This window comes from Rhizobium sp. 18055 (genome assembly GCF_902706285.1).
Taxonomy (GTDB): Bacteria; Pseudomonadota; Alphaproteobacteria; order Rhizobiales; family Rhizobiaceae; genus Rhizobium.
Window position 1 is genome coordinate 1 of the sequence record NZ_CACSKD010000004.1, and the last position, 57,671, is coordinate 57,671.

Genomic DNA, 57,671 nt, shown 5'->3' on the forward strand with positions numbered 1-57,671 from the left:
GATCGACAAGATCTTCCAGGTCGGACAGAAGCGTCGGGTCCGTCTCGGTCAGCGGCTTGCGGCCCGCGCCCTTGCGGCGGATACCGCCAAGCGCTGAATCCGGCGCTTGGCCACGAAGTTCCCGCAATCCATAGCCGATGGTGCCGCGCGCGATCCCCGTCGCCTCGCAAACCGCCGCGATCCCGCCCCATCCCGCCGCAAGCGCTTCCGCCGCAGCAAAACGTCGACGACCCCGCTCGTCCAGCATCGGACTGAGCGCCTCATAACGCAGCTTTATCGCGGCAACATCGATCACCAACACGGTCTACAAGCAAACAGAAAAATGGGAATCCACCAAATCCGATTTCCCGATTCAGAAATTTGTCGATGCTTCCTTAGTAGAGGCTTTGACGCCCAGTGCGCTGTGAAAGTGCACTGCACCATTCCGGCCGAACGCCGCCGCCGCCCGCCCCTGTTTTCCCAGGCAGTCGGCAGCTTCTGCATCGAAACATCCGAATTCGCCAGCATGGGACTCTGCGACTCTTTTCCGAAAGCCTGTCGATCAGCATTTCCGTGGCCACCAATGCGATCTCCGCCTGTGCTTTTGGCGTCGTCACCGGAGCCCTTCTCGTGACTCTGGCGGCCACCAAGCTGAACCGGTGCACGCTGCTTCGCGCCCTGATGGCCCTGTTCATCTGCGGCAATCTCTTATCTGCGCTGGCGGTGAACCTGGAGATGTTCGCGCTGGCGCGCTTCATCCCCCCCAAATATCTGCGGTCGCGACACGACCGATACCGCCAACTCTTCGAAGATGACTTGAATGCGGATGAAGCGCGAAGCCTCGGAAATGGTGAAGGTCTGACAATTTGTCACGGATCAGCTTAGTTCTTGCAACCTCGATGCTGGCGGTCGCCCTTGCTTTGGGTATCTTCGGGAAAGATATCTCGATCGTGGCGCTGGCCGGTTATGTGGCGATGGGCGGATTGGTCGCCGGCGGCGTCAGCAAAGCCGCAAGCACGGTGCTGACGAGGCGTCAATGGGTGGAATGCCTCCTGCTCTCGGTCTTCGTGATGACGGTCGCGATCTGCGTCATCCGCCTGTCGGAATTCGACTTCTGAGCGGGCTGGAATCACCGGTGCGGCCATCATCGACCTGGCGAGGACGCCTTGCGCCACAGGCGGCCGTTCCAGGCACCGCGACCGCTCCACATCCCTGCCCGGTACGGATCAGGGCGCGGGGGTCCACGATGTAGAGAGGGCGATCCGTTCGATTGCCGGGAAAACCTCCTCAAGCCGCGGGCAGGGATCAACCCTGGCTTCGACACCGTCCGGATCGACCAGATCCGGACGGTGTCGGCGGGAGCAACCAAATAAGCGGGCCTTTCAGAGACCAAATGCCGCAAATTTGATGATCCACGCACCAACGCCGCAAAATGTTGAAATCTGCTTCGTGTACCAATTCCATGGTAACGCCGAAACTCGTCTCCACCGAATGAACGATTTGAAAAATTCCAGCTCAATCAGTCCTCATTCCAAGATCTGTTTCAGAGAACAAGATCGCTGAGACCCGGATGATCATCGGGCCGGCGGCCGAGTGGCCAATGGAAGCGACGGTCCTCGTTGCGGATTGGCGCGTCGTTGATGCAGGCAAAGCGTTTGCGCATAAGGCCGTCGTCACCAAACTCCCAGTTTTCGTTACCGTAGGAACGGAACCAATTGCCGCTGTCATCGTGCCACTCATAGGCGAAGCGGACGGCGATGCGGTTTTCGGTAAATGCCCAGAGTTCCTTGATCAGGCGGTAGTCCAGTTCCCGCTGCCACTTGCGGCTAAGAAATGCAACGATCTCCTCACGGCCATTGGCGAACTCCGCGCGGTTGCGCCACTCGCTGTCGACAGTATAGGCAAGTGCGACCTTGCCGGGATCGCGACTATTCCAGCCATCCTCGGCAAGCCTGACTTTTTGCGTTGCGGTCTGGAATGAAAACGGCGGCAGGGGCGGGCGGGTTGCGTCCATTATTTTTCTCCTAGTGTTGTGATCTGGGCGAGCAGTCTTGCATTCTCTCGCTCCAATTGAGCGATGCGCTCATGCAGCGGGGCGACAGCCTGTGCTATTTCGCGCTCGGTGTAGCGCGGGATAATATGTTGCGGGCAATTCCAGTCGAAGGCTGCGAGCCGAAGCCGAAAGATTCGCTCGGCTCTTCCCTTGTAAGCAGCATCGCAAACGAACTCCGTCAGGGCAGGGTCATCGTCCAGCGCGAGACGTTCGACATGCATGAAGATCTTGAGACGGGCCCGGTGCGGATAATCCATAAGAAACAGACAGGCGCGATCGTTGACATCAAAGTTTCCCGTGCTGATGTACTGGCGGTTGCCGCGATAATCGGCGAATGCCAATGTCTTTTCGTCCACGACTTTCAGGAAGCCGGGCGCGCCGCCGCGATGCTGGACATAAGGCCAACCCGTTTCTGATACCGATGCGATATAGAAACTGTCGCGCGTGGCGATGAACGCGACTTCACTGTCGGTGAAACGATCTGATTTCCGGTCGTGCGCGCCCATCCATATATCATCGGCGCCCATTTCAGCCTGCGCTGCCTTCACGCTCGGCGTCAGAGCGACGTCCATAAAGTGGTATGCCATGGTAGACCTCCGGAAATGGGAAAACCAATCTAGCCGCTCTCCCGGATGGAGTTCGTTGCGAAAAAGGTGTTGTTTGCGGCAAAAAGGGATAAGCGCCTTTTGTGCAGTGTGTCGGCAAAAAATCGTAAAGCACGGTAAAGTAACGGAGGCTGCCCCCAGACCGCCCGGCAGGCGCAACCGAGCGCGCCGAAGAAGTCTTTGGGAACAAGCTACCCAGATTTCGAAATCGCCGTGAGCGAAACGTCGTGAAACTCTGGGAAATCGAGGGCTGAGCGCAGACCGAACGAGGCGAGACCGCCGTGCCGTAACCACCAGCAACTCCCTTCGATTGGCGAGATTTAACTCGTCCGCTGGTTCTCTCTCGGGCAGACCCACACTCGCCCGGCGGAGTCGACCGCCATTCGAGAGAGGCTGAGATGATTGGAACAGCCACGACATTCGACCTGTCCGCCACCCGGCGTGACCTATTGCTGTGGAGAGGTGCGGCACGCGCCGCAACGGCGCTTCCCGATCTCTCCCTCGCCGCCAGTCAACCCAACGCAATCGAAACGGAGACTACCGACATGTCATTCATCAAGACCCAGGAAGGGACCGACCTCTTCTACATCGAGCGGGTCCGCGTGACTGACAGGTGGTGGTCTTTCACCATGGCTGGCCTCCCTGTGCTGGGGATGCATGGCGAGGACGACCAGATCGTCTCCTATGCCAATACCGCGCCAGTTGCGGCAAAGCTTCTCGAGAAGGGAGTGCTGAAGACCTACAAAGGCCTCAGCAGCGGCATATGCACAACGCATCCCGATGTGATCAATGCCGGTCTGCTGACGTTTTACCAGAGCTGAAAGCGGCTCACCCCGCCACCAGATGGCCGCAGCTTTTTGCCTGTCGCCATTTCACGCCCTTTTACCGCGCTTAACGCGTTTGCCCGGGCAACTGGTGGTATTGCCATTCCACCACCAGATGCTCGAACGCGGGATATGCGGTCGGTGGCGCATTTCAAACGCAGGGAATTGATCATGGCGCGCATTCTACATCGGACCATCAGGGTGGGGGCAGTTGATATCTTCTACCGCGAAACGCTGCCTCGGACTCCCCAGTCAGGTAGACCTCCGATCCTGCTGCTGCACGGGTTTCCATCTTCGTCTCACCAGTATCGAAGCCTGATGCAGATCCTGGGAGACGATCATAGAATGATCGCGCCCGATTATCCCGGTTTTGGTCAGACGCAAATCGCCCCGAGTGGAGACGATACTTTCGACTTCAGTTTTCAGAGCCTGTCGCGAGTGATAGAGGACTTCATCGACGCCTTGAGCCTTGGGTCTTTCGTCCTGTACGCGTTCGATTTTGGCGGGCCGGTCGGTTTCAGGATTGCTGCTCGACGGCCCGAACTGATTGCGGGACTGATCATTCAGAATGCCAACGCCTATGAGGCGGGGCTGTCGGATGCCGCCTGGCATTTTGCGATGCTGGATGGCCGCGACGATGCCGGCACGAAGGAGTTCGAAGGCCTGCTGTCTCTCGACGGCATCAAGTTCCAGTATCTGACGGGCGTAGCGGACACCGGATTCATCTCTCCGGATGGCTACATGCTCGATCAGCATTATCTGGAGCGGCAGGAGCACAAGGCAGCGATGTTGTCGCTGCTGCGCGATTATAAGACAAACCTGGCCGAATACCCGATCTGGCAGGATTGGCTACGCCGTCAGCGCCCGCCCGCCCAGATCCTTTGGGGGCAGCACGATCCCTTGTTCATTGAGGCGGGAGCGCAGGCCTATCTCACAGACCTGCCGGATGCAGAGCTGCATATTTTCGATACCGGGCATTTCGCTCTTGAGGAATGCGTGGACGAGATCGCACCGCTGATCGCCGAGTTCATCGGTCGCCTCGGTTCAACGGGCGAGTAGCACCCTGCCATGATTTACCTCAATTTACTTGAGAGGCTTGTGATGCAGCGATAGGCATTGGAGCCAGTTGGTGAACGATAGATGCTGGGTATGGCCGCCATGAAAACGAGGGCGTTTTGTTTCGTCGCTTCGCGACAGCGCGACGGCGCGACAGATGGGTGATACCACTATCCGCAAGCGTCGCAACTCTTCTGCCGTCGCGTTCAAGGCAGCTGCCGCGGGAGACAACAATCTGCCTGCTGCATCGACACGTGTCGTCGGTAGGGGCGCGTTTATCGATCTCATTCAGGACGCGGTCCGGAAAACTCCGTTGGTATCTATCGTCGGTGCCGGCGGTGTCGGCAAGACGACCGCGGCGATCGCGATTGCCGAACAGACACTGGAATCGTTCAGAGACGGCGTGTGGCTGGTGGATTTCGCGCCACTGCAGGACCCCTCACTTGTGCCGTATGTGATCGCGACAGCAACCGGGCTTGCGGTGCATTCGGCCAATATCCAGACCGCACTCTGCCGGTTTCTGCGCGATCGCGAGCTTCTGCTCCTGCTCGACAATTGCGAACACATGATCGACGCCATCGCGTCATGCGTCACTCAGATCGTGGAACAGGCACCGGGCGTGCACATACTGACAACCAGCCGCGCACCGCTTCGGGTCGAAGGCGAACAGGTGCACAGGCTGCCGGGTCTGGCGACGCCGCCGGAATCGGCTGACCTGACCGCCGAAGAGGCACTGACCTACCCGGCGATCCAACTCTTCGTCGAGCGCGCCTCCGACAGGCTGGAAACCTTCGTGCTCGGCGACGGCGATGCTGCGGTAGTATCCGAAATATGCAGGAGCCTTGACGGCATAGCGCTTGCGATCGAACTCGCGGCGATGCGGGTGGATGTATTCGGCCTGAAGGGCCTGCAAAAGCAGCTTCACAACCGCTTCAAGCTGCTTGCGGGCGGCCGTGCCGAACGTGAGCGTCATCGAACCATGGCTGCCACGCTCGACTGGAGCTACAGTCTTCTTGCTCCTGTCGAGGCAGAATTGCTGTGCACTGTATCCGTCTTTGCCGGTATCTTCCGCGCGGGTGATGCTTCGGCTATATCGGAACTCTCGGACGAAAAAACCGCCGGTGTCCTTAATGAGCTTGCTTCGAAATCGCTTCTTTCGGTCGACGGCGATCGCGGGGAAACGACCTACCGTCTTCTGGAATCGACACGGGCCTATTGCCAGGACAAGCTGCGGGCGGGCGGCGAAAGCCGATCCGTCCACCTGCGGCACGCGGACTATATCTGCGCGGCGCTGGAGCAGGCAGCCAGTATGTGGAGCCAGCAACAGTCACGCGAATGGGGCGCATCCCACGGGCGACACCTCGACGATCTGCGCGCAGCACTCGTCTGGACGGGGACCGAGCCGGGCTGCCAATCCCGGCTGATCCGGCTGACGGCGGCGGGGACGCTGTTGTGGAATCATTTCTCGCTGACGGATGAAAGCCGGACCCATTTCGAGCGGGCCATCGCCGCGGTTCCGACGTCCGAATTCTCCGGAGCGGCGGTGGAGATGAACCTCCAGCTCGCTCTCGCTGGCGCGCTGCTCTATATGCGTGGCATCGTGCCGGAGGCGAGAGAGGCGCTCGGACGCGCCCATGATATCGCCCGCCACCTCGGCGATGCCGATGCGCGCCTGCGCTGCCTCAGACACATCGGCGCCTATGAACTTTTCGGCGGCCAGCATCTGGCGGGCATCCACACGCTGGAGACATTCCTCTCTATTGCCGCCAGTGACGATCCTTCCGCCATTCCCGAAGGAGAGACGCATCTGGGCGCTGGCGAAATCTTCGTCGGCCGGCTGCGCAGCGTGCGCAAGCGCATCGAGCGGCTCTATGAGAATATTTCCAAGGACTTCAGCGACACACGCTTCGCACGTTACCAGTATAGCAACAGCGTCAATGTCATGATTGTGCTGTCCCAGGCCCAGTGGCTGACGGGATCGCCCACTGCTGCTGCCCGAACGGCCCTGACTGTAGTCGAATATGGCCGTGAAGCCGAGCACGAGCTTTCCCTGAGTATTGCACTGGCTTGGGCCTGTCCCGTGCTTCTGTGGATCGGCGATGACGAAGCCTGTAGCCGATACACCGCGATGCTTGAAGAAGTCGTGGAGCGCCACGGGATCGTCACTTGGCGACCGATCGCTACCTTCTGCCGCGGCGCCCTGGCAAGCATGCAACGCGATACGGCACCCGAAGGAATCGCAACTCTTGAACGCGCGGTCGCGGAATTCCGGGCGATCGGGCATATGGCGCGACTGCCCTATTTCATTGGTGTACTGGCCGAGGCGCTTGCAAGGCACGGCCGTCTTAGCGAGGCAGACGAAAGAATTCGTGAGGCGCTCGACCTTGTGGCGGTGCAGAACGAAAAATGGTGCGCGCCCGAACTGCTCAGAATCCAGGCATTCATTGCGCTGAACCATGGCCAGCACGACACTGCGGAAAGACTATTGATAGAGTCGAGAGCGATGGCCGAGGAAATCGGGGCTTGGTCGTGGAGCTTGCGAACCTCGACAGATCTCGCACGGCTCTGGCAGGCGCAATCACGCTACGAGGACGCAAGGCGCATGCTCCAGCCCGTCTACAACAGCTTCACCGAAGGGTTCGAGACCCGCGATCTTGTTAGCGCCTCCCAAATTCTCCACGCGCTGCAACGGCATATCTAAAGTGGCCGCATCAACAGAAGAAAACGGCTCGTTCAATCCGGACGAACATACGTGTGCGGTTCATTCTCGATCGACCTGCAGAAATTCGTTTGTGCATCGCAGAACCCACGTGGTTTGATGGCATTTTACTCGCCTGATGCAGTGTCCAAAAACCAGCAACATCATCGGTCGCGAACGGACGCTAAACGGCGCAACCATCATTCACGTGCGTTGAGTCCCGCCATTTCCTTAGCGGTCAAGATGGATTGATCAGATAGTTCTGACGCACAAAGACCTGCCTGAAGCCCGCCTTGACCACGTTCTCAAACGAGACGCCATATTTCCCGGGCTCGGGTTCAGCAGTCTCCACCGCAAAGATTTTCACGCCCTGCTCGGCCCCGAGATTCATCCGGGCGCGTATCAAGGCAGTCTGCACGCCCCTGTTGCGAAAAGCAGCTATCGTCGTGCCGCCGCCGAGCCAGGCATAACCATCCGCAGCGTACATAATGCCAGTGCCGGCAGGCACCTTGTCGATATACGCGACAAGGCAGGTCCATCCGGGCCTGGCCACGATGCCAGCCCAGAACGGCGCAAGCGACTTGGGAAAGCCAAAACCTTCGCACATCAATTCGGCAAAGAGTTTCGCCTCACCAATTCCGGCGGCCCTGATCTCGATATCACTGGTCCAGAGGACCGGCGACGATGGCGCTGAGCACGTGAGTTTCACCCAAGCCGGGCCGCTCTTCGCCATGCCCTGATGGGCAATCCAGCCAAGTACGTCTGCAGATGCCACGTTCTCGTCGATCTGAAGTCGGGGCGCGCCGCCTCGCCTATCAAACCAGCGGATGGCTTTCTCAAGGCTTGCGAGGTCGCGAAGACCGAGAATCCTGTTGAGGCCGATTGGTGGTGCAAATGGGAGCGACACCGCGCAGCCTCCTTCGATCGACAAATAGGCGAGCGCGGCCTCGGCGGCGAGCGACTTCGGCGCCAACCGGAAAAGATCGAGGAAGGCCCTGATTTCGATACGCTCTTCCAGAGGAACATTATAGCTGGTCATCTTCGGGACCTATTTTGACGTGAACCATGGTTAGGAGGCAGAGACGGCCTTGCTTCGCGCGGCCTCATGGGTGTTGTCCTGATCCGTCTGCTGTTCGCCGAGAACATGCAGCTGATACGCGACATGGCGCTGGTGAACGAAGCCGTGCCCGCCTATCTCCACGAGCTTGTTGGCCGCATAGGTCTTGGTGATCCCGGAAAGCCTGAACAGGGCCGGCCCCCTTCCCGACTGGAAAACCAAAAGCGACTTGTCGACAAGGTTTGCAATCGCACCGATGACGTCAGCATCTTCAACGCCGTGACCCGTGACGACAGCCAGTGCAGCATCCAGGGAGAATTCACGGGAAAATATCGAAAGTCGCCGCAGCACCGTCTGATCGGTATTCGACAGGCCGCCGAAACTCCAGTCCAGCATCGACTGAACCGTTTGATGACGCAGCGGCGCATACCGACTTCCGCGCCAGGACATTGCCAGCGGATTGTCCAGCAGCTCGGACACGCGGCTCAGGCCATAGGTACCGATGCGGCCGGCGACGAGTTCGATGGCGAGAGGATTGCCGTCCAGACGCCGGCAGAGAGCACCGATTATTTCAGCTTGCCTGTCGTCGATCTTCTCGCTGTACCCGCCATCGACGGCGCGCTCCACGAACAATCGAACCGATGGCCAGGCGAGTGCGCGCCTGACTGTCAGACGCCCCGTCTGCGGTGGAACACTGAGCGGCTTTAACAGGTAGATCGCTTCTCCGGGCAAGCGGAATGCTTCGCGGCTGGTGGCCAAAAGATGGACACCCGGAGCCCGGCTTAACAATGAACCGATCACCTCGGCCACGTCGTCGAGCACGTGCTCGCAATTATCGAGAATGAGGAGCGTGCGGTAGGCGCAGAGATCGCCGATGATCGTGTCTAGAATGTCGTCCTGAGGCTCCAGAGACATAACCGAAGCGATCTCGTCGATGATCATCGCCCCGTCCTCTGCCGAACTGAGATCAACAAAGTGGGCGCGCTGGAAATTTCTCATCGCATGCGCAGCAAGGATTGCCAGCGTGGTTTTGCCGACACCGCCTGCGCCAACAACGGTTACAAACCGCCTCTCCTCAATGGCCTGCGTAAGTTCGGCGAGATCCTCCTCGCGGCCGAGCGGCCTCTCCGATCGCGCGGGAATAAGCGGCGGCTGCCCGGCCGAGCCTTGAATGCGAAACGGTGTCCGTGCAAATTCCTGGCTTTCAACGGTATCATGCCAGTCGAGCGATGCGACAAAGCAGTAGCCTCGCCCAGCGACGCTGACGATATAGCGCCCATCGCTTTGACCGCAGTGAAGTTTGCGACGCAGATGCGCCATCTGCACCCGTACATTTGAATCTTCGACGTTGAGCCCGGGCCATGCGAAGGCCATCAATTCACGGCGGGAAACGATTGTTCCCTGCCGCTCGACCAGAGCCACGAGGATGTCGAAGGCACGGCTGCCAATCGGCACGACAAGCCCATCCCGTATCAATATCCGTGCAAGTGGATAAAGGCAGAATGGCCCGAACGCGAAGTATCCGGCTGTGGAATTTTCTCCCATCACGTATCACCCATACAATGGCTGCACTTCGGAGCGAAGCGCCAGTGCCCTGGTTTTATGTCTGTATCAACATAACGAGGGGTGTCACGGTAGACCGGTTAAAAGCCGTAAATAGTCAGAACTTCACAGGTAGCCGTCCCTTACCTGACACGCCGGCGGACGGCGGCTTGTTCGCTTTGCGACGTATTCTTCATTTCCCGGACCCACGCGCATTTCCCAGGAATAAGCCGCGATTAACTCGTCGGCCGCCCCCGAGCGATGCACTGTTGGCTTGTTAAACAGGCTCCTGCCTTTTCAACCCAGAACCAATCCGGAGACAACACCATGCGTCGACTTTTGATTTCTCTGATGGTGGCGACATCGCTGACCTCTTACTTTCCTACCCCTACCTTAGCCCAGCAAAACCAAGCACCAGGGTTTGCCCAGTCCCAGGCCGTTGTCCACTATCGCACCGCCGAAATCGATGGTGTGAAGGTTTTCTATCGCGAAGCAGGCCCGAAAGACGGTCCGGTCGTGCTGCTGCTGCACGGCTTTCCGACCTCGTCGCACATGTTCCGCAACCTGATCCCGCTGCTTGCCGACAAGTACCACGTCATTGCACCCGACTATCCCGGCTACGGGCAGAGCGACGCGCCGGACCACGAAAAGTTTTCGTATACCTTCGCCAACCAAGCCGAGATCGTCGACAAGCTTGTGACAAAGTTGGGGGCCGAGCGATACACGATGTACGTCATGGATTACGGCGCGCCGATCGGCTATCGACTGGCACTCAAGCATCCCGAACGGGTCAGCGGCCTGATCGTCCAGAATGGCAATGCCTATAGCGAAGGGCTACAGTCACCGTTCTGGGATCCAATCAAGGTCTATTGGGCCGACCGCTCGAAGAAGAACCGAGACCCGTTGAACGTCCTGGTTACGCTCGACATCACCAAGTTCCAGTACACGGATGGCATGGGCGACGTCGAACGCATCAGCCCCGACAACTGGGTCCACGACCAGGCGCTGCTCGATCGTCCCGGCAACCGCGATATCCAGTTGGATATGCTCGGAGACTACGGCTCCAACGTGCCGCTCTACCCGCAATTTCAGGCCTTCTTCCGCGCACAGCAGCCGCCGACACTGATTGTCTGGGGCAAAAACGACAAGATCTTCCCCGAGGCGGGCGCGCACCCCTACCTGCGTGATCTGCCCAAGGCCGAGGTGCATATTCTAGACTCTGGGCACTTCGCGCTCGAAGACAAGCTCGACGAAATGGCGCCGCTCATTCGCGACTTTCTCGATCGCAAGGTCGTGACCAACTAAGCGATTCGGCCCCGCGCCCTGTTCCAGGCACCCCAGACCAGTAGTGGGTGCCTGGATCTCCGTCTCTTCGCTAGACACCAGCACCGGCGTTTTGGAAGGCATTCGCGCGCCTGCAGAAATGCGCTTCGCTTTACCACTTTTTACTAGAACGTACCTCCGATATCGTGAACCTCTCAATCGAGACAATTTGAGAGGGAATGGTTTGACTTCGCACCCGGCGCAACAGATGCAGCGCTCGTATTCCTTTGGACCGTTCATGCTCTTTCCCGGACGACAATTGCTCGTCGAGGGTGAAGAGCCGATCCGAATAGGAGGACGTGCGCTCGATCTATTAACGGTGCTTGTCGAGCGGCCCGGTGAAGTCGTGGGAAAACGCGAACTGCTGTCACGCGTGTGGCCGGGTATTTCCGTTGACGAGGCCAATCTGAAGGTCAACATGGCCGTGGTCAGGCGGGCACTTGGTGAGAACGCCAATCCGCCGAACTATATCGCGACCGTGGTTGGTCGCGGGTATCGGTTTATCGCCCCGGTCTCCTCCAACGGCTTCAACCCGCCACCGGTAGCGCATGAGGCACCCGTCGCGCGCAGCCACAATCTGCCGATCGGCACGACCCGCATCGTCGGGCGCGCTGAGTCGATCACCTCGATCCTGCGCGAACTCGAAACGTCGCGTCTCATCTCCATCGTTGGTATGGGCGGGGTGGGCAAGACGACCGTCTCGCTCGCTGTGGCGGAACGGGCAATCGGGCGCTTTGAACATGGCGTCTGGCTAGTCGACCTTTCGACACTGACTGATCCGACGCTCGTGCCGGACGCAATCGCCATTGCCATCGGGCTGACGTCACATTCCGCAAACATGATCGCCGCACTCTGCACCTTCCTTCAGGATCGCGAAATGCTGCTGATCATGGACAATTGCGAGCAATTGATCGATGCTGTCGCTTCCTGCGTCCAGCGGATACTGGCAAGCGCCAGGAATGTGAAAATACTCACCACATCGAGAGAGCCGCTCTGCATCAAGGGCGAACGCGTTCGCAGGCTTTCGGGCCTTGGCGTCCCCCCCGCTTCGCCGATCATAACCGCCGAGGATGCACTGGCATTTCCTTCCGTACAATTGTTCGTCGAGCGCGCTTCGGACCGCAACTCGTCCTTCACATTGCGTGACGCGGATGCGCCCAAGATCGGGGAAATATGCCGCCGGCTCGATGGTGTCGCACTGGCGATCGAACTCGCCGCGACCCGCATCGATGCCTTTGCGATCCCCGAATTGCTCGACCGGCTCGATGACCGCTTCCGGCTGCTCCAGGGTCATCGTGCTGGCCCCGAACGGCACCGTACCCTGGCCGCGGCGCTGGACTGGAGTTACGAGCTTCTGACGGACGGCGAACGGGCCATCATGGCCCGACTGTCGATTTTTGCAGGCACGTTCAGCTTGGTCGCCGCCTGCATGGTTGCCGCAGATGACCTGATTGACGAGGCGCAGGTCGTCGACGATCTGGGGAATCTGGTGGCCAAGTCGCTCGTCAATGTCGAGGCCCTAGATGTCGACGTCAATTACCGGATGCTCGACACGACCCGGGCCTATGCCTATGCAAAACTGGCCGCCAGCGGGGAGTTCGAGCGCATTAGGCGGCGCCACGCCGATTATGCGCTTCAGCTCGCCGAATTGGCAAAGGCCGATGGTGCCGTACTGTCGAGCAATCACTGGCTCGAGCGATACCGCACGCGGATCGATGACATCAGAAGGGCACAGGCTTTCTCATTTTCCGGACGTGGAGATCCGTCGCTGGGCGTGAAATTGACTGTGGCTGCGATTGCCTACTGGGAGAGATTGTCTCTGCTGGAGGAATGCCGGATTGCTGTCGAACGTGCCCTCGCCAACGAGTTTTCTGATTTCAGGACAGAGCGCGACAACCTGATTTTGCTACTCTCGCAAGGGGCGACGAAGCTGTTCACCCGTGGCCCCATGCCGGAGGTAAAAGTCATTTTCACCAAGGCGCTGGAAATTGCCGAGGCAATGGGTGACACCGGTCTCCAGATCGAATGTCTGCGCGGCCTGTCACAGTATGATCTTTGGGCGGGCGATTCTCACGCTTCACTTGTGACCGCCGCCAAGGTCAGGGAACTCGCGTCCGCCAAGGCTGAGCCCCGCGTCAGCAACAGTGCAGACGGGCAAACCGGCAGCGCACTTCACTATCTCGGGGATCTGGCATCCGCGCGCCGGCATCTGGAAGGTTTTCTCGACGCAACGCCTGTTCCCATCGGGCGCTCCGATGTGTCGCGGTTCGAATTCGACCAGCGTCTTGAAGCGCGCGGGTCGCTTGCCATGGTGCTCTGGCTACAGGGCTTTCCCGATCAGGCGCTTGCAATGGCCCGTCGGCAACTCGATGAGGCGGAGGCATCGAACTTCGCGATGCCGCGGTGTGCGGCAATTCTGCTGACATCTGTCTGCATCGAGGTCTATGTCGGCAATTTTGAGGAGACGGAACGACAGCTCGACTTCGTGGACGATTACGCCGCCGAGCACGGCCTTGTTTTGTGGAGTGCGGTGGCCGCCTGCATGCGCGTAAAGTTGCACATCGATATGGGAAGGCCTGTCGAACTGGCCGTTTATGGACGCGCGCTCGCCGATGTCCGCAACGGGGGGCTCGGGTTACGTTATCCGCCGTTCCTCGGCAATTACGGCCATGTCCTGTCGCTGCGCGGCGACGTTGATGGAGCATTGAAATGCATCGACGAAGCAATATCGCTTTATGCCAATAGCGGGCAGGATTGGGGACTGCCAGAAATGCTCACGATGAAAGGGAACTTCATTCGCGCCGGCGGCCGAGATGGTTGGACGGAAGCAGCTGCAGACTGCTATATCAGGTCTATCGACCTCGCGAGGCAGCACGGGTCGCTGACGTGGGAGCTGCGCTCCGCCACACAACTGGTAGAACTTGCGCGGCAGACAGGTGGCGATTGGCAAGCCGAAGAAGCATTGTCTTTGGCCTATGAGCGTTTTGAGGAAGGGTTCTGGACCGCCGATCTGAAGCGGGCACGATCTCTTCTGGATAGTGCTGCATAAAACTTTTTGAAAGCAATCCAGATGGACAAATTCGAGCAAAGGAGCCCGCAGACCTATGCCTTTGGCCCTTACTTGCTCTTTCCCGAGCGACTGTTGCTATTGCAGGCGGGTCAGCCCGTTCGTATAGGCGGACGGGCGCTGGATATTTTGGTCGCTCTTGTCGAGCGACCCGGCGAGATTCTCAGCAAGCGTCAGCTGATGGAACGGGCATGGCCAACCAGCACGGTTGGAGAGGACAATCTCAAGGTCAACATAGCATCCCTCAGGCGTGTTCTTGATGTCGCGCTGTTGCCCAAGGACTTCATCGAATCCGTGCCCGGCTGCGGATACCGGTTTGCACTGCCTGTTCTGGTGAGCACAGCCTTCGACGGCGTCTCCCCGGCGGCAGCGACCGGCCAGACGCATGGTAGCAATCTACCAACCGCGACAACGCGTATCGTTGGCCGCACCGACACGATCGACGCGATCGGCAGGGAATTGGCGAAGGCCCGCCTGGTGTCGATTGTCGGCCCCGGCGGCATCGGCAAGACCACGGTAGCACTGGCGGCTGCAGAAAGGGAAGTGGGGCGTTTCAAGCATGGCGTCTGGTTGGTTGATTTCTCGCCCTTAAAGGACGTTGAGCTTGTGCCGAATGCCATTGCGATGGCCATCGGTGTACCGATGCATACGGCTGACACGCTCGCCACATTGTGTGAGTTCCTGCGTGATCATGATGTCCTTCTGATATTTGATAATTGCGAACACATGGCCAAGGCGATTGCCTCCTGTGTCTGCGAACTCCTGACTGCCGCCAAGGGCATGAAAGTCATTGCCACCAGCCGTGAACCTCTCGCTATTGATATGGAACGTGTCTACCGGCTGCCGGGCTTGCCCGTCCCTCCAGCTTCCTTTGCGCTTGGCGCAAGCGAGGCCCTAGCCTTTCCAGCCGTACAGCTTTTCGTGGATCGCGTGAGTGACCGGTTGGAATCCTTCTCGCTGAATGACGCCGACGCGATGGCAGCCGCCGAGATTTGTCGCCGGCTCGACGGCCTTGCACTGGCGATTGAACTCGCTGCGATGCGCGTCGATATCTTCGGTGTCGCTGGCGTTCTCAAGCAGCTCGACGACAGGTTCCGCCTGCTCGCTGGACGTCGGGCAGGCCTGGCGCGCCATCAGACCCTGGCGGCGACACTCGACTGGAGTTACGGTTTGCTGTCAGAAAACGAGGCTATTCTGCTTCGCTCGGTCTCGGTGTTCGCAGGCCTGTTCGATATCGACGCCGCAGCCGCGGCCTCGGAAATTCCGACGAGTGAAGCAGCCAACGGCTTGCAACAGCTTGCTGCAAAATCTCTACTGACCCCGGATCTGGACTCGAAGGGAATAGCCTACCGGCTTCTGGAAACCACCCGCGTCTACTGCCTTGATCACCTGAGAGCCAGCGGCGATGAGCATTGTGTACGCCGTCACCATGCCGAGCATATCCTCTCAATACTTGAGAAGGCCGAGGAAGACTGGGCGCATGCTTCCGGCGGGGAATGGGGAACCACATATGGCGGCGTTATCGACGATCTGCGTGGCGCGCTCGCATGGGCCGGAAAAGACCGGGAGAGTTCGAGGCTGCGTATCCGGCTCACCGTTGCGGGCCTGCTCCTGTGGAACTACTTTTCCCTCACGGAGGAATGTCGCGTTCAGGTTTCGCGGGCCGTCGACGAACTCGAACCCGCCGGACTTATCGGAACCCCGTTCGAGATGCAGCTCAAAGCTTGGCTGGGCAACTCCATCATGTTCACCCGGGGGATGATGCCGGAGGCTATCGAGGCGATGCGGCGGGCCCTGGAGATCGCCATTGAGATCGGCAATGTCGACTACCAACTCCGCTGCCTGCGGATGATCGGGATCTATGAGCTTTTTGCCGGCAATCACGATGAAGGAATGATCGCGCTTGAAGCATGCATCTCTCTCGCTGCCGCTGGCGATCCTTCCGCCTTGCCGGAATGTGAATCGCACATCGCCATCGCCGAACTGTTTCTTGGCAAGCTGCGTAGCGCACGCCAACGCCTCGAAAGCCTTCAGCAGCACGACCGGAAAAGCGTCCCCGACTTGCGTCGCTTGCGATATCAATCCAACAGGTCGATTGATGTGGCATGTGTTTTATCGCAGGTACAATGGCTGACAGGTTCGCCCGACACCGCCATGCAGATGGCGAATGTTGCGGTTGGGCAGGCGCGCGCGGTCAATCATCATCTTGCACTTAGCACCGCTCTTTCTTACGCCTGCCCGGTTTTTTACTGGAGTGGAGATTACGAGCAATGCGCACTCCACATCGAAGTCCTCGATGACGAAGCACGGCGCCACGGCTTCGATGTTCGCCGGCCGGTTGCCATGTTCTTTCGGGCGGCTTTGGCATGCGTGAGCAGCACCGGCAACGAGGCGATCGATGATATCGAGCGGGCGATCGCCTTGTTCCATTCCACGGGACATCTGGCGCGTATGCCATTGTATCTGGGTATGCAGGCCGAGTTTCTGGCCAATTTCGGCCGACTTGAGGAAGCCGGGACAGTTGCGCTTGGGGCTATCGATAGCGCAAGGACACAGAACGAGATGTGGTGCGCACCTGAATTGCTGCGGATCCAGGCGTCCATTGCGAAGCTGGGTGGTCATACTGGCGAAGCAGAAGCCCTTCTCGCGAAATCGATGGTCCTCGCTCAGGAAACGGGCGCGTTGTCATGGCAACTGCGTTCGGCAACCGATCTCGCAAAGCTACATGTTGCGAGATCAAGGGTGGACGATGCGCATAAAATTCTCTCGCCTGTTGTCCAGAGATTTACTGAAGGTTTTGAAACCCGGGATCTTATCACCGCCATAAATCTGCTGAGCAGCCTGCGAAATCCTCAGGCAATCAGGTAAACGCTCGTCGCTGGTGTCGCTGTGCTTTCGTATTATTCGATGGCTGGCCTGAGGGCAGCCGGGAAGCTTCGTTTTCAGTCAAAGAATGGTGGAACATGAAATATCTCGCAACAACAGCGTTCGTGGCCGCCTCTCTTACAATGCCAATTGGAGGATACGCTTTGGCCCAGGATCGTATTTCGATTTCGTCTGACTGGGGCAACGTCACGGCCGAGCTGGCCGACAACGCGGCTGCTCGCGCCCTTGCCGACATGTTGCCTTTGACGATTGAGATGGACGATCATCTGCGCCAGGAAAAGACAGGCAACCTACCAGCTGCCTTGCCGGCGGCTTGGCGGCAGCGCGAATTTTCCGCCGGGACGCTTGGTCTCTGGAGTTCGACCGATTTCGTCATTTACTACCGTGACGGAAGCGTACCGTCGCCGGGCATCGTCATTTTGGGTCAAGTCAAAGGTGATGTCTCGATCTTTGACCGTCCCGGCAAGGTGACAATCAGAATTCACAGTGAGTAAATGCGTTCGCATCTAACGCCTTGAAGGGAAGCGAACCTACGACCCGCTATTCATTTCGAATGGGATAACGGTCATTTAGGAGCTGAACTATGCATCTGACTTCGAAGCATATTCATCGCAAGTTATGCATTGCCATTACCATCAACTTCCAGTCCAAACACCCTGCCTGTCAGCCAATCCGGCCAGTCGCGCTCGAAAAAGGATGCGGCGCTTTCGTCCAGCGGTCGATTGGGCCGTGTCGAGATGTGGAGCACTTCGCCGTGCAGCATGACGACGATCTGTTCGGCCCTGTGTTCGTCCTGTTCCCTGCGGAAACGGAACTCGGGCAATGGCCCGGCTCGGGTGCTCGGAACGGCTTCTCCCTGCGGGTCGCATATTGCGCGGGCACCGCGGCTTCCTCCGCCATGGCGGATGAAGAAGTCCAGGGCACCGAGGACCGCTTCGGAAGCGAGCGCCATGTGGCGCCATTGCAGCACCCGAGTGGCTTCCGAGGGACGATCAAAGGCAAGGCCGTGTTCGCGGATCTGCGCGTTGAGCGCTCTCGCTTCGGCCAATGCATGTTCGACGCTTGCCGGGTCGCAGATCATGCCTGCCTTGTCGCTCATGCGGGCCTGCACCTGCGCCCGCACGGATTTGACGGTGAGCGGGCTGTCTGCGCGCAGGACCGCGAGAACACCGGCAACAGCCTCTTTGGCCATGGCGGTGATATCGCCTGCCGCCCCATGCTTCGCACGCCGGCTGGCGCCGATATGTTCGGCCACCCGCGTCCCGAAAACCTGGCCAGCGTTCAGCGCCGCGCCACCCGGACGGGTGACCCCATGCGTGCCGGCAGCCTCGCCGACGGCATAGCAACCGGTCAGGCTGCTGCGGCCCCATAGATCGACCTGTATGCCGCCGTTCATGTGCTGGTTATTGACCGCGAATTCGAGCGGCTCTATGGCGATGTCGGTCTTGTAGCGGCGATAGAGTTCGATCGCCAGCGGGTTCATATGCCGCAGGCGATCGATCGGTTGCGCCTGTCGGGCACCGGCATAGCCGAGATACTGACGAACGTCGTCATCGAGCCGGTCGAGGCTGAACGGCAGGTCGCCCAGCACCGGCAACGGGTTGCGGTTGAAGTCCATGAAGACGCGCCGGCCGGCCGCAGCTTGCCGGACGATCGCAAGGTCGATCAGGCTGGAGCCGAACTCCAGCATCCGGGTCGCGTGGAACGGCCACTGATAACCCTTGCGGAACAGGTTCGACGCCATTTCCTGCGTGGTTCGGTAATAATCCGCCAGGAAGTGATGCTCGCCGCCGTCAGCATCGACCGAGTAGACGTGCGGAAGCGCCTGGACATAGGTGCCGGACAGGTTCCACGGAAAGCCTTCGCGGCGCGTACCGATACCGAACTGGCTTTCGGTCAGGTTGACCAGTTCGAGGCCGGCCTCAAGCGCTAGGCCGAGCGAGCCGAAGCAGCCGTTCGGATAGACGCTGTTGCGATAAAGCTCGCCGGGGCCGCCGGCGGCAAGCACCAGGACCGGGCACTGGAATATGGCAAGGCCGAGCGGATTTTGCTCTGTCCGGTCGGCGGCGCGGACCACCAGAATGCCCGCCACCCGGCGCTCAGCCGCCTGCCCCTCGCTGAGGATCCGGATGGCCGTTGTATGATTGTAGAAAGGGACGCCAAGGCGAATGGTCTCTTCCGCCAGCACTTTCACCATAAGTCTGGAGGTTCGCGGACCACAGCTGGTGGCGCGACCGACCTCGTCGTGGTCGGTCTGGTATCGGAGCGTGCCACCCAACCGGTCCTGCGGCAACGGCAGGCCGAGGAATTGCAACGACGCCATCATTCGCGATGATCCGACGGCTTCGACATAGGCGATGTCCTCGTCCATCGCGCCGCCGCTGCGGATGGCGCGTGCCATGGCCTTGTAGTTGTCGCCCTGATCGGCCGTGTTGGCGGTGTGCAGCGTCTGCTTGTCGGAGCCGGAGCAGGCGGACGTTCCGCCCCAGGCGCTCTGGCTGATGATGACGACATGGTCGCCACGCCGTTTCATTTCCACCGCCGCGCGCAAGCCAGCTGCCCCGGAGCCGACGACGACGCAGCCGCTGCGATAGACCGGCACCTCGATACCGGCCAGCCGGACCCGTTCGGAGGAGGCGCTTTCCGTTGGCAATCGCGGCATTTCGACATCGGTCAGGGCATCGAGAATGTGTTGCGGAACATCAATCGCCATCGGCCTTACCCCTCATCGACAGGCTGGTGTTGATCACGAAGCATCACCGAATGTCGGATCGTGCTCTTGGACGGGTATCGTTACGCTCGAAGGCGAAGATCGCCGACGGCAGCGGTGGCAGTTCGCGGATCAGATCTGCCCCCTTCTCACCGACCATGATGGTCGGCGCGTTGGTGTTGCACGACGGCACGCGCGGCATGACGGAGGAATCGCAGACCCGCAGCCCCTCCAGCCCATGCACCCTGAGATCGAGACCGACCACCGCTTCCGGCCCGGCTCCCATCTTGCAGGTGCCGACCGGGTGATGATCTGTCTTGGCATTGGCGCAGCCGTAGGCGAACAGTTCCTCGTCAGTCGTCACCTTTGGTCCGGGCAGGCGCTCGGCCATCACATAGGGCTTGAGCGCATCCTGTTGCATGATCTCGCGGGCGATCTTCAGTCCCTCCAGCGACATCTTCCGGTCGTGCGGATCATCCCAATAATTGGGATCGATCAGCGGCGCAGCCGAGGGATCGGCCGAAGCCAGCCGAACCGTGCCGCGCGAGCGCGGATGCAGATAGGCCGAGTTCAAGGTGACGCCGGCATTTCTCAGCTTCTCGACGCCGGCTTCTATGCCGGAGCCCAGGCCGAGGTGGAACTGGATGTCGGGCGAGCGCGCCTCGGGATCGGCATACCAAAAGCCGCCTGTCTCGAAGAGCGACGAGGCCACCGGGCCGCTCTTGAACAGCAGGTATTGCAGCCCGGCCCAAGCTGTGCGGTGAAGCTTGGCGACACCGTCATAGGTATGGTCGCCTGTGCATTCGGAAATCACGAACAGGTCCAGGTGATCCTGCATGTTGCCGCCGACGCCGGGAAGGTCGTGGCGAACGTCGATGCCGACCGATCTCAGGTGGTCGGCAGGACCGATCCCGGATTGCAGGAGCAACTTCGGCGAGCCGATGGCGCCGGAGGAAACCAGCACCTCGCGCTCGGCCCGGATGATTTCGGTTGCCTGTCCGTTGACGACTTCGACGCCGACCGCGCGATTGCCTTCGAGCACGATCCTGGAGACCCGCGCGCCGGTCCTGACCGTCAGGTTCTTGCGATCCCTGATGGGAAGCAGGTAGGCCATCGATGCCGATGACCGCCGGCGATCGCGCTGGGTGAGCTGATAGAAGCCGACACCTGCCTGCTGCCGGCCGTTGAAGTCGCCGTTATACGGAATACCCAACTCCTGGCCGGCGCGGATATAGGCGTCACAAATCGGTAGTGCCGACACCGGCATCGATACGCCAAGAGGTCCGCCATAGGAATGGTAGTCGTCCGCGAAACGCTGGTTGTCCTCGGCACGCTTGAAGTAAGGCAGGATGGCGCGATAGTCCCATCCTTCGCATTTGTCTTCGCTGGCCCAGAGATCATAGTCGGCAGCGTTGCCGCGGGTGTAAAGCTGAGCATTGATGGAAGAGCCGCCGCCGATCACCTTGGCCTGGGTGTAGCGGAGCACCCTGCCCTTCATGTGCTTTTGCGGCACCGTGCTCCAGCCCCAGCTGGCGACGCCCTTGGTCATTTTCGCAAACCCGGCCGGCATGTGGAACAACGGATTCCAGTCGCCTCCGCCGGCCTCGAGAAGCAGCACGGTCACATCCGGATCTTCGCTCAGGCGGTTGGCGAGGACACATCCTGCGGGGCCTGCGCCGGTGATGATGTAGTCGAAACGCATATTGCTGTCCTGTTTCATCAAGCGAGTTCAAGGATTGCATCGAGCGCCGGCATAGGCACACTGCCCGTCAGGCAGCTGCCATTGCTGTCCCTGCCGGCGATCAATTCGACGGAGCTCATGCTTTCAACTCCTTCGCTGCGATGTGGTCAGCGACGCGCAACGCCTGGCTTGCCACAGTCAGCGCCGGATTGACGGCGGCGGAGGTGGGCAGGAAACTTGCATCGACCACGAACAGGTTCGGATGATCATAGGCGCGGCAGAAGGTATCCAGCGGCGCGGATGCCGGATCGCTGCCGATCCTGACCGTTCCGCATTGATGCGACGGCGTGCGCTTGTCAAACGGGCGGCTGAGCACGATCGGAAAACCGATCGACTTCAATATGCCCTTCAGCTTCGCCACCAGGGACAGATGCGCATCCCAGTTGGTGCGATGCCATTTCAGAACGATCCGCTCACCATCCACCATCACCCGGCTTTCCGGGTTCGGAATGTCCTCGCTCATCGCATAAAAATCGATGGCGTGGCCGGTGATCCGATCGAGCAGCCATTCGGGGACGCGCGGCATCGATCCCTTCAGCACCTTGCCGGAAATGCGGCCGAGAAGCTGCACATTGCCGAGCGGCGGGCCGCCATTGCCGTCAGAGAGATAGAAATCGTTGAAGGCGAAGGTCTTCTGGTAGATCGAGGTGTTCCGGTATTTCGGCGACACGCCGATCACTGCCGAGGAATTGTGGTTCATGAAATTGCGCCCGACCTGATCGGAGGCGTTGGCCAGACCTCGTGGGAAATTGCCGTTCGCAGACCGCAGCAACAGCACGGCCGACTGCACCGCACCGGCGCTGAGGATGACGAGCTTCGGACGGAGCGTGCGGACTTCACCATTTTGGCGATAGGTGACGCCGGAAATCCGCCCACCGGCTTCGGCCTCAAGCTTGATGACCGGCGAGCCGGTCTGCAGCCGTACATTGTCATAGGCTAGCGCCAGCGAAAGCGCGGCCGTCTCGGCATCCATCTTGCCGTCATCGGAGTTGGGATGCGCATCCCAAGGTGTGCGGGCCTTTGCCAGCCATCGGTCGATATCGACGCCAAGCGGCAGCGAGAACGGGTGCAGCCCCTTGCGCTTCAGCCGCGACCGGATGTCGGCAATCGACGGCTCCTCTGGCACCGGCGGGTAATCGTAGCTTGTGGAATGGACGGGCTCTGTCGGGTCTTCGCCGAGCGCGCCGCGCACGCGATACATCTGCTCCGCGCGACCGTACCAGGGCTCCAGTTCCTCGTAAGGAAACGGCCAGGCCGGCGAAACACCTTCACGGTGTTGGATCTCCTCGAAATCCTCACGGCGATAGCGCGACAGCACCGCCCCGAAGAATTTCGAGTTGCCGCCGACGTTATAATAGTTGCCGGGGTTGAAGCCGGTTCCATCAGCCTCGTACCAGGTCTCTTTCGGTCGAAAGTGCCCGCGCTGGAAAATCGCCCGCTGATCGCGATTGACGGGGTGATCCGCAATCCGTTCGCCGGCTTCGAGGATCAGGATCTCGGCGCCGGTCGCGGCGAGGCCGGCGGCGACTGTCGCGCCGCCGATGCCGGAGCCGATGATGACGATGTCAGGTGTCTTGCTCATGCTGCTGCTCTATCCGCCGTCAGATCATGCGATCCGTGCCTGGCTCTGCGGGTCGAAGAACACGACCTTGTCGAGATTGAACGCCAGCCGCGCATTCTGGCCGGGCTGGATGCGGGCGTCGGCGCGCAGGCGCGCCACCACCTCCTTGCCGCCGAGCTTGGTGACTGCAAAGGTGTCCGAACCGGCTGGCTCGACGACGTCGATCAGGCAATCGCCCTCGGCGACTGTCCGGGCGTTGCGGTCTGCACCGTCAGGGTCGGTCAATGCTTCCGGGCGGATGCCGAAGACGATCTGCCGGCCGGCATGTGCCTGCAACGCCTCTCTGCCCGGCGCGATCGGCAGCCGGATCGGCTCGCCGCTCGGGCGCGGCAGCGAGACCGAGAGGCCGTTGGCACCCTGCTCGATCGTGCCGGAGAGGAGGTTCATCGCCGGAGACCCCATGAAGTCGGCGACGAACATGTTGGAGGGATTGTTGTAGATCTCCGCCGGCGTGCCGAACTGCTGCACCTCGCCGTCCCTCATCACGGCGATCTTGGTCGCCAGCGTCATCGCCTCGATCTGGTCGTGGGTGACGTAGACGATCGTCGTGCCGGTTGCCTGGTGTAGCCGCTTGATCTCGATGCGCATGTCGACGCGCAGCTTGGCGTCGAGGTTCGACAGCGGTTCGTCGAACAGGAAGAGTTTCGGGTCGCGCACCAGCGCCCGGCCCATGGCAACGCGTTGCCGCTGGCCGCCGGAGAGCTGGCTCGGCTTGCGGTCGAGCAGGTGGCCGATCTGCAGCACCTTGGCGACCTTGTCGATTGCCTTCTTGCGTTCGTCGACGGGCACGCCGCGCATCTCCATGCCGAAGGAGATGTTCCCTGCCACCGTCATGTTCGGATAGAGCGCATAGCTCTGGAACACCATGGCGATATCGCGCTTGGACGGGTGCAGATCTGAGATCGTGCGGCCATCGACGCGAATATCGCCTTCGGTGATCGCTTCCAGCCCGGCAATGGTGTTGAGCAGCGTGGACTTGCCGCAGCCGGAAGGGCCGACCAGCACTAGGAAGCCGCCTTTTTCCAGCTCAAGGTCGATGCCCTTGAGGATTTCCAATGCGCCGAAGCGCTTTCTGAGGTTTGAGATTTCTAGGAAAGCCATGGGATTATCCTTTGACCGCGCCCGCCATCAGTCCGCGAACGAAGTAGCGGCCGGCGAGGATGTAAACGAGGAGCGTGGGCATGGCGGCGATCATCGCGGCGGCCATGTTGACATTGTATTCGACGACACCGGTAGAGGTATTGACGACGTTGTTGAGCGCCACCGTCATCGGCATCGACTCGCCGGTGCCGGCATAGGCCGAGGCAAACAGGAAGTCGTTCCAGATGTTGGTGAACTGGTAGATCACCGCGACGACGATGATCGGCAGCGAATTCGGCAGCATGATCCGCCAGAAGATCTGGAAGAAACCGGCGCCATCCACCTGCGCTGCCTTCACCAACTCGGTCGGGAAGGCTTCGTAATAGTTGCGGAAGAACAGCGTTGTGAAGCCGAGACCGTAGACGACGTGAACGATGACCAGGTTGACGGTCGGATTGCCGAAGCCGAACGACAGTCCGATCTCGTTGCGCAGCGTGTTGCCGAAGCGGCCGAGGCTGCCGAGGATCGTTGCCATCGGCAGAAGCACCGACTGGAACGGGATGAAGCAGGCAAACAGCATCAGCCCGAACACCAGCGTGTGGCCGGGAAAGCGCCATTTGGTCAGCACATAGCCGTTCAGCGAACCGAGAATGGTCGAGATGGCGACGGCCGGAACGACCATCTTGATCGAGTTCCAGAAGTAACCCTTGATGCCGGCGCAGGTGAGACCGACGCAGGTCTCGCCCCATGCCTTGATCCAGGGCTCCAGCGTCGGCGCACTCGGCAGCGACAGCATGTTGCCGTTCTGGATCTCATCCATGGTCTTGAACGAGGTGACCAGCATGACGAACAGCGGCATCAGGTAGATGATCGCGAAGATCACCAGCAGGCCATAGATGAAGACCCGGTTGAGGATTTTCGTGCGGGCGGCGCGCGAGGCGGACGGCACGGTCGAGATCACGGCGCTCATCGCGATTTCTCCCGCAGTTCGGAATAGAGATAGGGAACGATGATCGCGGTGATGGTCATCAGCATGATCACCGCGCTGGCCGAGCCGACCGCCATTTCGTTGCGCTTGAAGGTGTATTCGTACATGAAATTGGATGGCAGCCAGGCCGAGCCGCCGGGGCCACCTGACGTCAGCGCGACCACAAGGTCGTAGGACTTGATCGCCATGTGGGCGAGGACGATGAAGGCGGAGAGGAACACCGGCCGCAGCAACGGAATGATGATCCTGCGATAAAGCTGGATGGTGGTGGCGCCATCGATCTGCGCCGCCTTCATGATCTCGCCATCGATGCCGCGCAGGCCGGCAAGGAACATCGCCATCACGAAGCCCGACGCCTGCCAGACACCGGCGATGACGACCGTGTAGATCACGAAATCCTTGTTCTTGATCCAGTCGAAATGGAAGCTGGTCCAGCCGAAATGGTGCAGCGTCTGCTCCAGGCCGAGGCCCGGATCGAGGAACCATTTCCAGGCAACGCCGGTGACAATGAAGGACAGCGCCATCGGATAGAGAAAGATCGGCCGCAGCACCCCTTCGCCGCGGATCCGCTGGTCGAGCAGGATCGCCAGGAACAGGCCGAGGCCGAGACAGATGCCGATATAGAGAAAGCCGAATATCCCCATATTGGTGATCGAGGTGTACCAGCTGGAGGGCGGATCGCTCTCGAAGGTCCAGCGCCAGAGCCGTTGATAGGCCCGCGGCCCGGTCAGCACATAGGACGGGAAGGTCTTGGAATTGGTGAAGGACAGATAGACCGTCCAGAGGATGAAGCCGTAGACGAAGACGAGCGTGATGACGAAACTCGGCGCGAGCACGATCTTCGGCAGCGCATCCTGCAGCCAGCCGCGCATGGAAAATGACGTTGCGCGTTGCGGTGTGACATCAGGTTTGGTGGTAGCGATAGTGCTCATGACATTCATCCCCCTCCCAAGGGTGACGTTGGCAGTCGACATCTTCCCCGCCGCTCAGGCGGGGAAGACCGTGCTTCGCTGAAATTACTTGGCGTCGTCGATGGCCTTCACGAGTTCTTCGACGGCCTGATCGGAAGTCTTGATCTGGCCGTGGACGAACTTTGAGACGACGTCCTTGTAGGCGTTGGCGACAGCCGGAGGGGCGCCGTAGCCCTGTGCCAGCGAGCCGAACAGCGTGCCGCCCTCGTTGGCAGCCTTCAGGTCGGCGATGCCCTTCTTGCCGCAGGCGTCGAAGTCGGTATCCGGAACGTCGGTACGGGCCGGAACCGAACCCTTGACGACGTTGAAGGCCGACTGGAAGCTCTTCGACAGCGTTGCAGTTGCCAGCGCCACCTGGGCAGCCTTGCGATCGTCAGGCACGTTGAACATGCCGAACATGTCGGAGTTGTAGATCACGCTGCCATCGGTGCCCGGGAAGCGGTAGCAAAGGAAGTCGGTGTTCGGCGTCTTCTTGGCCGCCACGAACTCGCCCTTGGCCCAATCGCCCATCACCTGCACAAGCGCATCGCCCTTGATGACCATGGCGGTCGCAAGGTTCCAGTCGCGGCCCGAGAAGTTCGGATCGACATACTTGATCAGCGTTGCGAGGTTGTCGAACGACTTCTTCATCGTGTCTGATTTCAGAGATGTCTCGTCGAGCTCGTTGAAGGCCTTCTTGTAGAACTCGGGCCCGCCGGTCGAGAGGACGACCGAGTCAAACATCGTCGCTTCCTGCCAGTTCTGACCGCCAAGGGCCAGCGGCGTGACGCCGGCAGCCTTGGCCTTGTCGAGCAGGGTTACCAGGTCGTCGAAGGTCTTCGGCTCGGTGCCGCCGATCTTGTCCATCACAGCCTTGTTGATCCACAGCCAGTTGACCGAGTGAACGTTGACGGGCGCTGCGACCCACTTGCCGTCATAAACGGAGAACTTCTGCAGCGCTTCCGGGACGGACTTGTCCCAGCCTTCCTTCTTGGCGGTTTCGGTCAAGTCACCCATGACGCCGGCCTGGGCGTAGTCGAGCACGGTGTAGCCGAGCATCTGCGAAGCCGTCGGATAGGTGCCGGCGGCAACCATCGCCTTCAGTGCAGTCATGGCAGCATCGCCGCCGCCGCCGGCGACCGGCACGTCTTTCCATGCATAGCCTTCCTTCGCCAGATCGCCCTTCAGAACGTTGAGGGCCGCAGCCTCGCCACCAGATGTCCACCAATGCAGCATCTGAACTTCTTTTACATCATCAGCGCGTGCCAAGCCGCCCGAGGCACCCATTGCCAATGCGACCATTGCGGTCGCCGTTAGAAACCTGCGCATTTGAAAACCTCCCGTTTTCAAGTTCGCGAAACGGGACCCATTCCCGTTCCGTATCCCCCGCCCTCCTCGAGCGTGGTTTCTGCAAGCCGGCTTTGGGCCAGCCTTTAGCTGCGCGGCATCCACCAGTTGGTGCGGCTGCCGATATGCATGTTGAGCGTCTTCGTCTCCGTGTAGTCCTCGACCGCATGGCGGCCGAGTTCGCGGCCGAGGCCGGACTGCTTGTAACCGCCGAACGGAAGCTCGGAGGCGCCGTCCATGAAGGTGTTCATCCACACGGTGCCCGCCCGCACCCGGCGTCCAACCGTCAGGCAGGTGTCGAAATCCTTGCTCCAGACACCGGCGGACAGGCCGTAGTCGATGGAGTTGGCAATCTCGATTGCCTCTTCCGTGGTCTCGAAGGTCAGCACCGACAGAACCGGGCCGAACACCTCCTCGCGGGCGACCGTCATGCCGGGTGTCACCTCCGAAAGGATCGTCGGCGCCATGAACTGGCCCATGCCGAGATCGAGCGCCTCGCCGCCATGTGCAACTTCAGCGCCTGCACTCTTGGCCGCCGCGACATAGCCGGCGATCTTGTCGAAATGCTGCGGCGTGATGATCGCGCCGACCTGCGTTGTCGGATCCAGCGGATCGCCGACCTTGACGTTCTTGGCCAGCGCCGCGACGCGGGCAACGACGTCCTTGGCGATGCTCTTGTGCAGGATCAGCCGCGAACCGGCATTGCAGCATTCGCCGGCATTGAAGTAGGCGCCGAACACAGCCGCGTCGATGAAGCCGTCGAGGTCGGCATCCGGGAAGACGATCTGCGGGTTCTTGCCGCCGAGTTCGAGCGAGACCTTCTTGAGCGTCTGCGCCGCATTGGTCATCGTCAGCTTACCAATGCCGGTCGAACCGGTGAAGGAAACCATATCGACATCGGGATGCGAGGTCATGACCGCGCCGACCTCAGCACCCGTACCGGTGACGATATTGACCACGCCATCGGGAACACCCGCCTCCTGCAGGATCGAGCCGAGGAGGACGGTCGAGCCGGATGTGAGTTCGGACGGCTTGACGACGCAGGTGCAGCCGGCGGCAAGCGCAAACGGGAGTTTCTGGCCGACGATCAGGAACGGGAAATTCCACGGCGTGATGATCGACACGACACCGATCGCCTCGCGCAGCACCACGCCTAACGTGCCGTCACCGAGCGTGTTGTAGCTCTCGCCGTGCAGATCGCGCGCCAAGGCCGCCGCATAGCGCCAGATATCGACCGATCCGCCGATCTCGCCCTTGACCTGGGTGATCGGCTTTCCGGCTTCGATTGCATCGAGATAGGCAAGCTCATCGGCCCGTGCGGCGATCAGATCGGCCGCTTTCAGCAGGATCGCGGAGCGCTCCGACGCCGTCATCCGTGGCCATGGGCCGGTGTCGAACGCCTTGCGGGCAGCGGCGATGGCGCGCTCGGCATCAGCCTTGGTGCCAGCCTGAAACCGGCTGACGACGACGCCGTGGCTTGGGGCGACGCGCTCGATCGGCGCGCCATTACCGGAGAGCCACTTGCCGTCGATCAGCATCTTGAAGTCGCGCACCTTCTGATCGGTCAGCGCCTTCGGGTTCACCAGAACTGTCATTACCATTCTCCCTTGAACTGTGCCGGGCGCTTCTCGCTGAATGCGGCAACGCCCTCTCTGAGGTCAGCGGTTTTCGCGACCAGAATTGAACCGAGCGCCTCGACCGCCGTGCCGTTGTCCTCTCCATTGGCCGAAGCGATCATCAGCTTGGCAATCTCCAGTGCCGCCGGGCCACGTGCGGCCACACGCCGTGCATAATCTCTGGCGGCCTCGACCGCCGTGCCTGTCCCGACAACCATATCGACAACGCCGAACTGACGGGCTTCGTCGGCGGTGAAGATCTCACCGCCGAGCGCCATCCGGCGCACGATCTGCGCGCCGAACCGCTTGACGAGACGCTGTGTGCCCGACCAGCCGGGGATCATACCGAGGCCCGTTTCCGGCAGGCCGATCTTGATCTGCTCTTCGGCGATCCTGATATCGGCGGCGCCTGCAAGTTCCAGTCCGCCGCCAAGCGCATGGCCGTTGAGTGCCGCGATCAGCGGCACACGCAACGTTGCCAGCCGTTCGAAAACGCGGTGCCCGTAGCGCACCCAGGCGTGCCCGAACTCCTGCGCTTCCATATGGCCCCAGGCCTTGATATCGCCGCCCGCCGAAAAGGCCTTGCCTTCGCCGGTGAGGATCGCCACGCGAACCGTCGGGTTGGCCTCGACCGCGTCACTGGCGGCAGCGAGCGCCTTCAGCATGTCGAGATCGAGCGCGTTCAGCTTCTCCGGCCGCGATACCGTCATGATGGCGAGGTGGCCGTCGATCTCGACGCGCACTGTTCCGCTAGCCATGGAAGGTGCCCTCCAGAATGCGGGCGCTTTTCACCGGGAGCGACAGCCCGATCAGCTCTTCCGAAAAGAGCGCCGCGTCCATAACCTTGAGGTCCTTGGCGACGACAAGCGGGAATTCGGACTGGTCGAGAATATCGGTCTGCAGATCGATGCCCGGCGCAATCTCGGTGAGGACGATGCCATCGGGCGTGAGCTTCATCACGCAGCGCTCGGTGACATAGGTGATGTCCTGCCCCTGTTCGATCGCCCGGCGCCCGGAAAAGGTGACGTGCTCGACCTCGTTGACCAGTTTCTTCAGTTTGCCCTCTTTTTCGATCACAAGCTTGCCCTCGGTGATCGCCAGCTTGGCACCGGCATTGAACATGCCCGAGAAGACGATCTTCTTCGCCCTTGCGGTGATATCGACGAAGCCACCGGCGCCGGCCGTCACATGCGGCCGGAAGGAGAGTTTCGAGACGTTGACCGAGCCGTCCCTGCCGATCTCGAGGAAGGACAGCAGCGATGCATCGAAGCCACCGCCCTGGAAATAGGTGAACTGGTAGGGCGATGGCATGTAGGCATCGGCATTCGAAGCGCAGCCGAAGGCGAAGTCGAGCAGCGGTACACCGCCGACGGCACCCTGTTCGATCACCCAGGTCACGGCGCCGTGCTGGCCCTCTTCCATCAGGATGCGCGGCACGTTGGCCGAAATGCCGAAACCGAGGTTGACGCAGCTATTGGCCTGCAGCTCCTGCGCGACGCGGCGGGCGATGACCTTCTGGATGTTGAACTCCGGCACACGGAACGTATCGAGAGGCCGGAAGATCTCGCCTGAGATGGCAGGGTCGTAAAGCGTCTGGGTGGTCTGTTTCTGCTCCGGATCGACGATGATGTAGTCAACAAGCATGCCGGGCACGCGCACGTCATGCGGCTTCAGCGATCCCTGCTTGGTGATGCGCTTGACCTGGGCGATGACGATGCCGCCGTTGTTGCGGGCGGCGAGCGCCTGGTCGAGGCCGCCGAGGTAGGCGCCCTCGTGTTCGTAGGTGAGATTGCCGCGCTCATCGGCTGTCGTGGCGCGAATGATGGTCACATCAGGGATGATCGAGGGGAAATACAGCCAGTCGTCGCCCTCGAATGAGACGCGCTTGACCACCGGTTCATCGCCGGCGATCGCGTTCATCGCGCAGCCCTGGCGCTTGGGATCGACGAAGGTATCGAGGCCGATCTTGGTCAGCACGCCGGGGCGTTTGGCGGCCGCCTCCCGGTGCATGTCGAACATAATGCCCGACGGAATATTGTGGGCCGGGATCTCGTTGCCGGTAACCATCTGCCAGATCAAAGGCGGTTCTGCTGTCGATGGGCCTGACGGATAGGAGCCTCCGATGATCCGCTTCAGCAGGCCTTTCCGGGCGATATGGTCGATGCCCTTTATGCCGCTCATATCGCCGGCAGCGATCGGATGCAGCGTCGTGAGGTCGCGCGGGTGGCCTGTGGACTCGAACCGCTCACCGATGGCTTTGAGCATCAAATCGGGGCAGCCAAGCCCGCTCGACGAGGAGACCGAGACGACGGCGCCGTCGGGGATCAGGGCTGCGGCTTCGGCCGGGGTAATGTGCTTGCTCATCTCTCTCAAAGCCCCGTCTTGACCGGCACGGCCACGCCACTTCGCGCGGCTTGCGCCACCGCAAGGCCCGTTGCCAGCGACCAGATGCCGTCCTCGGCTGTGGCTGACGGTTTGCCCGCGCCGGATACCGCGGCATGAAACGCTGCGAGCGCAGTCTCGTAGAGGTTGCCGCCGGCAACTGGCAGTTCATGTTCGCCCTCGGCGTTTCGCAGGGTAACCGTTCCATCGGGGCGCTGGGTCATGACGTTGCGGCCGATCAGCGAGCCCTCGGTTCCGTGAACCTCGAAGCCGGTTTCGGCGTATTTGGTGGTGAAGCCATCGTGGAACTGCGCGATGATCTCGTCCTCGAAACGCATCACGCCCATGACAGCATCCTCAAGGCCTTCCTTGCCCATTCCACCAGCCTGCGAGAATGCGATCACTTCGACCGGATCGCGGCCCAGCACGTATCGCAGCGTATCGGTGTCGTGGACGGTGATATCGAGAATGACGCCGCCGCCGGCTTGTGGCTTGTCGAGCCGCCAGCCCTGCAGATGCGGCGGCAGATAGACGGCGTGGAACACCCGCGCGGACAGCGGTTTGCCGATCCTGCCGGCAGCAATCGCATCGCGCATAGCCGTGTGGCTGGCCGCATTGCGCAGATGATGATTGGTGGCCAGCACGACACCAGCCGCCTCGGCGGCTTTAGCCATCGCATGGGCATCATCGAGCGACAGCGCTAGCGGCTTCTCACAGAGAATATGCTTGCCGGCCTGGGCGGCGGCGACAGCCTGGGCGCAATGCAGCTCGTTTGTCGTCGAGATATAGACCGCATCAATCTCGGTATCCGCAAGCAGCGCCGCGATATCAGTGACCGGCTTGGCAATGCCGTTTTCGGCCGCATAGTCACGGGCTCTCTCGGGGCTGGAGCTCATGACGGAGAGGACTTCGCCGCCGGTGGCGCGAATTGCCCCGATCACCCATTCGCGCGCGATCGTGCTTGCGCCGATCAAACCCCAACGAACCGTCATGCCAGTTTCCTCCCAGGCCTGTTGTCTGTCGCGCCGCAGCTCTCACGCACCACTAGGCGAACCGAGCTGACAACCGATTCTGCTTCCGGCTTGCCGGCGTTGATCTGCTTCAGCAGCATCTGCGCAGCGCGCTGGCCGATCCCCTGCGGATCGACCGAAATGGTGGTCAGGGCTGGTACCGTGGTCTTTGCCTCGATCACATCGTCGAAGCCGACGACGGCAAAATCCTTGCCGGGTTCGAGACGTCGGGCGCGCAGTCCGTCGCATACGCCAAAGGCAACCGCATCATTGAAGCAGACAGCTGCCGTCGGTGGTTCGGCCATCGTCATTGCGCGCATGAAAGCGTCCACGCCCCCTGCCCGGGATGGTGCCGACGACACGACCAAGTCGTTCTGGAATCCCACATTCGTCTTCGACATCGCCTCGCGGTAGCCGCCAAGGCGCTCGTCGAAAACGGCGGTGTCGGGAAAGCCACCAACGAAGGCAATGCGCCGATGCCCCAGCCCCGCCAGATGCTCGACCGCCGCGCGGGTTCCCGCATGGTTGTCCGAGACCAGCGACGACACCTTGGCGCCAGGGACACTGCGAACCACCAGCACGACGGGAATGCCGGCCGCCACCAGCGGCTTCATATCGATCGTCTCGGTGCCGCGCGCCGGGGATACGATCAGGCCGGAGACACCATGTTCGCGCATCGAGGCAATGACCTCGCGCTGACGATCGATGCTTTCGCTGGTGTTGGAGAGAAACTGAACGAAGCCGGCGGACTGCACGACCGTATCGACGCCGACGGCAAGTTCGGCAAAGAAGCTGTTGGTCAGGTCGTTGACGACAATGCCGATGATTTTCGACTGGGCATTGGCCTGACGTAGATTGGCCGCGCCCCGGTTATAGACATAGCCAAGTTCGCGCATCACAGCGTTGACCTTGCTACGGGTCGTCTCATTGACCAGGGGCGACGCCTGCAGCACCAGCGATACCGTCGACTTCGAAACGCCGGCAGCCTTCGCGATGTCAATGACGGTGACCCGTCCCTTGCCCATGAAACACCTCCCTTGGCCTCCACCAATAAGCATTGTTAATAATTGGAACGTTCCAATAATGTCAAGTGGCTTTGTGGCGTAGACGCCGATGGAGCGGAACGACAGGACCTGTCCTTTGGTGAAGTAATTGTATTAACTTACATAAAACACTGTCATCTCTCTTCGAGCTTCCAGACAGGGCTGTGAAAAAGCAGAGGAGAGCGCTCCGAAATGCAGCGAGAGGCAACATTTAATTGGAACGATCCAAATACTCTTGCCCCTATGGACCCACGAGGTCACCCGCCGGATGACGGCGACGATAAGATCCACACCTCGCAAGGTCTGCGCGCTCAAACAACAGGGGCGAGAGGTCAGTTCGGAGTGAACTGCACGCTCACCTTCTCCAATCGTTCACCACGCTCTTTCGAGACGCATACTGCTTCTGACCATTTCCTAGGGTGCGATCTGATCTGCAAGATAATCGAACTGACTACTCCCGTGGTCAGCACAGCTATTGCATTGTCGAGCCCTTCAAGGTCGCACCTTCGCCCATCAGGCTATATTGAATTGCTTGCCCAATCTTCATGCCCGTGGCGAATTCGTATGATGAAAATTGTCCCGTCTTCGTCTAACCGATAGACAATGAGATGCGCCTTGAACGGATGAATTCTGACAGGCGGGTCAATCTCATTTCTTTCGCGCGCGATGCATGGATTATCGGATATCATATCCAGTAAAGCGAAAAGGTCATCGTGATAGCGATGCGCCTCCCCGACTCCGAATACACGGACACCTTGTTCGGCGATCGCGATGATATCCTCTTCCGCCTCGACAGAGAGCTTAAAGCTCATGATTTCTTGGCACGAGCCACTGCCTCGGCAAAGAGTTCATCCTTGGATCGGATACCGGACCCACTTTGGAGCCCAGCATCGACGAAGCTCTGCATGGCCGCGATCTTGTCATTCCGCGCTTGGTCGCGTCGGATCAAATCGCGCACGTAATCGCTAGCATTGGAATATCGTCCGGTTCTAGCCTGCGCCTCGACCCAATCCTTCATTGGGTCGGGTAGAGATACATTCATCGTTGCCATTGGCGAACTCCATTTGCAGAGACCATAACCGGCCTTGGCAAAGATTGTCAAATATGATCGCTTGCGCCGCTAACTTGGCAGGGGTGAAAGCTCCAAGCCATCGCTTTGGTTGAGTTTTTACGCTTTTTCCCGAACGGCTCACGACGCTCGTTGTGCTGTTAGCCACGGCCGGTTGTTCGACTTTTTACCCTTATTTATCCCAGGTCATATGACCGGCGGTGCTAATTCTTTTTCCAGAGGTGCAGATGTGGATCGGCACCCATTTTGGAAGGTGAGGATCATGAAAAAGCATCTCGTTAGCGCCATCGCACTTCTTATTGCCATCTCACCCGCTGCGGCCGAAGCCGGCTGCGAGCCTAACAACACGGTCATCGCCGCGAAAGCCGTTCCCGTCATTCAGTACAAGAACACAATGATCGACGGCGTGAAGGTCTTCTATCGCGAAGCCGGCCCGAAGGACGCGCCGGTTCTGTTGCTTCTGCACGGATTTCCGACCTCGTCGCACATGTTCCGCAACCTCATTCCGCTGCTTGCCGACCGCTACCGCGTGATCGCACCCGACTATCCCGGCTACGGCCAGAGTGACGCTCCCGACCATACGAAGTTCGAATACACCTTCGCCAACCTGACCAACATTGTCGACAAGTTCAGCGAAAAGGTCGGAGCCAACAGCTACAGCATGTACGTCATGGATTACGGCGCACCGATCGGATACCGGCTGGCGCTCAAGCATCCCGACCGGGTTGAAACGCTGATAGTCCAGAACGGCAACGCCTACACCGAGGGCCTCGCGGCATTCTGGGACCCGATCAAGGCATACTGGGCCGAGAAAACGCCGGAACGCAGGGAAGCATTGGCCGGCCTGGTTACCCTCGAAACCACGAAGTTCCAGTACACCGATGGTATGGGCGATGTGGCGCATATCAGCCCAGACAACTGGGTTGTCGATCAGGCCTTGCTCGACCGCCCTGGCAACAAGGACATCCAGCTCGACCTCTTGGGCGACTACGGCAGCAATGTGCCGCTTTACCCGCAGTTCCAGGCCTTCTTCCGCGATCACCAGCCGCCGACGCTGATTGTGTGGGGCAAGAATGACAAGATCTTCCCAGAGCCCGGCGCGCATCCCTATCTTCGCGATCTCCCCAACGCCGAGATGCACATTCTCGACAGCGGCCATTTTGCCCTTGAGGACAAGCTCGACGTGATGGCGCCCCTCATCCGGGATTTTCTCGACCGCAAGCTTTGCAAGTAACGCATCTCGCGGGGTCGCCGGCCCCGCGGCCAACCTCCTTAAAGGAAGACACATGACCAATTCCATTTTGGGCGCCCAAGCAGCTGGCGCGCCATCCCTCTCGGTCGTTCTTGTACATGGCGGATGAGATAGTCCCCATCATATGCGACTTTGTCGCCCGGAACCTGACCAAGCAACTCAAGCTCAAGCAAGGCTAACGACCATGTACAACAGCAAATCCAAGTCGAGCGTGCTTCCGACCGGCGGCGGCGCGGCCCTCATCGACCCCGCCGACGCCCTTATCCTGCTTCTCGATCACCAATCGGGGCTGTTCCAGACGGTCAAGGACATGTCGATCGCCGATCTCCGCCGGAATGTGGAAGTGATGGCCAGGCTCGCCACGCTGCTAAATATCCCGGTGATCACCACCGCTTCGGAACCTGCCGGCACCAATGGTCCGCTGATGCCCGAAATCCACGAAAAAGCTCCACATGCCGTCTATGTGCCGCGCAAGGGCGAAGTAAATGCGTGGGACAATGAGGATTTCGTCGCCCGGGTTCGCTCGACCGGCCGCAAGACCCTCATCATGGCAGGCGTCTGGACCAGCGTCTGCGTAATGTTTCCGGCGCTCGACGCCCGCGCCGAAGGCTACGACGTCTACGCGGTCCTCGACGCGTCAGGGGACCCGAGCGAAATGGCCTCGCGCATTTCGCTTGCCCGCTTTGTGCAGGGCGGCGTCAAGCCGACATCGACCAACGCATTGCTGTCCGAACTCCACCGCACCTGGGCGCGGCCAGAGGCTGCCGAACTCGGCAAGCTCTACGGACTTGTCGCGCCCAACTATGCAGCCGTGGCCGAGAGCTACGCACGCGCGCAGCAAGCAGCGCGAGAGGCAATCTAGGTCGTCCTCATCCGGCGCCCTACGAACTGACAACACAGAAGCGAGACACGATATGACTTATGGTTTCATGGATATCGCGCTAACCCCTGCAGTTCGCAGGGCGCAAGCGGAAATGGGAGCGGACCGTCTCTGGTCCGACTTCAAGGGGCACCGCGAATTCGACCGGTTCTCGGCCAGAGAAGCTGCTTTCATCACCGAGCGCGACAGCTTCTATATGGCATCGGTTTCGGAAACAGGATGGCCGTATGTCCAGCACCGCGGCGGGCCTGCGGGCTTCCTGAAGGTCCTTGACGATCGCACGCTTGCCTTCGTCGATTACCGAGGCAATCGCCAGTATATCAGCACCGGCAATCTGGCGGAGAACGATCGGGTATGCTTGTTTCTGATGGATTATCCTGCCCGCACCCGTTTGAAGATTTACGCCCGCGCTGAGAAGCTGGCACTCGACGCAGATCCTGTTCTTACGGCGAAAATCACCGACGGTGACTATGGCGCCAAGGCAGAACGCATATTCAAACTGACGCTCGAGGCGTACGACTGGAACTGTCCGCAGCATATCGTGCCGCGGTACACGGAAGCTGAGTTTATGGCGGCCTCGCAGCACCTTCTGGATATGGTCAGCCAGCTTAAGAGAGAAAATGCGGCGCTCCACGAGCGCCTCGACGGCCGACAAAAAGATTGAGCGGCGATCGACAACTCTGAGAGTGGAACACCAGGTCAGCGCAAGTCCATTGCTACCATAGCGCGCTGGGTCCGCTTGGTCGCGGCACCCGCACCGATGGAGCCCGCGCAATCCAATGACTTTTGGAAATAGCGTATCGCCGTGTGTGGCCGCCCGTTGCCGGCTTCAATCGTTGCCGCGACGCGCCAGAGATCCGGATGCCACCAACGCTCCTCACGGATCCCGGTTTCTGTGAGCACGGCGCGCAAACTATTCTCCGCAAGTTGCATCTCGCCCTGGGCAATATAGGCCTCCGCCATCAGACTGCGATAGAATGGCACGTGGGCACGCCAGCTTCCCCGGAGCAATCCTGTGATGCTGTCTTGCATCAAGGTGAAACCGGCTTTGTCACCTTGAGCCTGCTGGACAGCGCCCGCAAAAAACCTGGCTGTTCCCTCGTAAATGCCGACGCTCTCACGCCGGCTGACCTCAGTCAGCTGCCGCTGAAGCTGCAAAGCCGTTTCCATGTCACCTTCCACGAAGGCGATGGGAAGGGCCGCGAGCGAGATTGCATTGCCGAGCGATATCATGTGATCGAGCTCGGCGGCGCGATCGATGGCATGGGCGGCCAGACTGGAGGCACGTTCAGGGTCACCCTGCAACCAGGACAAAAATGCCTGAGACAGACGAATGGCAACAGGCAAGTCGACCTGGAACCGAGACAGTCCATGGCTATCTTCCAAGTCACCCCAGTCGTCCATCAGCGTCCCTAAATGGGCGGATGCAGAAGACAGCTCACCTGCGTAGATCTGTATATGCGCCAGCAGGCGCTTGCCGTCGGGCGCAGTCGTCCAGTCCAGACCCTTCGCTGCCGCAAATTCGTTCATGCTGCGTAACGCCGTGCGCGGCCGACCGGAATAAGCAAGAAAAACGGCTTGTCCGCACACCGAGCGTATCTGAAATTCGGCGTCGCGAGATCCAGTCGCATGGAGAATGCTGTCGCGCCAGGCATTGTCGGTTTGCGGATGCATGTGGCGCGCCAGTGTCATTGCCCACGCCTGCGCCGTGGAAAGCTTGGCTCGGCCGAGAGGTGCCAACCCTGTTAGGGCCGCGCTGTTTTCGCCTGCAAGGTCGATTGCTGCCAGCATTTCCCTGAACGCCGATAGCTCCTGCCAAAGGGGCAATGCAGCGACCACCAGTTCGATGCCCAATTCAGCGTCGCCCGCAGGATCGAACGCCCAGCCGATCGCAGCGCGGACATCGTCGATCTGTCTCCGATATTTCCCTAGCCATTCGCGAGAGGTCTGTGAGGACCATTCCCGTTCGGCGATCTGCAGCTTATCCCTAATCCTGATGGCGAATTGTCGTCTTGCTTTTTCCCTGTATGGGGAGCCAAAGAGACGCCGCGCAGCATAGGCGCTGGTGCTTTCGGCCAGTCTGTAGTGCACGGTCCCGCCATCACAATGGGAAGAGACGAGTGATTTTGCCACAAGCTGCGACAGGGCATCGCGTCCCGTCATCGGCTCGAGAGCGCCGGCGGAATACATGGCCTCCACGTCGTCAGCGTTGAAACGGCCCGAAAACACCGAAAGCAGGTCGAGCAAGACAGCCTCGCGGTCGGGGAGAAGCCGGTAGCTCCAGTCGAGGGTGGCCTCCAGCGTCTGGTGGCGCAAGGGGGCATCTCTTGCTCCCCGGCTCATGGAATCAAAGCCATGCTTGAAGAGGTCTTCGATTGCCTCGGGCGCGAGGACGCCCGCTGTGCCGGCGGCCAATTCGATCGCGAGTGCCAAACCTTCCAACCTTGTGCAGATCGATACGACACTGCGGACATAATCGTCGGCTGGTTCGGTAAAGGCTGGGCCGTGCGCCTTGGTGATAAAGAGCTGGACAGCCGGAAACTGCAGCGCATCGCTCGCGGAAAGCGCCGTCAATTGGTCCGGATAGGCGAGCCCGGAGAGAAAATGGATTTGCTCATGTCGCGTTCGCAACGGCTCGCGGCTCGTCGCGATGATACGGGCGTCGGGAACCTCTGATGATATCCGCTCGACGAGCGTCGCGGCCATCGCAATGACGTGCTCACAATTATCGATGATCAGAAGCAGCTTCTTGCTACGAAGGACGTCGATCGCGCCTGCGATCGGATCGTCAAATCCCAGCGAAATGCCGAGAGCGGAGGCTATCGCGGGCACCACAAATCGGGGATCGCTGAGCGTCGAGAGATCGACAAAGGCAATCGCTTCGTCCGCGCCGCGGCAATGCTGGGCAACTGTGACCGCAAGTGACGTTTTGCCGGCTCCGCCTGGACCAACTATTGTGACATAACCCGGTTGATCGAGCTGCTCTGAGATTAGCCGGATCGCGTCATCGCGGCCGAGGAGCTTCCGCACTTGCGGGGGGGCAGTATGATGACTTGTGATGGAAGCAATGTGCCGGGCTGCAGCTGGGGGATCGCTCTTCACTGCGGCTACGAACTTATAGCCGCGGCCCGCGATCGTCACGATAAATTCCGTGGCGGGATCGAGTTCTGCCATCGCGCGCCGAAGGTTACCGACATTCACCTTCAAGTTATGGTCATGAACGATATAGTCCGGCCATACATGCGCGAACAGCTCGGCTTTGCTAACCACCTCGCCAGCCTGTCCGACGAGCAGGGTCAGAATATCGAACCCGCGCCCGCCGAGCGCGACGGGCTTCCCCTTGTGCAGGAGGGCCTGAGCCTCTGGCAGCAAACGGAAATCGCCGAATTCGTAGGCGGCTTGCTTCAATAAGGCTCGGGGCCTGCCATCGTGTGACACTATGCACTCACAAATCAAGAAAAGCTCGACGTTACACCGCACTCGCCAATTTTCAAGGCGTCTGGAGAGATGGTTGCGCCGCACGCTGGCCTAAGATGATAGGTACCATGCCTCTTCTCAGATCGTTGAGGGTATTGGATGATCGTCTGGATCGCTGAAATCATCCAATGTCGAAGTCATCAGCGAATATCCTCGTCACCGGCATCCCGCGCTCGGACAAATGTTCGGGATCGGCGCTGCTATTATTCTATTTTTATCCCGAGAATTCATTTAACCGCTTTCGGCAAAACTTCTGCTTAGGAGCACTCTCTTGGATCCTTGTTCTTCTGCTTATCCCTGCCTTACAAAAGAAGATGCCATCGAGGCCGAAGCTTTCATTGATCTACATAAAGCCGCCCAAGGCCGACTGCCGGAGGAAGAACGATTCGAATGCGTTCCCATGAATGTTGGATGCGCGATCTCTCTTCCAAGCGCACCTGCGATCGGCCTCAACCGCATCCTCGGCCTCTCTGATAATAAAGATCTCGACGAAGCCTACAACTGGATGAGAAATCGGCAGGGAAACCGATTCTTGCAGGTCAACATTGACGCTGCATCTGATGAGTTGAAATGTTGGATCCAGTCGAAAGGGTTGGCTCCTCATGGTCCTGGATGGGCAAAGCTGAGGCGAGGCCCGGACGAGGCCCCTTTTCTATCGCCAGGCGCCGTGAAAACGCGAAAAGTTCGGCCCGATGAAGCCGGGGAATTCGGCGCAATGATGTGCGCCGGGTTTGGTTTTCCAGAAAGCCTTACCGGTCTATGAGCCGCAATCGTTGGACGAGACGGATGGTCGTGTTTCTACGCGTTGGATAGAGACACCCCCGTTGGAACCGGAGCAATGTTCGCTTCAGGAACTTTTGCCTGGCTCGGCGGAGGAACGACCGTCCCAGGCTTTCGAAACCGAGGTGCGCAGAAAGCCTTGATCCACGCTCGCCTCCAAGAAGGCGCCGACCGAGGCGTTTCAACTTTCGTGGTCGAAACCGAGGTGCCATCGGCCGACAATGCCGACATCTCGAATACCAATTTAGCGAAAATGGGCTTCGTGCATATCTATAATCGTAGCAATTTCATCTTATGACAGAGTTGCCGCCGAGCAAACCATTAGGCTGGCAAGTTAGCTGCTTGATCTGGTTCGGAAGCCTAGGTGACTGATAATGGTCGTCGCCTTCACATTGAAGTGACGTGAACCTGCCACCCGCCATTCATTTCGAATGGGCTAACGGTCATCTATGGAACTCATCGCTTGGATCGAAAGCTTGGCCCAACGTACGGCGTGTGTAGGGATCAACAGCCAGTGTGGGCCCGCGCGCGATTGTCGTTGAGCGACGTGGCGCGCCACTCCTCGTATTCTTCGCGGGTATCGTCGTGCAGCGGATGGTAGCGCTGCGCAGACCTACCTCGTACAGTTTTACCGAGATTTCAAATCGTTGCTTGACGCGGTGATCGTACACCATATCTAGGTAGCCATTCACCAACAGCTATCAGCGGCGACTGCCAATTCGTCGTTGAAGGTATTCCCCCGAAAGTAATGCATGATAGAGAAAACGTCTCATCGCGGCCTCGTCGTCGTCGCGATCATGGCAAGCATGGCGATGATCGCCATCGAAGCCACCATCGTTTCGACAGCAATGCCGCAGATCGCTGCTCAGCTTGGTCAGATCAATCTCTATTCCTGGGTTTTTTCGTCATTCCTGCTGACGCAAACGGCAACTACCGTTGTGTTCGGCAAGCTTGCGGATATTTACGGCCGCAAGCCAATGCTGCTGGTTGGCATCGCACTGTTCCTGCTGGCTTCGGTTCTCGCCGGCTTCGCGTGGTCGATGCCCTCAATGATCGGCTTTCGGTTACTCCAGGGCATCGGCGCTGGTGCAATCCAACCGGTGGCGATGACTGTCGTTGCCGATCTATTTCCCGGCAATCAACGCGGCAAGGTCCAGGGTTATCTGGCAAGCGTCTGGGCGCTCTCAGCCGTCGTCGGACCGCTTCTCGGCAGTCTGATCATTCACAATCTCCCGTGGGCGTGGATCTTCTGGATCAACCTGCCGGTGGGAGCCTTAGCTGCCCTGGGGTTTATCTTTTTTCTGCATGAGGAGAAGCGAACCCGAGTTGTCTCCATCGACGTGCTTGGCGCAGCTCTCTTCGCGGTTTCGATTTCTGCTCTTATGATCGCCCTGACCGAAATGGAAGGCGCGGTATCGGGCTATGCGATCGTGGCGCTGGTCGTTTTCGTTGCTGCCCTTGCCGCGTTCATCTGGCAGGAGCGCCGTGCCGAAGCTCCGATGGTCGCACCTGGCCTTTGGCTGAAACGCCCGATAGCCTTCGCGAACCTGGCAGTCTTCTTCGCCAGCATGTCGATCATGGGACTAACGACCTTTCTACCGATGTACGTCCAGACCGTTCTCAACCGTTCCCCACTTGTGGCAGGCTTCGCATTGACGATGCTTTTGCTGGGCTGGCCCTGCGGGGCGACGATAGCGTCGCGCCAGTTTTCACGCTTCGGCTTGCGCCCGATCATGGTCGTCGGAAGCCTGTTCATTCCCGCCGGGACATTGCTGCTGGTGGCGTTAACGCCCTCCAGCTCGGTTTTGCTCGCTGCTGCCGGTTCGTTGGTTATGGGCTTCGGCATGGGATTGCTCAATATCGGCGCGCTGATCCTGACACAAGAAAGCGTAACTTCGTCGGATCGCGGTAGCGCCACGGCTTCAAACGTCTTCTCACGCAATCTTGGAAGCACGCTCGGCGCAGCGGTTCTCGGTGCCGTGGTTACCTACGGTCTCGCACACGCCAACAACGGCCAGGCAATCACGCCGGAACAACTGCGGGCCGTACTGAACGGTACGGGCGCCATCATCCCAGATGGCGAAGAGATCCGGATTGCACTACAGCACGCCCTGCATTCAACCTTCACGGTCATGATGCTCATCGCTGCGCTGATCGTGCCCGCTTGCCTATTGGTTCCTCAGCCTCAACATGGTGATGTAGTACCGGACAAGGTGTAGTACAAAACGAATGCGTTTCTTGATGCACGGTTTCTGTCGTGGATCACAGAAGGAGCCTAAAGGCGAACCAGTAACCACTTTTGACACGATCATATCCACGGTGCCGCAGGCGACTCTAACGGCCAGGCAGTTCGAATGTACCTCCCGGCGCACGATCGGGGGATGCGGCGTCAGCGTGTCGAGGAGGCAAAGGCGGCGTTGCGCAGGACCTCGCTGCCACTGTCCTCGGCGTGCACGTATTTTACGACACCGTAGAACTCGACGTCCAACGGCGCTGTCGAGGTGACTTGCGTGCCAGGGCGATTTACCTTGATGACTGCTGAAGCGGCTCAACTGTCATCAAGGGCGTTATCATGCTGTTACAGCCGGCATTACGGGGTGCTGGTCGGGCCGAAGGCTGGCTAAGGACGGGCCGCCGCCGTTTCAGTTGTCGAAGACCAACGAGCGGCTTCATTATCAATACTCGTTCTCCACCGTGCCTTCCAACGCCTGGATGACTGGCTTCAAGATATGGGTCGTTGGTCGACCATCTCTTGCCAATGCGACAGAAGTGCCATCGACAATGACCGCCAGTTTGTCCGGCGAGCGATGGGCGAATGCCTTCGTCTCCGCCAAGCAAAGGCCGTGTCCGCAGCCTGCTGAGAATTTCATCCAGACGTTCCGGACTGAGAATTTCGGCTTGGGGTCGGCCAGGAGGTTCGGGTGCCAAGCCTGAGGGAAAGAGTGACAAAGCACCTGCACATTCGCCCCCGATAACTTCCAGTAGCCCGAAGGCGTTGCCTGCCGATAGGCCTAACGCGCAGCAAGCCGCTGCCGTGCGCCCTCGTCCGGCAATAGCCCGGAGAAAAACGGGCGCAGCACCTGATCACCAAATGGTATCTCGTCGGTCTCGTCATCCCCCGACAGCCACCACCGATCGTGAATGGTCGCATGGACTGGACGTCCATTGGCCAGGCATGCGGTCTCTGAGGCGAACTGACAGCAGAGTTGAGGAAGCAGTTGCGTCCATGTTTGGACGCGATTGTCCGCTGGCTCGAAGAGCCGCCTGCCGCTGAGGACGTCCAATCAACAAACGACGTGCGAAACCGCATAATACCGTTGCGCGCAAGTCGGAAGCTGCGACGCGCTCCACGCCGCGGCATATCCTCGCCGACAAGAGCCCGGCTCCATCTTCGTCAGTGCCCAGAGGGCTACAGCCGAAAGCGATCAGTCCATTTCCTGAGCCATTGTTCGATGCGACCGTTGATCCGAACTGCTTTCAGGACGCGCCAACTTATCAAATGCGCTGCTTGATTCTCACTGTTGCGTAAAGTTGGATACTAATATATTACTTCTCTTGGGAAGAGGAGCCTTCGGATGGTTTGGGACGAGCGTGGACGCGGCGGCCGCTGGTATAAGAGCTTTGCGATATGAGCGATGCCCGCAAGAAGCGTTCGCTGGCCGGGGTCACCCATCTTTCGCACCAGCGGGCGGCAACGCCGCGTACCGCGACGCTCGTCTACAACGCGCTGCGTGACGACATCATCTCGCTGCGCCGCCGCCCAATGGATCTGTTGAACGAGAAGGAACTCGAAGCGCAGTTCGGCGTCAGCCGTACGCCTATTCGCGAAGCCGTCCTGCGGTTGGCGGATGAGGGTCTGGTTGATGTGTTTCCGCAGTCCGGCACTTTCGTCTCACGTATTCCGCGCCGGGCCCTCTATGAGGCGATCCTGGTGAGGAAGGCGCTGGAGGATACGACCGTGTCGATCGCCGTCGAGAAGATGACGCCGGCAGGTCTGCGGCTGCTCGAGCGCAATCTCGCCGATCTCGCCGCTTGTCTGCACGACGGCGACGTCGCGGCTTTCCACATTGGCGACAACCATTTTCACAAACTGATCAGCGACATAGCGGGTTTCCCGGGCATCTGGGCGATCATCCAGCAAGTGAAGGTCCACAGTGACCGTTACCGTCTTCTGACCCTGCCCCAGGAAGGACGATTGGCGCGCGTGATCGACGAACATTCGACAGTCATTGCTTGCATGCGCAAAGGCGACAAGGCCGGCGCCACCGAGGCGATGAGTTTCCATCTCGGCAAGCTGCTCGGCGAAGTCGAGAAGGCAGAAATCTGGGATCCGAACTATTTTATCGAGGACGCAAAGCCCTTGGCGTCCGCCGAAGAGAAGGGAAAAACCCCATGAAGATCGACGTTAGACACGCCTCTCACCCATCGGCCGTTCGCGGCTACGATACCGAGACGCTGAGGGCACATTTCCTGGTGGAGACAGTGTTTCAAGGGGGTGAAATCCGGCTCACCTATTCGCATTACGACCGCATGGTAATCGGTGGCGCAACGCCACTCGCCACCGGGCTGACACTGGTGCCGGAAAAAGCGATCGGCCAGGAAATATTCCTTGCCGAACGTGAACTCGGCGCCCTGAACATCGGTGGCGCCGGAAGCGTGGTCGTTGACGGCAGGCGCTACGAACTCGCCAAATATGATTGCCTCTACATCGGGAGGGGTGCGAAAGGGGTCGTCTTCGAGAGCGTGGCGGCGTCTGATCCTGCCAAGTTTTACCTTGTCTCGACGCCTGCCCACCAGACCCACCCGACCGTGCTCCTCACCCGCGATCAGGCCCGCCACCTCACCCCCGGTGAAGCCGCAACGGCCAACAGGCGCTCGATCTTCCAGTTCATTCATCCTGATGTCTGCCAGTCCTGCCAGCTAACCATGGGTTTCACGATGATCGAACCCGGCAGCGTCTGGAATACCATGCCGTCTCACACACACGACCGCCGGATGGAAGCCTATCTCTATTTCGACCTCGAGCCGGAGCAGCGAATATTCCATTTCATGGGTGAGCCACAACAAACTCGCCACATGCTGGTCGCCAACGAGCAGGCAATCATCTCGCCGCCCTGGTCGATCCATTCAGGCGCCGGCACCAAGAACTACAGTTTCATCTGGGCAATGGCGGGCGACAACAAGAGCTTCACGGACATGGACCATATCGCTATTGCGGATCTGAGGTAGAACGATGGCCAATCCATTCGATCTCTCCGGCCGCACCGCGGTGGTGACCGGCGCCAATACCGGCATCGGCCAGAGCGTTGCCCTGGCGCTCGCCGAAGCCGGTGCCTCGATCGTTTGCGTCGGGCGCTCATCAATGGAAGAAACCGAGGCGCTCGTCGTCAGGGCCGGAGCCCGCTTTCATTCCATCACCGCCGACCTCGGCAGCATCGCCCCGGTGAAGAGCATCGTCTCCGAAACGATTTCAGCCTTCGGCAGCCTGGATATTCTCGTCAACAATGCAGGCATCATTCGCCGTGCCGACGCGATCGATTTCACCGAGGAAGACTGGGATGCCGTCATCGACACCAACCTCAAGACGGCGTTCTTCCTGTCGCAGGCGGCAGGCCGTCACATGATCGGGAAAGGCAGCGGCAAGATCATCAACATTGCCTCGCTGCTCTCTTTTCAGGGCGGAATACGCATTCCCTCCTATACTGCCTCCAAGAGCGGACTTGCGGGCATTACCCGGCTTCTGGCCTGCGAATGGGCGGCAAAGGGCGTCAATGTCAACGCCATTGCGCCAGGCTATTTCGTCACCAACAACACCGCGGCTCTGCGCGACGATCCGGACCGCAGCGCGGCGATCCTGGCGCGTATTCCGGCCGGACGATGGGGAGCGCCGGCAGAGCTCGGTGGTGCCGCCGTTTTCCTGGCATCTGCCGCGTCCGACTACGTCCACGGGACGGTCATCCCTGTCGATGGTGGCTGGCTTGCCCGCTAGATGACCGCTTGAACAAGCGCGCCGGCTGCGCGCGCATGGAGGAGACATGCAGTACCAGTTCGATTTCGCGGCTTTGGTGCCCTACTGGCGGGATTTCCTGTCAGGTGCATTGACGACGATCGAGATCACCGTGTTTTCGGTGATGATCGGGCTTGCGATCGGCATTGCCTGCGCCATCGCACGGCGCTCCGATGTGGCAGTCCTGCGCGTCGTGGTCGGCGTCTATATCGAGGCTGTGCGGAACACGCCTTTTATCGTCCAGATCTTCTTCATCTTCTTTGGCCTGTCATCTGTCGGATTTCGTCTCCCGATCCTTGCTGCTTCCGTCTTTGCGATGGTCATCAATGTCGGCGCCTATACCGCCGAGATCATCCGTGCAGGCATGGACTCGATCCATCCGAGCCAGATCGAAGCCGCCGAGGCGCTCGGCCTTTCGAGATTTCAGATCTATCGTGACATCATCCTGCTGCCAGCCATCGAACGCGTTTATCCGGCGCTCTCCAGCCAGTTCATCCTGATGATGCTATCGACTTCGATCTGCTCGCAGATCTCGGCCGAAGAACTGACGGGCGTTGCCAACAACATCCAGTCGAACACCTTCCGTTCGCTGGAAACCTATTTCGTCGTCGCGCTTCTCTACATTGCGATCACCTATCTCATGCGTGCCGCCTTCTTCGGGATTGGCCTGCTTGCATTCCCGCGCCGTCGCCGGCTCGGTCTGGGCGTGTGAGGTGACGATGTTCGGTGCGTTCTCGACCAATCACCTTTACTACCTGCTGGATGGCCTGCTCTGGACCGTGGTGCTGTCCGCCCTCGCCTTCGTATTCGGCGGCGTCGCCGGCTTCTTCGTGATGCTGGCGCGCATCGCCCGCGCCCGCTGGCTTAGACGCACGGCGTTGATCTACATCCAGATCGTCCAGGGCACGCCCCTGCTGATACAGATGTTTCTTCTGTATTTCGGGCTCGGCGTCTTCGGCATTTCCGTGCCGCCGCTCGTGGCCGCCGGCCTTGGCATGATGGTCTATTCGAGCGCCTATCTCGGGGAGATCTGGCGGGGCTCGGTGGAGTCGATCGCCAAGACCCAGTTCGAAGCCGCCGAATGTTTGGGCCTTACACGCTGGCAGGCCTTGCGAGACGTGATCCTGCCGCAGGCATTGACGATCGCTACACCGCCGACGGTCGGCTTCCTGGTACAACTCGTCAAGAACACCTCGCTTGCCTCGGTTGTCGGCTTTCTTGAGCTGACACGTGCGGCGCAGGTCATCAACAACTCACTGTTCCAGCCGTTCCTGGTCTTCGGCATCGCAGCGCTGTTCTATTTCTGCGTTTGCTATCCGCTCTCCGTCTGGAGCCGCCTGCTTGAGAGGAAGCTCAATGTCAGCCGTCGTTAAACTGACCAATGTGGTCAAGCGCTTTGGCGCCCTGGAGGTGCTGAAGGGCGTCTCCTTCGAGATCAATGCCGGGGAGGTGGTCGCACTGATCGGCCAATCGGGGTCCGGCAAGAGCACGGCACTTCGGTGTATCAATCGGCTGGAAACGATCCAGGACGGGACGATCGAAGTCTGCGGCCACAATGTCGAGGACCCGAAGCTGGATCTGCGGGCCCTGCGGCGCGACATCGGCATGGTGTTCCAGAGTTACAACCTGTTTCCGCACATGACGGTTGCTGAAAATATCATGCTGGCCCTCCGCCGGGTGAAATCGATGCGCAAGGATCAGGCCTTCGAGATTGCCAGACGGGTTCTCGCCAAGGTCGGCCTTTCGGAGAAGATCGACAGCTATCCTGAACAACTCTCCGGCGGCCAGCAACAGCGTGTGGCGATCGCCCGATCGCTTGCCATGCAGCCAAAGGTGATGCTGTTCGACGAAGTGACCTCGGCGCTTGATCCGAAGCTCACCGGCGAAGTCCTGCGCGTTATGGAGGATCTTGCCCGCGGCGGCATGACGATGATCGTCGTGACGCACGAGATGGGCTTTGCCAAGCGCGCCGCCAACCGCGTCATCTACATGCATACCGGCAAAGTCTGGGAAGCGGGAGGAACGGAAATCCTCACCGACCCACAGACACCGGAACTGAGGGAATTCATGGCCGAAGAGCTTTGAATTTTGAGGAGGAGTGCCTGCGCGAATTGCAGGATAGGTAAACGAGAGAGGAGTCTCATATGCCGACAAAGATCATTTCAACACTTGCGATCATCGCCGGTGCCAGTCTTCTGGCGCTTGCATCGACAGCCAGTGCCGACGTGCTGGACAATATCAAAAAAGCCGGAAAGGTCCGGATTGCCGTTGCCATGGGCATTCCGGAATATTCCTTCGTCGATGAAAACCTGAAGCCGAGCGGCTCGGACGTCGAAACCGCAAAGCTGATCGCCAAGGATCTCGGGGTCGAGCTCGAACTAGTGGAAATCACCAACGCTGCCCGTGTCCCGTCGGTTCAGACCGGCAAGGCCGACATGGTGGTCTCGTCTCTGGGGATCACCGAGGAACGCAAGAAGGCGATCGACTACTCGGTCCCCTACGCCACGCTGGCGCTGGTGGTTGCAGCACCGGCCGATATCGCGATCAAGGACTATGCCGATCTCGACGGCAAGCGCATCGGCGTGACCCGCGCCACGACCAACGACCAGGATATCACTGCCAAGGCCAAAGGTGCGGAGATTGTGCGCTTCGAGGACGACGCGACGCTGATCACATCGGTGGTCTCGGGCCAGGTCGAGATCCTGTCCAGCCAGTCTGCCGTGGTCAACGGCATCAACAAGAAAATGGCGAGCAATCCGCTGCAGCTGAAATTCACCCAGAAGGAAACCAACCTCGGCATCGGCATCCCGAAGGGAGAAACGGCACTCAAGGGTTGGCTCGACGGATGGGTGAAGACCAATTTCGACAACAAGGTCCTGCGTGATATCTATCGCAAGTTCCACAATGCCGAACTGCCCGACGACCTGACCGCGCGTCAATAGACAGCATATGCGCCGGGGCCGTTTCGGTTCTGGCGCATTCTCGATCAAGGCCAATCAACGGATCGCTTGCTCAGACGCCTCCTGAGCGTCTCTCTTCCGAAACCTGCAACAAGGTTGCGATGGAGATGCCGTTTAAGATCAACTGCGTCAAAGCGTCAGGTCGGAATCCTGTCGTAAAGCCGTTGCGCTTCTTAAAGCCTAAAGCCCGGGTAGCGACGGCTGTGTTTTGCGCCGCTTCACGGAATCGAGCGTATGTGGGAGTTTTCCCTTGCCTACATCTGGTGGTGTAAAGCCCGAACGATCAGGCGCGGTTGCGGCTCGCTTTGCAAGTTCTTGAGATATAGCGACAGCAACTGTGTCTGCGAGGAGATGCCAAGCTTCCGATAGACATTGCGCCGATGAACCTTGACCGTTCCGGTCGAGATACCCAGCTTCAATCCGATGGATTCAGACGAGTGTCCCTGCAACACAAGATCGACGATGGCGCTCTCTCGGGTCGTCAGGTTCAGATCCCGCCAGACGGCGTCACCGGGGAGGATATTTTCGTCATGATACGCCTTTCGGCGGTGTTTCCTGCCTGCCGCCAGTTGTGCATCGAAGCGCCGCGCCAAATCGGACCAGTAGTGCTTCACCATGGAGCCGACCAGCGGCTCGACCTTTTCCAGGATCGAAAATTCGTCGGCCGGAAAGCTACCGGTCCGTTCGCGCCTCATTAGCGAGAGGACAACCGTGATGTCGTCGCCCGCATTGATGAAAAAGCCGATCTCCTCGGCCAGCCCCGTCTTGACGTAGTAGCTGCGGTAGTACTCGCTCGAGAAGAAGCGATCGGGCGCAAGTTCACGCATCCGCTGGACGCCCTCTCGCCGTTCTCTCGCCGTGCGATAGAACGGATCCAGGAGATAGGGCCCGGCCTGGTACAGCGTGACGAAGACGATATGCTCGTCCGGATCGAATGTGCTGTAAAGATCGATTGGCCGCTCCTGGCCGCGGTAAGCGAAGACCACGACATAGTCGAAGCGAACAAGCGCCGACATCATCCGGCGAAAGGTTTCCCCGAATTCGGCATCGCTCATGGAGGGCTTGCCGATGGTGGCGTTGAAGGCCTGAAACAGCGCCTCCAGATCCGTGCTCATGTCAAACCATCTCCCGATCAGCTCACAGACATCCGTGAACGCCTGTATATACCTTCCACGAAGCCAAAGAGGCTTAAATACCTCTCTCGGGGTATATGCCGTCAGAGAACACGGGGTTTAGTCTTTTGCCAACGACGGTGGCGAAAGGCAGCATAGACTGCCGCCAAACCAACCGCAGGGAACAGACGTGGCATCCGCTTCGACGAACGATATCGAATTCCGTTCGGTCACCAAGAACTATGGCTCTGTGACCGCCGTAACGGACATCAATCTCAATGTGCCGAAGGGCGCCTTTCTGGCGCTGCTCGGGCCATCGGGCTGTGGCAAGACCACATGCCTGCGCATGATCGGCGGCTTTGAGCAGCCGAGCCAAGGCACAGTGCTGATAGACGGGCGTGAGATGAACGGCGTGCCGGCTTACCGACGCCCCATCAACATGGTGTTTCAACATTACGCACTGTTTCCCCATTTCAATGTCGAGCAGAACGTTGCCTATGGACTGCGCCAGATGCGGCCCCGGATTGCTACGGCCGAGATCGATCGCCGTGTCGGTGAGGCGCTGGAGATGGTGCGGCTCGGCGGCTTTGCAAAACGCCGCATTCACGAGATGTCCGGCGGGCAGCAGCAGCGCGTGGCGCTGGCGCGGGCGATCGTCAACCGCCCATCGGTTCTGCTGCTCGATGAGCCCTTGGCGGCGCTGGACAAGAAGCTGCGCTCTGCGATGCAGATCGAACTCCAGACCTTGCAGCGAGAACTCGGCATCACCTTCGTTCTGGTCACGCATGATCAGGAAGAAGCTTTGTCGATGGCCGATGTCGTGTGCGTCATGAGCGCCGGGCGCATCCGCCAGCTTGGTTCGCCGCAAGAAGTCTACGACCGTCCCGCCGATCTGTTCGTTGCCGATTTCGTCGGCAAGACCAATCGCGTCGATGCGACGATGGAGGCCGATGGCGCAACGTTGAGGCTCGGTGACGGGTCGGCGATTTCTGCGGCTGCCCGACAGCGCGTTGTGCCGGGCCAGGCGATCGTCGCCATCCGCCCGGAAGCGATGCGGCTCACCCGGGCGCAGGCCAGCGATATCATGAGCTTCAAGGGCGTTGTCACGCACCGCATCTTCCTTGGCTCATCGGCGGAATACGCGGTGGCGGTGCCGGGGCTCGGCGATTTTCTGGTGACGGCGGATCGGCGCGGTATCAGCGAGAGCGATCTGGTCGAGCCGGGAGAAACGGTATTCCTCGGCTTCGATCCGGCCGGCGCGCATGTCTTTTCAGCTTCCAGTGCAGCATAAAATCAAAACAAGGGAACAGCATCATGAGCAAGGACTACAAGGATAATCTCCCCATTTCCGCCGAAGGCTTCATGGACGAGTTCATGCGCTTGAAGCGCGGCTCCGTCAGCCGTCGCCACTTCCTCGGCATTACCGGCCTTGGTCTGGCGACCGCCGTGATGTCGCGCTTCCCCGGCGCGCTATCGACGCCGGCTTACGCGGCCGACGAACTTGGCACCCAGATGTCGATTGCCACATGGCCGAACTATCATGACCCGGCAACCTTCGAAAACTTCAAGGCCGCCACCGGCGTCGCCGTCGAGGTCAATGTGTTCGGATCGAACGAGGAAATGCTGGCGAAACTGCAGGCCGGCGCCTCCGGCTGGTCGCTTTTCGTGCCGACCAACTATACCATCTCGACCCATCACAAGCTCGGCCTGATCGACGAACTGGATCTCTCGAAGCTGCCGAACTTCAGCCAGGCGAGTGAAAATCCGCGCTTTACCAAGGAGGGCCAGATTGACGGCAAGACCTATGCGGTGCCGAAAAACTGGGGCACCACCGGCTTCTCCGTCAACACGTCAAAGATCAAAACGAAGCTGACCAGCTGGAAGGATTTCTTCGAGATCGCCCAGACCGAAGCCGATGGCCGCGCCATGGTGCACGATTATCAACTGACGACGATCGGCAGCGCGCTGGTGTCGCTCGGCTACGACTTTAACTCGATCAAGGCAGACGAGCTCGCCAAGGCGGAAGAGCTGCTGATCAAGGTGAAGCCGCACCTGTTTGCCATCAACAGCGACTACCAGCCGGGCATGCGCGCCACCGATGCCTGGATGACCATGTGCTGGACCAATGATGGCGCCCAGCTCAACCGCGACATGCCCGAGATCGCTTTCGTGCTCGGCAAGGATGGCGGCGAGATTTGGACCGACTACTACGCGATCCCCAAGGACGCACCGAACAAGGCCGCCGCCTACGCGCTGCTCAACTATCTGATGGATCCCGCCAACGCGGCCAAGGAGCATATCGCCAACGGCGCTCCGGCCACCGACAGCCGCGTCATCGCGCTGCTGCCGAAGGAGATCACTTCGAACACCATCGTCTATCCTGATGAGGCATCGCTGACGCCGCTCGAATTCGGCGCGGCCGTGACACTGACTGACCCGAGCCGTGCCGAACTGATGGCGCGCTTCAAGTCGGCCTGATCTGGAACCCAGGCACGCCTTGCCCTCGGGTGAGGCGTGCCCTGATGGCAACATCCTATTTCCTTGCAAACACAAATCGGATCGAGATGGCCCTGACACCGGACACCAAGAAACGCCTTGTCACCGCCGCACTGGTCGCGCCGGCGAGCGTGTGGCTTTTCGTATTCATGGTGCTGCCGTTCATCGCCATCGTCGTCTTCTCGTTCGGCGAACGAGCGCCGGAAGGCGGTTATCAGGCGGCTTTCACCTTCGCGCAGTTCGCCAATCTCGCCTCGCGCGCCGCAGCCTTCAAAAACACGCTGGTGCTGGCGCCGATTGGCGCCTTCGCCTGCCTGCTGGTCGCCTATCCCGTCGCATATTATCTGGCTGTCAAGGCCAGCCCCAAGCATCGGCTGTTGCTGGTATCGCTGGTGGTCGTGCCCTTCTGGACCAGCCTGCTCGTGCGCACCTATGCCTGGATGTATATCCTCGGCGCACGCGGCATCCCGCATCTGCTCGAGTTCGTCGGCATCGAGAATGTCCGTCTATTGAATACGCCGGGCGCGGTGCTGCTCGGCATCGTTTACGGCTACCTGCCGCTGATGATCATGCCGATCTACGTCAGCCTCGAAAAGCTTGACCGGCGATTGCTGGAAGCGTCGGCCGATCTCGGCGCCAAGCCGCTCTCGACCTTCTTCGGCATCACGCTGCCGCTGTCGCTGCCGGGCGTGATGACCGGCGTGGCGCTGGTGACCATCCTGTTGCTCGGTGAGTACCTGATCCCGCAATTGCTCGGCGGCGGCAAAGTTTTCTTCATCGGTAACGCCCTAGTCGATCTGTTCCTGCAGTCACGCAACTGGCCGTTCGGCTCGGCAATCGCAGTGACCCTCGTCGTTGTCGTCGTCATCGTCCTGCTGGTGGCCATGCGCGTCGCCTGGCGTGTCGCCGGCACCCGCCAGGTGGATCTCGTCTAATGCGCGGTCTCGTCACAGCCACCTATCTGTTTCTCTACACGCCGATCGTGCTGGTCGTGCTGTTCTCGTTCAATGCAGGACGCAACGCATCCGACTTCACCGGCTTTTCGACGCAGTGGTATGGCAAGGCACTGTCCAACACCTTCCTGATGCAGGCGCTGGAAAACAGTCTGATTATTGCCTTTACCAGCGCCACGCTGGCGGCGATCTTCGGGACGATGGCGGCGATCGGCTTGGAGCGGCTGGGGCCGAAGACGCGCGCCGTATTCGACGGCCTGTTTGCGGCGGCGATCGTGGTGCCCGGCGTCGTCATTGGCATCGCCACGCTGGTGGCGCTGGTCGAGGTTTTCGGCTTTCTCAATCCGTTGCTCGCCGCCGTCTGGCCGGGCGAACAGCCACCGAGACTTGCTCTTGGATACGGCTCGATCATCGCGGCCCACGGCCTGTTCACCATGGCGCTGGTGACGATGATCGTCAAAGCGCGCATTGCCAGCCTCGGGCGCGATATCGTCGAGGCCTCCAGCGATCTCTACGCTACGCCTCTCACGACATTCCGTGAGATCGTGCTGCCGCAGATTCTGCCGTCGATCCTGGCCGGATTTCTGCTGGCCTTTACCTTCTCCTTCGATGATTTCATCATCGCCTTTTTCGTTGCCGGCTCCCACACGACACTCCCGATCTACGTATTTGCCTCGATCCGCCGCGGTGTGACCCCCGAGATCAACGCGATCGCCACCATGGTACTAATCGCGTCGTTGGTGATGATCCTCGTTGCCCGGTTCCTGATGCGTGAAAAACAACAAAAAAATCCACGGGAAACGCCATGATCCTCAAGAATCGCGTTGCCATCGTCACGGGCGCAGGCTCCGGCATCGGTCGGGCAGGAGCATCGATCATGGCGCGGGAGGGCGCCCATGTCGTCGTCGCGGATATCGATTTCATCCATGCCGACGAGACCATCCAGCAAATCTGCGCGGCCGGCGGCAGCGCCGAGGCGCTGGTTCTGGATGTGACCGACGACAAGGCGCTGGCAGCCGGCATCACCGCAATCGCCGCCCGCCACGGGAGGATCGATATCCTGCACAATCATGCCGGGTCGCAGGTGGCGGGTGATCTCGAGCAGGTGGCCATCAACGGCTTCGACAAGTCCTGGGCGCTCAACGTCCGCGCCCACTTCATGGCGGCCCGTCTGGTGATGCCGCTGATGAAGCGCGCCGGCAAGGGCGTCATCCTCAACACCTCGTCGTCATCGGGCATTCTCTACGATCGGGAGATGATCGCCTATACCACGACAAAGCATGCAGTAATCGCCATGACCCGGCAGATGGCGGGCGACTACGCAAAGTTCGGCGTCCGGGCCAATGCGCTTTGCCCGGGCTGGGTCGATACGCCCTTCAACGAACCCTTCATCGCCCAGATGGGCGGGCGCGACGCGATCGAGGCTTATATCGCCGACAAGGTTCCGCTCGGGCGCTGGGCCGATGTCTCTGAGATTGCCGAACCGATCCTGTTTCTCGTGTCGGACCGCTCATCCTACATGACCGGCCAGATTTTGGTCGTGGATGGCGGCGAAACCGTCGTCTGATCGCCGGCCGGCAAATCCATAGCTGCAGAAGACCAATCGGCAACGCGATGATGCTTAACAACAATCTGCATTCACGAGAAGCTGGCAGAATTGAGCGGAGCCCGCCTGCCTGTCGCAAGACTGAGCGCGTCTGTGTCGAAATATTCGCCTTCGGGCCAACCTCACGTCGACCTCCCTAGGAGGCCGGGATCGCTCAACTGCGCCAATCTGCAGCAATGTCAGCTTTCGGAACTCCCCAGGAGAGCCCGCAAAGGTCAAGCTTGGGGCGCGAAGCCAGTTGCTTTCGTCACGTATGCGGAGGTACCCCCCATTTCGCAGAATAGTCTAGAAGAAGGCTTACATCGGACGCGCGGGCCGGCCGGCCGAAGAGGAACCCTTGGCCATAGTGACAGCCGAGCGATTGTAGCGCTTGAAGTTCTGCCTCGGTTTCCACACCCTCAGCGATGACGTGCTTTCCCAGTGCCTTTGCCATATCGACGATAGCTTTCACAATGGCGTGGTCGGCGCTGGAGCCGGTCATTGCACGGACGAACGAACCGTCGATCTTGATCTGGTCATAGGCAAGCTCCTTCAGATGTACGAGGGAGGCGAAACCGGTACCGAAATCGTCAAATGCGACGAGGAAGCCAGCCGCACGCAACGCCTCAAGCTGCATGCCGATGTCACCATCCTGCCCTGACAGCATGACACCTTCCGTGACCTCTATCTGGATGCGGCGGGGAGACAGTCCCGCCGAACGGGTTGCATCAAGGATTTCACCAACCAAGCCATGGCTGCCCGGCAATGAGACAAACTGTGACGACGACACATTAATAGCGATGTGTCCAAAATCGACTCCAGCATCCTCCCACGCCTTGGCTTGTGCGACTGCACTTTGCAGCACATGGCTACCGATGCGCCTGGAGAGTATCGGCTCGTCGAAAGCTGCACAAAAGGCTACGGGACCAAATATCGTTCCATCGGCCTTCTTGAGCCTCAGCAAAGCCTCGAAACCGATGCGCCTTCCCGTGTCGAGCGCAATCTTCGGCTGGTAATGCAGCTCGAAGAAGCCATGTGCGAGCGCCTCTTCCGCAAGCACCAGAGCTGCTTTGTCGGCTTTTGCGCGATCAAGTCGGCCAGAGTCGATCCGGGACAACAAATATCGGTCTTCGGATTGCAACAGGCGTTCTACGGCGCAACGCGCCAACCGCTCGAGCAAACTGCGCACCTCGGCTGCGAGGCGCCTCGGCACACGATCGATAACGCAGAGCGAACCGAGCCGGATTCCCGGCTCGATCTCCAGCGGGACACCGGCATAGAAGCGGATCCCATCGCTTTCTGTCACGAAAGGATTGCCGGCAAAGCGAACATCGCGATCAGCGTCAGGTACGATAAAGGGCCTCGACGATCGAATCGTATAATCGCAAAAAGCGTCTGCTCTACAGGAGCCTTCACCTTCAATACCCCGTTTCGACTTGAACCATTGGCGTTCATCGTCAAGCAAGGTGATCAGGCCGATCGGTGTGCCGGTCGCGAGGCAAGCAGCATCGACCAACGCATC

The 57,671-nt window shown here is 59.9% G+C and carries 48 protein-coding genes and 2 pseudogenes (1 of these 50 running past the window's edge); 27 read left to right on the plus strand and 23 right to left on the minus strand.

The window, feature by feature from the left end; translation table 11 throughout:
* Window positions 1–295, minus strand: a pseudogene (locus GVL52_RS08760) (ISAzo13 family transposase); the annotation flags it as partial.
* A gap of 257 nt (window positions 296–552) precedes the next feature.
* Here GVL52_RS08760 and GVL52_RS08765 point away from each other — a divergent pair.
* Window positions 553–864 carry a hypothetical protein gene (locus tag GVL52_RS08765; protein WP_160005927.1) on the plus strand — a complete coding sequence of 104 codons (312 nt, stop codon included), beginning with the start codon at window positions 553–555 and terminating at the stop codon, window positions 862–864.
* Between the two features lie 14 nt (window positions 865–878).
* On the plus strand, window positions 879–1,097 hold the full coding sequence (locus GVL52_RS08770) for a hypothetical protein (RefSeq protein WP_160005929.1): 219 nt from the start codon (window positions 879–881) through the stop codon (window positions 1,095–1,097).
* 425 nt (window positions 1,098–1,522) lie between these two features.
* Here GVL52_RS08770 and GVL52_RS08775 read toward each other — a convergent pair whose 3' ends face one another.
* Entirely contained in the window at window positions 1,523–1,993 is a 471-nt protein-coding gene (locus tag GVL52_RS08775; RefSeq protein WP_200847795.1) for a nuclear transport factor 2 family protein, read from the minus strand.
* Window positions 1,993–2,619: a pyridoxamine 5'-phosphate oxidase family protein gene (locus tag GVL52_RS08780; protein ID WP_160005931.1), complete on the minus strand. Its 627-nt coding sequence runs from the start codon at window positions 2,617–2,619 to the stop codon at window positions 1,993–1,995. Before GVL52_RS08780 ends, GVL52_RS08775 begins: the two co-directional genes overlap by 1 nt.
* A gap of 656 nt (window positions 2,620–3,275) precedes the next feature.
* Between GVL52_RS08780 and GVL52_RS30815 the strand changes: the two are divergent.
* The 3 genes and pseudogenes from GVL52_RS30815 to GVL52_RS08795 all read left to right on the plus strand — a co-directional run.
* Window positions 3,276–3,458 (plus strand): annotated as a pseudogene (locus GVL52_RS30815) (alpha/beta hydrolase); the annotation flags it as partial.
* 174 nt (window positions 3,459–3,632) lie between these two features.
* A complete protein-coding gene (locus GVL52_RS08790; protein WP_244619121.1) occupies window positions 3,633–4,520 on the plus strand; it encodes an alpha/beta fold hydrolase in 888 nt (295 codons plus the stop codon).
* Window positions 4,521–4,674: 154 nt separating this feature from the next.
* Window positions 4,675–7,218: an ATPase gene (locus GVL52_RS08795; RefSeq protein ID WP_160005937.1), complete on the plus strand. Its 2,544-nt coding sequence runs from the start codon at window positions 4,675–4,677 to the stop codon at window positions 7,216–7,218.
* 235 nt (window positions 7,219–7,453) lie between these two features.
* Here GVL52_RS08795 and GVL52_RS08800 read toward each other — a convergent pair whose 3' ends face one another.
* Together GVL52_RS08800 and GVL52_RS08805 are read right to left on the minus strand one after the other, a co-directional pair.
* Window positions 7,454–8,254: a GNAT family N-acetyltransferase gene (locus GVL52_RS08800; RefSeq protein WP_160005939.1), complete on the minus strand. Its 801-nt coding sequence runs from the start codon at window positions 8,252–8,254 to the stop codon at window positions 7,454–7,456.
* Between the two features lie 30 nt (window positions 8,255–8,284).
* Window positions 8,285–9,727 carry a winged helix-turn-helix domain-containing protein gene (locus tag GVL52_RS08805; RefSeq protein WP_160005941.1) on the minus strand — a complete coding sequence of 481 codons (1,443 nt, stop codon included), beginning with the start codon at window positions 9,725–9,727 and terminating at the stop codon, window positions 8,285–8,287.
* A 414-nt stretch (window positions 9,728–10,141) separates the two neighbouring features.
* Here GVL52_RS08805 and GVL52_RS08810 point away from each other — a divergent pair, with 414 nt between their 5' ends.
* From GVL52_RS08810 to GVL52_RS08825, 4 genes are all read left to right on the plus strand, one after another.
* Window positions 10,142–11,119 (plus strand): alpha/beta fold hydrolase, encoded by a 978-nt coding sequence (locus tag GVL52_RS08810; protein ID WP_160005943.1) that lies wholly within the window; start codon window positions 10,142–10,144, stop codon window positions 11,117–11,119.
* Window positions 11,120–11,162: 43 nt separating this feature from the next.
* A complete protein-coding gene (locus GVL52_RS08815) occupies window positions 11,163–14,186 on the plus strand; it encodes a winged helix-turn-helix domain-containing protein (protein WP_244619122.1) in 3,024 nt (1,007 codons plus the stop codon).
* Between the two features lie 21 nt (window positions 14,187–14,207).
* Window positions 14,208–17,072, plus strand: a complete 2,865-nt coding sequence (locus GVL52_RS08820; protein WP_160005945.1) for a winged helix-turn-helix domain-containing protein — start codon at window positions 14,208–14,210, stop codon at window positions 17,070–17,072.
* Between the two features lie 95 nt (window positions 17,073–17,167).
* Window positions 17,168–17,584: a cyclophilin-like fold protein gene (locus tag GVL52_RS08825; RefSeq protein WP_160005947.1), complete on the plus strand. Its 417-nt coding sequence runs from the start codon at window positions 17,168–17,170 to the stop codon at window positions 17,582–17,584.
* A gap of 122 nt (window positions 17,585–17,706) precedes the next feature.
* Here GVL52_RS08825 and GVL52_RS08830 read toward each other — a convergent pair whose 3' ends face one another.
* The 14 genes from GVL52_RS08830 to GVL52_RS08895 all read right to left on the minus strand — a co-directional run bounded on the left by GVL52_RS08830 (window position 17,707) and on the right by GVL52_RS08895 (window position 34,629).
* Window positions 17,707–19,803 (minus strand): FAD-binding protein, encoded by a 2,097-nt coding sequence (locus tag GVL52_RS08830; RefSeq protein WP_160005949.1) that lies wholly within the window; start codon window positions 19,801–19,803, stop codon window positions 17,707–17,709.
* Window positions 19,804–19,846: 43 nt separating this feature from the next.
* Window positions 19,847–21,502 (minus strand): GMC family oxidoreductase, encoded by a 1,656-nt coding sequence (locus GVL52_RS08835; RefSeq protein ID WP_160005951.1) that lies wholly within the window; start codon window positions 21,500–21,502, stop codon window positions 19,847–19,849.
* A gap of 115 nt (window positions 21,503–21,617) precedes the next feature.
* Complete coding sequence (locus tag GVL52_RS08840; protein ID WP_160005953.1) at window positions 21,618–23,123, minus strand: FAD-dependent oxidoreductase; 1,506 nt, start codon at window positions 23,121–23,123, stop codon at window positions 21,618–21,620.
* 24 nt (window positions 23,124–23,147) lie between these two features.
* A complete protein-coding gene (locus tag GVL52_RS08845) occupies window positions 23,148–24,263 on the minus strand; it encodes an ABC transporter ATP-binding protein (RefSeq protein WP_160005955.1) in 1,116 nt (371 codons plus the stop codon).
* 4 nt (window positions 24,264–24,267) lie between these two features.
* Window positions 24,268–25,212, minus strand: a complete 945-nt coding sequence (locus GVL52_RS08850; RefSeq protein ID WP_160005957.1) for a carbohydrate ABC transporter permease — start codon at window positions 25,210–25,212, stop codon at window positions 24,268–24,270.
* On the minus strand, window positions 25,209–26,162 hold the full coding sequence (locus GVL52_RS08855; protein ID WP_160005959.1) for a carbohydrate ABC transporter permease: 954 nt from the start codon (window positions 26,160–26,162) through the stop codon (window positions 25,209–25,211). Before GVL52_RS08855 ends, GVL52_RS08850 begins: the two co-directional genes overlap by 4 nt.
* A gap of 84 nt (window positions 26,163–26,246) precedes the next feature.
* The gene (locus GVL52_RS08860) at window positions 26,247–27,509 is read right to left on the minus strand and encodes an ABC transporter substrate-binding protein (RefSeq protein ID WP_160005961.1); all 1,263 of its coding nucleotides are present in this window, start codon (window positions 27,507–27,509) and stop codon (window positions 26,247–26,249) included.
* Window positions 27,510–27,613: 104 nt separating this feature from the next.
* Window positions 27,614–29,122: an aldehyde dehydrogenase family protein gene (locus GVL52_RS08865; RefSeq protein ID WP_160005963.1), complete on the minus strand. Its 1,509-nt coding sequence runs from the start codon at window positions 29,120–29,122 to the stop codon at window positions 27,614–27,616.
* Entirely contained in the window at window positions 29,122–29,901 is a 780-nt protein-coding gene (locus GVL52_RS08870) for an enoyl-CoA hydratase/isomerase family protein (protein WP_160005965.1), read from the minus strand. Before GVL52_RS08870 ends, GVL52_RS08865 begins: the two co-directional genes overlap by 1 nt.
* Window positions 29,894–31,507 carry an acyl CoA:acetate/3-ketoacid CoA transferase gene (locus GVL52_RS08875; protein WP_160005967.1) on the minus strand — a complete coding sequence of 538 codons (1,614 nt, stop codon included), beginning with the start codon at window positions 31,505–31,507 and terminating at the stop codon, window positions 29,894–29,896. The genes GVL52_RS08870 and GVL52_RS08875 overlap by 8 nt, the downstream gene beginning before the upstream one ends.
* Window positions 31,508–31,512: 5 nt before the next feature.
* Window positions 31,513–32,517 carry a Gfo/Idh/MocA family protein gene (locus tag GVL52_RS08880; protein ID WP_160005969.1) on the minus strand — a complete coding sequence of 335 codons (1,005 nt, stop codon included), beginning with the start codon at window positions 32,515–32,517 and terminating at the stop codon, window positions 31,513–31,515.
* Window positions 32,514–33,560 carry a LacI family DNA-binding transcriptional regulator gene (locus GVL52_RS08885; protein WP_160005971.1) on the minus strand — a complete coding sequence of 349 codons (1,047 nt, stop codon included), beginning with the start codon at window positions 33,558–33,560 and terminating at the stop codon, window positions 32,514–32,516. The genes GVL52_RS08880 and GVL52_RS08885 overlap by 4 nt, the downstream gene beginning before the upstream one ends.
* Window positions 33,561–34,096: 536 nt before the next feature.
* Window positions 34,097–34,390 carry a type II toxin-antitoxin system RelE/ParE family toxin gene (locus GVL52_RS08890; RefSeq protein ID WP_160005973.1) on the minus strand — a complete coding sequence of 98 codons (294 nt, stop codon included), beginning with the start codon at window positions 34,388–34,390 and terminating at the stop codon, window positions 34,097–34,099.
* Window positions 34,387–34,629 carry a type II toxin-antitoxin system ParD family antitoxin gene (locus GVL52_RS08895; protein WP_160005975.1) on the minus strand — a complete coding sequence of 81 codons (243 nt, stop codon included), beginning with the start codon at window positions 34,627–34,629 and terminating at the stop codon, window positions 34,387–34,389. Before GVL52_RS08895 ends, GVL52_RS08890 begins: the two co-directional genes overlap by 4 nt.
* 280 nt (window positions 34,630–34,909) lie before the next feature.
* On the opposite strand from GVL52_RS08895, the gene GVL52_RS08900 reads away from it, so the two are divergent.
* From GVL52_RS08900 to GVL52_RS08910, 3 genes are all read left to right on the plus strand, one after another.
* Window positions 34,910–35,881 carry an alpha/beta fold hydrolase gene (locus GVL52_RS08900; RefSeq protein ID WP_160005977.1) on the plus strand — a complete coding sequence of 324 codons (972 nt, stop codon included), beginning with the start codon at window positions 34,910–34,912 and terminating at the stop codon, window positions 35,879–35,881.
* 202 nt (window positions 35,882–36,083) lie between these two features.
* Window positions 36,084–36,761 carry an isochorismatase family protein gene (locus tag GVL52_RS08905; protein WP_160005979.1) on the plus strand — a complete coding sequence of 226 codons (678 nt, stop codon included), beginning with the start codon at window positions 36,084–36,086 and terminating at the stop codon, window positions 36,759–36,761.
* A gap of 52 nt (window positions 36,762–36,813) precedes the next feature.
* On the plus strand, window positions 36,814–37,443 hold the full coding sequence (locus tag GVL52_RS08910; protein ID WP_160005981.1) for a pyridoxamine 5'-phosphate oxidase family protein: 630 nt from the start codon (window positions 36,814–36,816) through the stop codon (window positions 37,441–37,443).
* Window positions 37,444–37,478: 35 nt separating this feature from the next.
* Here the strand turns inward: GVL52_RS08910 and GVL52_RS08915 are convergent, their stop codons facing one another.
* Window positions 37,479–40,187 carry a winged helix-turn-helix domain-containing protein gene (locus GVL52_RS08915; RefSeq protein ID WP_244619123.1) on the minus strand — a complete coding sequence of 903 codons (2,709 nt, stop codon included), beginning with the start codon at window positions 40,185–40,187 and terminating at the stop codon, window positions 37,479–37,481.
* Window positions 40,188–40,527: 340 nt separating this feature from the next.
* Here GVL52_RS08915 and GVL52_RS31250 point away from each other — a divergent pair, with 340 nt between their 5' ends.
* From GVL52_RS31250 to GVL52_RS08925, 3 genes are all read left to right on the plus strand, one after another.
* On the plus strand, window positions 40,528–41,019 hold the full coding sequence (locus GVL52_RS31250) for a hypothetical protein (protein WP_306440355.1): 492 nt from the start codon (window positions 40,528–40,530) through the stop codon (window positions 41,017–41,019).
* 75 nt (window positions 41,020–41,094) lie between these two features.
* On the plus strand, window positions 41,095–41,334 hold the full coding sequence (locus tag GVL52_RS31255) for a hypothetical protein (protein ID WP_306440356.1): 240 nt from the start codon (window positions 41,095–41,097) through the stop codon (window positions 41,332–41,334).
* A 454-nt stretch (window positions 41,335–41,788) separates the two neighbouring features.
* Window positions 41,789–43,255, plus strand: a complete 1,467-nt coding sequence (locus GVL52_RS08925; RefSeq protein ID WP_160005985.1) for an MDR family MFS transporter — start codon at window positions 41,789–41,791, stop codon at window positions 43,253–43,255.
* Between the two features lie 456 nt (window positions 43,256–43,711).
* Here the strand turns inward: GVL52_RS08925 and GVL52_RS31260 are convergent, their stop codons facing one another.
* Window positions 43,712–43,906 carry a hypothetical protein gene (locus tag GVL52_RS31260; protein WP_306440357.1) on the minus strand — a complete coding sequence of 65 codons (195 nt, stop codon included), beginning with the start codon at window positions 43,904–43,906 and terminating at the stop codon, window positions 43,712–43,714.
* A 758-nt stretch (window positions 43,907–44,664) separates the two neighbouring features.
* Here GVL52_RS31260 and GVL52_RS08935 point away from each other — a divergent pair.
* The 7 genes from GVL52_RS08935 to GVL52_RS08965 are packed head-to-tail and all read left to right on the plus strand — an operon-like array spanning window position 44,665 to window position 49,985.
* Window positions 44,665–45,432, plus strand: coding sequence for a GntR family transcriptional regulator (locus GVL52_RS08935; RefSeq protein WP_160005987.1), 768 nt, complete (start codon window positions 44,665–44,667; stop codon window positions 45,430–45,432).
* Window positions 45,429–46,265 (plus strand): 5-dehydro-4-deoxy-D-glucuronate isomerase, encoded by an 837-nt coding sequence (gene kduI, locus GVL52_RS08940; protein WP_160005989.1) that lies wholly within the window; start codon window positions 45,429–45,431, stop codon window positions 46,263–46,265. The genes GVL52_RS08935 and kduI overlap by 4 nt, the downstream gene beginning before the upstream one ends.
* A 4-nt stretch (window positions 46,266–46,269) precedes the next feature.
* Window positions 46,270–47,025, plus strand: coding sequence for a 2-dehydro-3-deoxy-D-gluconate 5-dehydrogenase KduD (kduD, locus tag GVL52_RS08945; RefSeq protein ID WP_160005991.1), 756 nt, complete (start codon window positions 46,270–46,272; stop codon window positions 47,023–47,025).
* Between the two features lie 46 nt (window positions 47,026–47,071).
* Window positions 47,072–47,755 (plus strand): amino acid ABC transporter permease, encoded by a 684-nt coding sequence (locus GVL52_RS08950; protein WP_160005993.1) that lies wholly within the window; start codon window positions 47,072–47,074, stop codon window positions 47,753–47,755.
* A gap of 7 nt (window positions 47,756–47,762) precedes the next feature.
* The gene (locus GVL52_RS08955; RefSeq protein WP_160006582.1) at window positions 47,763–48,416 is read left to right on the plus strand and encodes an amino acid ABC transporter permease; all 654 of its coding nucleotides are present in this window, start codon (window positions 47,763–47,765) and stop codon (window positions 48,414–48,416) included.
* Window positions 48,400–49,128, plus strand: coding sequence for an amino acid ABC transporter ATP-binding protein (locus tag GVL52_RS08960; RefSeq protein ID WP_160005995.1), 729 nt, complete (start codon window positions 48,400–48,402; stop codon window positions 49,126–49,128). Before GVL52_RS08955 ends, GVL52_RS08960 begins: the two co-directional genes overlap by 17 nt.
* A gap of 59 nt (window positions 49,129–49,187) precedes the next feature.
* Window positions 49,188–49,985 (plus strand): transporter substrate-binding domain-containing protein, encoded by a 798-nt coding sequence (locus GVL52_RS08965; RefSeq protein WP_160005997.1) that lies wholly within the window; start codon window positions 49,188–49,190, stop codon window positions 49,983–49,985.
* Between the two features lie 272 nt (window positions 49,986–50,257).
* Here the strand turns inward: GVL52_RS08965 and GVL52_RS08970 are convergent, their stop codons facing one another.
* On the minus strand, window positions 50,258–51,118 hold the full coding sequence (locus tag GVL52_RS08970) for a helix-turn-helix transcriptional regulator (RefSeq protein ID WP_160005999.1): 861 nt from the start codon (window positions 51,116–51,118) through the stop codon (window positions 50,258–50,260).
* A 187-nt stretch (window positions 51,119–51,305) separates the two neighbouring features.
* Between GVL52_RS08970 and GVL52_RS08975 the strand changes: the two genes are divergently transcribed.
* From GVL52_RS08975 to GVL52_RS08995, 5 genes are all read left to right on the plus strand, one after another.
* Complete coding sequence (locus GVL52_RS08975) at window positions 51,306–52,406, plus strand: ABC transporter ATP-binding protein (RefSeq protein ID WP_160006001.1); 1,101 nt, start codon at window positions 51,306–51,308, stop codon at window positions 52,404–52,406.
* Between the two features lie 23 nt (window positions 52,407–52,429).
* On the plus strand, window positions 52,430–53,593 hold the full coding sequence (locus GVL52_RS08980) for a spermidine/putrescine ABC transporter substrate-binding protein (RefSeq protein ID WP_160006003.1): 1,164 nt from the start codon (window positions 52,430–52,432) through the stop codon (window positions 53,591–53,593).
* Window positions 53,594–53,679: 86 nt separating this feature from the next.
* On the plus strand, window positions 53,680–54,546 hold the full coding sequence (locus tag GVL52_RS08985) for an ABC transporter permease (RefSeq protein ID WP_160006584.1): 867 nt from the start codon (window positions 53,680–53,682) through the stop codon (window positions 54,544–54,546).
* Window positions 54,546–55,373: an ABC transporter permease gene (locus GVL52_RS08990; protein WP_160006005.1), complete on the plus strand. Its 828-nt coding sequence runs from the start codon at window positions 54,546–54,548 to the stop codon at window positions 55,371–55,373. The genes GVL52_RS08985 and GVL52_RS08990 overlap by 1 nt, the downstream gene beginning before the upstream one ends.
* On the plus strand, window positions 55,370–56,131 hold the full coding sequence (locus GVL52_RS08995; RefSeq protein WP_160006007.1) for an SDR family NAD(P)-dependent oxidoreductase: 762 nt from the start codon (window positions 55,370–55,372) through the stop codon (window positions 56,129–56,131). Before GVL52_RS08990 ends, GVL52_RS08995 begins: the two co-directional genes overlap by 4 nt.
* A gap of 286 nt (window positions 56,132–56,417) precedes the next feature.
* On the opposite strand, the gene GVL52_RS09000 is transcribed toward GVL52_RS08995, so the two are convergent.
* On the minus strand, window positions 56,418–57,671 hold the 3' portion of the coding sequence (locus tag GVL52_RS09000) for an EAL domain-containing protein (RefSeq protein WP_160006009.1). 63 nt of this gene lie beyond the right edge of the window; only the last 1,254 of its 1,317 coding nucleotides appear in the window; the start codon falls outside the window, past its right edge; it ends in the stop codon at window positions 56,418–56,420.

What these genes read in the sequence shown, in the direction of transcription:
- GVL52_RS08770 (WP_160005929.1), top strand. Translation starts at nt 879, where the DNA reads ATGCTGGCGGTCGCCCTTGCTTTGGGTATCTTCGGGAAAGATATCTCG.
- GVL52_RS08775 (WP_200847795.1), bottom strand. Translation starts at nt 1,993, where the DNA reads ATGGACGCAACCCGCCCGCCCCTGCCGCCGTTTTCATTCCAGACCGCA.
- GVL52_RS08780 (WP_160005931.1), bottom strand. Translation starts at nt 2,619, where the DNA reads ATGGCATACCACTTTATGGACGTCGCTCTGACGCCGAGCGTGAAGGCA.
- GVL52_RS08790 (WP_244619121.1), top strand. Translation starts at nt 3,633, where the DNA reads ATGGCGCGCATTCTACATCGGACCATCAGGGTGGGGGCAGTTGATATC.
- GVL52_RS08795 (WP_160005937.1), top strand. Translation starts at nt 4,675, where the DNA reads ATGGGTGATACCACTATCCGCAAGCGTCGCAACTCTTCTGCCGTCGCG.
- GVL52_RS08800 (WP_160005939.1), bottom strand. Translation starts at nt 8,254, where the DNA reads ATGACCAGCTATAATGTTCCTCTGGAAGAGCGTATCGAAATCAGGGCC.
- GVL52_RS08810 (WP_160005943.1), top strand. Translation starts at nt 10,142, where the DNA reads ATGCGTCGACTTTTGATTTCTCTGATGGTGGCGACATCGCTGACCTCT.
- GVL52_RS08820 (WP_160005945.1), top strand. Translation starts at nt 14,208, where the DNA reads ATGGACAAATTCGAGCAAAGGAGCCCGCAGACCTATGCCTTTGGCCCT.
- GVL52_RS08825 (WP_160005947.1), top strand. Translation starts at nt 17,168, where the DNA reads ATGAAATATCTCGCAACAACAGCGTTCGTGGCCGCCTCTCTTACAATG.
- GVL52_RS08830 (WP_160005949.1), bottom strand. Translation starts at nt 19,803, where the DNA reads ATGGCGATTGATGTTCCGCAACACATTCTCGATGCCCTGACCGATGTC.
- GVL52_RS08835 (WP_160005951.1), bottom strand. Translation starts at nt 21,502, where the DNA reads ATGCGTTTCGACTACATCATCACCGGCGCAGGCCCCGCAGGATGTGTC.
- GVL52_RS08840 (WP_160005953.1), bottom strand. Translation starts at nt 23,123, where the DNA reads ATGAGCAAGACACCTGACATCGTCATCATCGGCTCCGGCATCGGCGGC.
- GVL52_RS08845 (WP_160005955.1), bottom strand. Translation starts at nt 24,263, where the DNA reads ATGGCTTTCCTAGAAATCTCAAACCTCAGAAAGCGCTTCGGCGCATTG.
- GVL52_RS08850 (WP_160005957.1), bottom strand. Translation starts at nt 25,212, where the DNA reads ATGAGCGCCGTGATCTCGACCGTGCCGTCCGCCTCGCGCGCCGCCCGC.
- GVL52_RS08855 (WP_160005959.1), bottom strand. Translation starts at nt 26,162, where the DNA reads ATGAGCACTATCGCTACCACCAAACCTGATGTCACACCGCAACGCGCA.
- GVL52_RS08860 (WP_160005961.1), bottom strand. Translation starts at nt 27,509, where the DNA reads ATGCGCAGGTTTCTAACGGCGACCGCAATGGTCGCATTGGCAATGGGT.
- GVL52_RS08865 (WP_160005963.1), bottom strand. Translation starts at nt 29,122, where the DNA reads ATGACAGTTCTGGTGAACCCGAAGGCGCTGACCGATCAGAAGGTGCGC.
- GVL52_RS08870 (WP_160005965.1), bottom strand. Translation starts at nt 29,901, where the DNA reads ATGGCTAGCGGAACAGTGCGCGTCGAGATCGACGGCCACCTCGCCATC.
- GVL52_RS08875 (WP_160005967.1), bottom strand. Translation starts at nt 31,507, where the DNA reads ATGAGCAAGCACATTACCCCGGCCGAAGCCGCAGCCCTGATCCCCGAC.
- GVL52_RS08880 (WP_160005969.1), bottom strand. Translation starts at nt 32,517, where the DNA reads ATGACGGTTCGTTGGGGTTTGATCGGCGCAAGCACGATCGCGCGCGAA.
- GVL52_RS08885 (WP_160005971.1), bottom strand. Translation starts at nt 33,560, where the DNA reads ATGGGCAAGGGACGGGTCACCGTCATTGACATCGCGAAGGCTGCCGGC.
- GVL52_RS08890 (WP_160005973.1), bottom strand. Translation starts at nt 34,390, where the DNA reads ATGAGCTTTAAGCTCTCTGTCGAGGCGGAAGAGGATATCATCGCGATC.
- GVL52_RS08895 (WP_160005975.1), bottom strand. Translation starts at nt 34,629, where the DNA reads ATGGCAACGATGAATGTATCTCTACCCGACCCAATGAAGGATTGGGTC.
- GVL52_RS08900 (WP_160005977.1), top strand. Translation starts at nt 34,910, where the DNA reads ATGAAAAAGCATCTCGTTAGCGCCATCGCACTTCTTATTGCCATCTCA.
- GVL52_RS08905 (WP_160005979.1), top strand. Translation starts at nt 36,084, where the DNA reads ATGTACAACAGCAAATCCAAGTCGAGCGTGCTTCCGACCGGCGGCGGC.
- GVL52_RS08910 (WP_160005981.1), top strand. Translation starts at nt 36,814, where the DNA reads ATGACTTATGGTTTCATGGATATCGCGCTAACCCCTGCAGTTCGCAGG.
- GVL52_RS31255 (WP_306440356.1), top strand. Translation starts at nt 41,095, where the DNA reads ATGTTCGCTTCAGGAACTTTTGCCTGGCTCGGCGGAGGAACGACCGTC.
- GVL52_RS08925 (WP_160005985.1), top strand. Translation starts at nt 41,789, where the DNA reads ATGATAGAGAAAACGTCTCATCGCGGCCTCGTCGTCGTCGCGATCATG.
- GVL52_RS31260 (WP_306440357.1), bottom strand. Translation starts at nt 43,906, where the DNA reads ATGAAATTCTCAGCAGGCTGCGGACACGGCCTTTGCTTGGCGGAGACG.
- GVL52_RS08935 (WP_160005987.1), top strand. Translation starts at nt 44,665, where the DNA reads ATGAGCGATGCCCGCAAGAAGCGTTCGCTGGCCGGGGTCACCCATCTT.
- kduI (WP_160005989.1), top strand. Translation starts at nt 45,429, where the DNA reads ATGAAGATCGACGTTAGACACGCCTCTCACCCATCGGCCGTTCGCGGC.
- kduD (WP_160005991.1), top strand. Translation starts at nt 46,270, where the DNA reads ATGGCCAATCCATTCGATCTCTCCGGCCGCACCGCGGTGGTGACCGGC.
- GVL52_RS08950 (WP_160005993.1), top strand. Translation starts at nt 47,072, where the DNA reads ATGCAGTACCAGTTCGATTTCGCGGCTTTGGTGCCCTACTGGCGGGAT.
- GVL52_RS08955 (WP_160006582.1), top strand. Translation starts at nt 47,763, where the DNA reads ATGTTCGGTGCGTTCTCGACCAATCACCTTTACTACCTGCTGGATGGC.
- GVL52_RS08960 (WP_160005995.1), top strand. Translation starts at nt 48,400, where the DNA reads ATGTCAGCCGTCGTTAAACTGACCAATGTGGTCAAGCGCTTTGGCGCC.
- GVL52_RS08965 (WP_160005997.1), top strand. Translation starts at nt 49,188, where the DNA reads ATGCCGACAAAGATCATTTCAACACTTGCGATCATCGCCGGTGCCAGT.
- GVL52_RS08970 (WP_160005999.1), bottom strand. Translation starts at nt 51,118, where the DNA reads ATGAGCACGGATCTGGAGGCGCTGTTTCAGGCCTTCAACGCCACCATC.
- GVL52_RS08980 (WP_160006003.1), top strand. Translation starts at nt 52,430, where the DNA reads ATGAGCAAGGACTACAAGGATAATCTCCCCATTTCCGCCGAAGGCTTC.
- GVL52_RS08985 (WP_160006584.1), top strand. Translation starts at nt 53,680, where the DNA reads ATGGCCCTGACACCGGACACCAAGAAACGCCTTGTCACCGCCGCACTG.
- GVL52_RS08990 (WP_160006005.1), top strand. Translation starts at nt 54,546, where the DNA reads ATGCGCGGTCTCGTCACAGCCACCTATCTGTTTCTCTACACGCCGATC.
- GVL52_RS08995 (WP_160006007.1), top strand. Translation starts at nt 55,370, where the DNA reads ATGATCCTCAAGAATCGCGTTGCCATCGTCACGGGCGCAGGCTCCGGC.